We start from the raw sequence: 46351 nt of genomic DNA, 5'->3' as shown, positions 1-46351 counted from the left end.
AGCGTCATCGGGGGTTTGGGGGGATTGCGAAGCAAAGGGGGGATAAGGGGAGCGATTTCGCAATTCAAGCCCCCTTGTCCCCCCTTTACTAAACAATACGCTTAAAACGAAAAGTAAAGATTCTGTTGGAAAAGCGACTTTATAAAGGCGTTGCCTTAAAAATTAGGTTTATATAAAAATCTTTTTGTTTGGTGGAGGGCTTCGCCCTCGAATCTATCTTTTATCGCCCACCGCCCCTTTTTACGGGTGCTAAAGCACAGAATTAAAAATTAACTTAAAATCACCAAAGTGATTTTTAAAAGATTCGCATAAGGCGGGAGATTTGCATAAAACAGCGACAAATAGGACAAAATAAAAATATTTTTAAAGCAAACAAATTTTAAGGATTCCAAAAATGACAAAATCAATTTTTATAAAAGAATGGATAAAACTAAGGGGCTTTTTTATCGCCACGCTTGGGCTTTCCCTCGCACTTTTAGGCTATTTCGCATATGCCCTAAACTACGAGTTTAGTAATATTGAGCCAGAAACTATGATGTGGTATCGCTTCGTTTTTTTGGATTACAAGCCGTATTTTTATTTTCAATATTTTATTCTTGGATTTTCCTTGCTTGTGGCATTAGCCCAGTTTTTGGGCGAAAGGGGGAAACGTCTTAAAATCATTCTGCACTTGCCAATTAGGGAGAATCTCGCCCTTTCCTTGCATTTTGCTATCGGCATTGCATTTATTTTATGCATGATTTTAGTCCTATTTATCGCTCTTTTATTGATTCTAGGGCAGTTTTACCCAGCCCCAATTTTAGGCGTTTTTGCAAAAGATTTTGCAATTTTTATCCTTGCTGGAATCTTAAGCTATATCGCCACTACCGCAATTATCCTAGAAAGCTCCCCAAAAGCCCTAATCTACAAGCTAGTTTTAAGCCTAAGTGCCATTTTTATCTTTATAAATCTAGCGGATTGGACGGCGATTTTCGCCCTTATCTTGGCTATTTTTTGCTTTTTAATACTTTCATTTGATAGCCTAAAAAGTATCAAATCCCAAAGGCTAAAAAGCCCTATTTTATTCGTAAATATCGCAATTTTAGGCGTTATTATTATCTTTACTTCTGCCCAAATTTATAGCCAAAAGTTTCAAAAAGATTTGGAGAAATTCTATATTTTTTATTCGCCAATTTTAAAGGATTTTGTGTATCAAAAAAATCTTGGCGACCACAAGTTTATCTATGCTTCAAAAAGTGGGGGAAACTTCGATAGGGAGGCGTATGAAGGCTATTTGCCATTTTCATATTGGGCGGATTTGGACTTGCAAGGGAAATTGCCACTAAAAATTGATAATAAGATTTTTACCAAAGAAATTATTAAGGATTCTAGGCTTGGCTTTAGCTATGATTTTAGGGCAAAACCGCCTAAGATTCGCCTTTATCCGCTGTTTAATCCAGATTCTAAAATCGCTAAGATTCCATTTCCGGAAAAATTTATTTATGTGAAAAATGGCATAAAAATTTTTGATTTTGAAAGCGGAATTGATAAGAATCTAACAAATGAGATTCTCCAAAAAGCCCAAAATGCGGGGGCAGAAATGCCTTTTAAAAATATCTGGGGGAAAGCTACAAATATGAAAGTGGCGAATTTAGGCTATCTCTTGCAAGATAAAAATGGCGAGATTTTTAATCTTGTGATGAATGATAATGTGCTAAGTTTCAAGAAGATTCCAGCTCCTAAAAATATCGCATTTATCGCCCTTAGCGAAAATGCAAAAAAGGAATTTAGCGGCTTTGCGATAGATGAAAATAGCAAGTTTTATATGATGGGTTGGGATTTTAGATTTAGCGAAGTTCCGCTAAAAGGCTTTGATTATAAAACTATGAATTTGAGATTCTTTAGCGACCCAATGCACTATCAAATCCGCTACGATAACAGCAAAACATATTTTTCAAATGTCTTTAACAAGGATTTCAAATTGCTTGATAGTATAGAAATTGAGTAAGATTAGTTTATCAAATGTTTTGGAATCTTAAAGCCAAAGCTTGAGCCTTTGGCAATCTTGCTTTTTACCCTTAAATCGATATTGTGTAATTTTAATATATACTTTACGATAAATAGTCCCAGCCCTAGCGAATTTTCTTTATAGCTTTGATTTAAACGATAGAATTTTTTAAGTATATGATTTAGCTCTTTTTCGTCGATTCCACTGCCATCATCGATAATCTTTAATTCATTTTTTTTGAGTATTATTTTTACATTATTTTTAGAGTATTTAAGTGCATTTTCTATGAGATTTGATATAGCAGTTTCTAGCAATATCTTATCTGCGTTTATTTCCAAGCTATCGAGTTTTAGAGAGATTGTTCTATTGTATTTATTTTCTAGATTATTACAAATCTCTAAAATAATATCATTCAAATTAAACCTACTAATTTCTAGCTTGATTAGCTCGTTTTCTAATCGTATTGCTAGATATAGCCTATTTAAAATCATATCCATTTTCTTAGCTTGATTTTGTATTTTCTGCTTTGCCAAATCCTTTGTTTTAGCATCATCTAGTAAGTCGCAATATCCTAAAATAATAGAAATAGGATTCTTAAACTCGTGAGATAGTGATGAAATAAATTGTGAATTCTGTATATATTTTAATTTTAGCTTTTTATTATTCTTATTTCTTGCAATTTTACTAGCTTGTAATGTCAATCTTAGTGTTGTTATATGCTTGTTTAGGTTGCGATTATATGGAGAAATAAAACAATAATCCCTAGATTTACTATAATCTCCTCGTATTAGTTTGTTTAATTCTAATATGTTTTTTTTATATTCCCTATGTGATATATATATAAATATGGCAATAACAAGTATTATAATGATAAATATAATATAGATTCTAAACAAGCATATACCCTTCAGAGCGAATATTTTTTATGTATTTATTTTTATCATCATTTAGCTTTTGTCGTAACCTTTTGATTGCGACATTAATACTTTTTATTTGATTTTGATTATCCCAAATAGATTCTAATAAAAAATCCTTTGTCAAAACCTTTCTTGGATTTAGGAAAAATATATGTAGAATCTTTGCTTCTAATGGTGTTAGAAATATATTTTTATCATCGATATTTAGGATTCTAGTATTTATATCAAGATGTAGATTTTTATAAATATAATTTTTGTTTTCACTACCTTTTTGACGACGAAGAAGGGCGTTTATCTTTGCTAATAATAAATCAAAATCAAAAGGTTTTGTTATATAGTCATCTCCTCCGCGTTCAAAGCCTTTCATTTGGTCTTCTTTTGAGTTTAGGGCACTTAGGAAAATAATGGGGATATTTACGCCATTTTTACGAATCTTTTTGACAAATTTTGAGCCCTCTTCCCTTATCCCATTTTCATATTCTAAATTCCTATCTACAATCATTAATGATACAGATTCTTCTTCTAGAATCTTTTCTGCATTTTTTGTATTCAAACAACCAATTACATCAAAACCAGCATTAGAAAGCCTAATTTCTAATAAATCAAGTAAATCAATCTCATCATCAATAATTAATATTAAATCTTTCATTATTAATCTTTCTAGTAAATATATTTGAAATATAACCAAATTTGCAAAGATTATCTATAGCATATTACAACATATTAAAAATCTAATAAATATTATATAATTTTGTTTTACTAAAATTATCCTAAAGAGAAAAAATTGGCTAAAACATCACATAAAAAACAAATTAAAATAAAAGATTTTCTAAAACAATCATCTGCCCAATATAGCAAAGTTAGCGATTTTAATAAAATCCGCTATCTTATGACTAGGCGAGATAAAGTGATTTTACTAGCCTTGCTTTTTGCAACCTTTATTCTATCTATATTAGAAACATTTGCTATTAGCATTATTATGCCATTTATCACTTTTGCTTCCAATCCAGATATGATTTTTGCCAATCAAATCTCAAATAAAATATACAATTTTTTTGACTTTAAAAATACGCTTGATTTTATGATTGCATTTAGTGGAATCTTATTAGTATTTTATGTTTTTAGGGCTATTTACAATATAGCTTATTCATATTGTTTAAATAGATTTGCTTTTAGAAAATATCACTTTTTTGCTTATCGATTATTTTGTAAAGCAACAGAATTAAGCTATCTTGATTTTACTAACAAAAATGCCGACATAATACGAAGAAATATAGTAACTGAAGCAATGCAAGCATCACATTTTATACAACAACTTTTAATGATGGGTGCAGAAGTTGTTACCATTGTTTTGATGTATATTTTACTACTTATAATAAGCTGGAAAATGACGATAGTGCTAACCATTATTCTTGCAGTAAATGTTTTTCTTATAACCCAAACCATCTCAAAAGTAATCCAAAAACAAGGTATATTACAAGCTGAATTAGGTGAGCAATTTCTAAAAATCATCACCAAAACATTAGGAAATTTTAAAATCATAAAATTAAAAGGTGAGCAACAAAATGTCCTAAAAGCATTTGATGAAGCGAGTTCTAGAAGAGTAGGCACTCAAATCACAAGCCAAACTTTAGCTCCTTTACCAAAATTTATCCTTGAAACAATAGGATTCTGCATACTTATCGCCGCAGTGGCTTATATATTAATCAAATATAATAATGCTGCTGCTGTAATCCCCATCATCTCAATGTATGCTTTGGCACTTTATAGAATCCTACCTGCAGTAAATAGAATCTTGCAAAATTATAATATGTCGCGATATTATAAACGAAGCTTAGAGATTATTTATGAAGATTTGATATACCACACAGAATACGAGGATAATAAACCAATAGATTTTAAAAATAAAATTGAGCTTAAAAATATTGAGTTTGAATATATGGAAAATAAACCAATAATTAAAGACTTTAATCTCACTATCAATAAAGGTGATAAAATCGCATTTGTAGGCAAAAGTGGTGCTGGAAAAAGCACATTAATTGATTTAATTATCGGCATTTATAAGCCAAAAAGTGGGGTTATTGAGATTGATGGGGTAAAGCTGGATAACTCGAATCTCCGCTCGTGGCGAAAGAAAATCGGTTATATTCCACAAAGTGTATTTTTATTTGATGGGAATGTGGCGGAAAATATTGTTCTTGGGGATAAAATAGATAAACAAAAAATCATTGAGGTTTGCAAAAAAGCAAATATTTGGGATTTTTTAGAACAAAACGATGGTATAAATACAATTGTAGGCGATGGCGGAATCAAGCTTAGTGGCGGACAAAAGCAGCGAATAGCCATTGCAAGGGCATTATATAGTGAGCCTGAGATTCTAGTGCTAGATGAAGCCACAAGTGCCCTAGATAATGAAACAGAATCTAAAATAATGGACGAAATCTATGATGTAGCAGAGGGCAAAACATTATTAATAATCGCCCATAGATTAAGCACTATTGAGCGATGTGAGAAAATCATTGAAGTAAATAATTAGGTAGTATGAATGAATAATAATGGTCTTGTAATTTGGATTAATGGATTATCAGGTAGCGGTAAAAGCACGATTGGAAGCACATTATACAATATAATTAAAAATGATATATCAAATGTTGTTTATCTTGATGGAGATAGTTTTAGAGAAATATTTGGACAATCCAAATATGACAAAGATTCTAGGATACAAGCGGCATTTCTACGCGCAAAACTATGTGAATTATTATCCAAACAAGGCATTGTTGTAATAGCTTCAACTATATCATTATTCAACGAAGTATATGCATTTAATAAACAAATATTTAAACATTATATAGAAATTTATATTGAATGCAGTATGGAAGAACTTATAAAAAGAGACCAAAAAGGGCTATATACTAATGCATTAAGTGGAAAAATCAAAGATGTAGTTGGAATTGATATTGATTATGATATGCCAAATCCAGATTTGATAATAGATAATAATAAGCAAGATAATCTCATTGCCAAAGCAAGACAAATAATAGAATATATGAATCAAAATAATATTAAATATATAAAATAATAGCAGAAGGCAAAAATGAGATATATTGTTAGATTCGCATTAAAACCAATGAAAAAAATTATTGATAAATTCTTATACAAATTCATTATCCAAATAATGGATTTATTCAATATTAAATTTCCCAAAAAAGCATCATTTTTAATTATATCATCACACGGACTTGGTAGAAATGCGTTTTTCTTATTTTTACAATATTGTGGGGTGAGAGTGAATTGGGATTATGCTTTTGAGGGATATTATAGACGATGTTATGGATACCTTACATTATTACTTTTTAAACCAAAAGATAAGGTTTGTGCTATTTCTTTTGCTGAATTAGATGTTGAAAAACAAGACAAAATTATTAATAAAATCAATCAAAAACTTCCAGCAATAATTATGACTAGAGACCCTATTAGCATACTAAAAACTAATATTAATTTAAGAGTGATAAGCAATAATGTAAATAAAAATATACAAACAAAAATTATATATAAAAATAATAAATGGCAAATAGTAGATAATGCACTAGAAGCAATTAAAAATAGAATAGTTTATAATGGCTATGATTTAAAAACACAACAAATCATAGAATCCAAAAAGCCATCTTTAGATTATCTACATTATTTATTAAAACTTACAAGTCAAAATAAATCAACCCTAGAGGTAAAAGCATTTATATTATTTACATCTCTATACACATTATTAAAAGATAAGATTACAGATATAACATTTATCGATATGAGGGATTTAACAAGCGATAGAGCATTTAAAACTATTAGCGTTTTGGCTAGATTATTTCACTTTCAACCTCCTTGTAATGAAAGTTTTTTCTCACATAAATTATATGGTGATATTAATGCTCTAATCCCACTTGAAATCAACTATCAATGCGATAATGGGGGGGGGGAATCTAATATTTTCCAGCAATCAACAAATATTTTTAAAAACAGAAAAATATGTAGATGTTAGCAGATATTTTTTTGATAATATTTTACTTTATGATTTAGCTGTATTTGTGGATAATGAGAAAAGTATTTGCCATATGGATAAAGACTTATTTATGATTATAAAATCTCATTTGAATAATTATTATATAGAAATCTTAACAATTATTGAATCATTAAATAAGAATCTTATAACAGAAAATAACATTATAGATTTTATAAACAAAGATGCAAATCTAAGAAAACAATATATGGCTGTATTTGACTATGAAATAGAAATAATAAAACAAAATGCTCCCCATATCGTAGAATCTTGGGAGTTTTATAATAAATTCAAGGAAAATAAACAATGATTAATATTCTAAAAAAGAAGTTTTCAACGCTACAAAAATGTTTAGAATATAAAGAATATGACAAAATAATAGCTGGTTTGCTTGGTAAAAAAATATCATTATTTACAAACACCATAAAACCACAACGATATAGATATATTATGCTAGGCTCACACGGAACGGGAAGAAATGCGTTTTGGCATTTCTTAAATGCTTCCAAAGCCTATCCAATGAGAAAATTTGATATAGCTTGTATAAGTAGAATCTGCTTTTTTAGTTGGAGAAAAATATATGGAATTGTTGTAGATAGAGATTTATCTCATTTACCTGATAGTATGCTTTTTATTAATAAACTACATAAAAAAGTTCCGGTATTTGTGCTTGTTAGAGACCCCATATCAATTATTAGAGGTGGAGTAAATATGACCTTAGCAAGTAATATTATAGATGGCGTAAATAATGTTTCTATAAAAGAAGTATTAGAATCTTATCTGCAATCTTATGATGAAATGCCACATCATTTTATATTCACTACTTCGCCAAAACAATTTGAGCATATAACTAAAGAATTAGTTTTTATAGATATGAATGATTTATCCAGCCAAAACGCCTATAACACAATGAAAAAATGTTGTGAAAAAATAGGAATCTACAATATTGCAGAATCTGCCGGCGGAGAAGAATTTTTTTCTAAAAAAATTGCAGATTCCCTTGCATTAAATATAGAAAAAAACTTTATATTTGAAAAAGATGAAGAAATGCCTATAGAAGTAAAAATAAAGATTTTACCATTTGAGAATGTTTTACATAAACATTTTATTATCTTAGAAACCCTACATTCAACATATCTCCCTAATAGAAAAATTAGTATTTGCCTTATTGGAAAAAATAGGAAAAAAGCATATAGATTATTAAAACAAAATGAAAAAGCTCTAAATATTATATTGAAAAAAGTAGAATCCCATACAAAAAATATAAAAGAAAAATTTGATATATATGAGGCATCAAAATTAGATGAAAATGACATTGTGGATTATTTTAAAAATGATAAGAATCTATATAATAAATTTCGAGCATTATTCGATTATGAAATGTCTAGCGTAAAGCGAAATGCCCCGCATATTGTAGAATCTTGGGAGTTTTATAAAAAATTCGAAGAAATCACATAAATCAAATATTTTATATTAGGGGATTAAATGCATTTAATAGCTAGAAAAATAAAAACACTTAGTAAATTAGTAATATATAAAAATTGGAATGTGCTATTGCATAAAATTCCTATATTAAGATTCGCATTAAATGCCACAAACTATATTCCACACCCAAATAAATATAAGATGATATTATTAGGAGGACATGGTTTGGGGGTAAATTCTTTTGTTTATTATTTGAATAAGATTAATATCAAAACAAGCTCCATTACCAATAAGCCATTTATATTTTGGGGTGATTTACAATGTATATTAGTGGATTCTATAAATACAAAATATACAAATAAGATATTATCAAAGTTGACATATAAGGTTATGGTATATCAACTAGTAAGATGTCCTATATCGACTATCAAAAGCGTAATAAATGTGCTTATATTGAATTATATTTCTATATTAAATAATAAAGATGATGTTTATAATCTTTTATTAAAAACACTAGAAAATAATCATTTTATGATATTCCATTTCACCAGCATAAATAAACTAATTAGCCACATAACACTACAAAAACAATATATAACAATGAATGATATTAATGATGACAATTTCCCTACAACATTAGAAAAAATAAGCAAAGAAATAAATGCGAATTGGGGGGGGCAGAACGAATTAAATGATAAAGAAAGTGTGGTTAAAGGCTCTACTTTTTTTAGATGTTTTCCACATATTTTCACTATCGATAATGTAAGATTCGCTCTAACCATAGAATCCAAAATATATGCATCTAGACCGCAAGAAATCGATTTATCAGTAATACAATTTAGAAAACCCTATCTAATAAAAGATTCTTTTCATATATTAAGAAATAATATAATCTATAAACATTACACAAACTATCCATTGGTTTTATTAAAACTAGGTAATAAGAAAATCCAAATAGAGAGATTTAATAATGCAATCAATGCGGAAATAGAAAAATATTTTACATATCTTGATAATATATTATATAAACATCAAATATTATCCTTGGATAAAGACGAGATTATAGAATTTTTGTATAATAATCCTTTTGGTATCACATTAGCAAAACAAATTCATAGAGAATTGCAGATATTAAGAGATGATAATATTGCGTTATTAGATGATTTTAATGATACTAGGGAATTTCTAAATAAATTTAATATTGATATATATTCAAATGTAATATAAGGCGATGTATGAAAATATACAATGTATATAAAAAATTAAAAAATAGAGAGTTTAAGCTACTTATTCGCGGAATAGCACTTAGAATCATACCTGCTTGGTTAGATAAAATGCTCCCAATCCCGCAAAACTACTCATTTTTTCTAATAAGCACACATGGCAGTGGTTTTCACTCATTATTATATTATATAGCATTATGCTCCACCCCCCCCCATCACAAATAGATAAAAAACAAAAGTATAATAATATTCTACCTTTAACAATGCTATCTTTGCACGGAGAATATTTTGATAATAAAACAACATTAAGAATATATTGGGAATTATTTAGAGGATATGGATATGCAAAATGGGGAATTACTATAGATGGATATGATGAAAATAAAAAAGATTATATAAAATCACATATTAAGAATAAAGCTCCCGCTATATGCCTAATAAGATGTCCAATTGAAACTATTATATCTGGAATAAACTATGGTATTGGTAGAAGTATAATAGAAAATAGATTTAATAGCACATTTGATTATATGGGATTATTAAATGATGAGCGATTTCTTAAAGATACAATCTATTTTACAAGTAATATCAATCAAATCAAACACCATATAGATAAAATCATATATATTGATACAACAATGCTAATGAAAAATAATGCTTATCAAACAATAAAGAAAATAGCAAAAGAATTAAATATAAATCCACCCAATAATGAAAAACTTTTAATAAATGTAAATGATACATTCACCAAATGCTTCCCATATAAAATCAATATAGATAATAATGAAATACTAATATCGCCATTTGAGGGGGAATTCTCACTAATAGACTATGACAAAACGCATTATAATATGAAAGATACAAGATTCTATATACAAAGAGATTATATACCATCTAGATTCCCAGATAGGATTCTACATATATCGAGTGATAAAGAAATCATTGTGTCAAATGAATTATTAAATAAAATACATAAGAATATTGAATTATATTTAGATAAGGTAGAATCTATGCAAAAATATTATGATAAATATAAGATTAATAAAAATATCTTATTTGAATATTTAGTTAAGAATCCAAAAGTCTTAGAAAAACTAAAGATTATATTAGCTAAAGAAACAAGTATGATAAAAAATGATGCTTTACATATATTTAACTCTTGGATATACTACCAAGAATTTTTGGAGTTATAAATTTATGCAATATATTAAAAAATGTAAAACAGTAATAAATCTAATACGGGGAAAGCGATGGGGTGCTTTTTGGGATAAGTTGCCTTTTATCAAGCAAATACTTAGTTCTACAAATCTTTTGCCACATAGAAGTAACTATAAATATATCCTAATAGGCGGACATGGACTAGGAATGACTGCATTTTTTTATTATTTAGAAAAATTAGGTGCAAAACCATTGGAGATTTGGAGTTATGAAATAGTTAGACCATTTGTATTTTATAGAAAATTTGATGGTATGGTTTTAGATAAAGCCCCGCTAAATTCACAAAGTGCCAAGATTCTTAAAACTTGCACTAAAAAAGTGCCATTATATCAACTCATTCGCGACCCAATATCTACAATAAAAAGTAATGTTAATGTAACAATGTTTCATAGTATTTCTAGGATTAATAACAAAAATGATGCAAATAATATGCTAGTAGATGTTATCAATAATATTTCACATTTGATGTTTTATTTTGCTTCTACGCGAGATTTGGTAAATCATATAGTTTGCGATGTAACCTATATAAAAATGAAAGATATAGATGATAAAAATATGCCTAATACATTAAAAGCTTTTGCAAATAGATTTGATTATAACTATTCTAGCCTAAATGGGGGGGGGGGGAATGAGAGTGTGATAAAAGGCTCTATTTTCCCTAGGTGCTTTCCACATATATTTAAAATTAATGATTTTATATTTATTATCTCAACATTATCAAGATTAAACGGAAGAAGCAGAAAAGAAATGGATATAAATAGCGATATAACAGAAATACGAACGAGAATAAACAAAAAGTTTTTTGTTATCGATGATAATATTATTATAAAAGGATATGAGGAATATCCATTAGTTTTAGCAACTTTTAATAATACTCTTATTCCAGAAAACATCTTAGAGCAAAGCAAAAATACAGCTACACAATATATAGATTTTGCACTAAAAAATATTAATAAGCATAAGGAATTATGTTTTGATGAAAATGGAATTATTGATTTTTTATTAACAAAAAAAGAATTTGCTAAAAAACTAGCGATAGAAATCCACAATCAACTACGATATATAAGACAAGAAAGCCCAGAATCTTTAGAGGAATTCGCTCATACAAAAAGATTTTTAGATGTATTTGGTATTGATATAAATTCAAATAAAGGAGTTTTATGAAACAAGGTGATTTTACAGAAGTTGCAAAATATTATATAAATAGACCAGCCTATAGCTCAATGCTTTTAGAAAAGCTTTATTTATGTGTGAATCCAAAACAAATTAGTAAAAATGATTTTAAGGTTGCAGAAGTTGGTGCAGGAACAGGAAAATTAACTAAAATGTTGGCTAATTTTGGTTTTAATGTAACAGCGATTGAGCCAAATGATGCTATGAGAGAAGAGGGACAAAAATACACTAAAAACACATCGATAGTATGGAAAAAAGGAGATGGTGAAAATACACAAATGCCGGCAAATAGCTTTAATTGGGTTATTATGGCTAGCTCTTTTCATTGGACTGATTATACAAAATCACTCCCAGAATTTAGAAGAATACTAAAAGATGATGGATATTTCACAGCGATATGGAATCCAAGAAATATAGTAGAGGATTCTATATTTTATGAAATAGAACAAGAAATAAAGAGAATTATTCCAGAGCTACAAAGAGTAAGCAGTGGAAAGCAAAATACCAAAAAATGGGAGGAGATTCTCATCTCAACAGGTGATTTTGAAGATTGCTTTTTTATGGAATGCGATTATATTGAAATGATGAGTAAAGAAAGATATATAGGAGCTTGGCAATCCGTCAATGACATACAGGCTCAAGCAGGAGAAAAGAGATGGAAAGAAATAATGAATATGATAGAATCTAAGATTAAACATCTTTCTATTATAGAGATTCCTTACAAGATTCGTAGCTGGAATGTCAAAAAAATAAATCAAAACAAAGGAAATGAAAAATGAAAAAAATAGTAGAACAACATTGGGATTACACAAAACACGCAAAATTTTATGAATTTAGACCAAATTATGCACTAGAGAGTATTGATATGCTAATATATTTGGTTAGTCGTAATGGGGGGGGGGGCGAAGCAAATTAGCGTAGCCGATATTGGTGCAGGAACAGGAAATTTAAGCATAATGTTATTAGAGCGAGGTTTGAGTGTTACATCAGTTGAGCCAAATGATGCTATGAGAGAAATAGGCATAGAGCGAACAAAAGGAAAAAATATAAAATGGGTTAGAGCTATTGGGGTTGAAAGCACATTAGAATCTAACAGCTTTGATTGGGTTACCTTTGGAAGTAGTTTTAATGTTATGGATAGACATAGTGCATTGAAAGAAACACATAGGATTTTAAAAAATGATAGATATTTTTCATGTATGTGGAATCATAGAGATTTAAGCGACCCTATTCAGGAAATCGCCGAAGAGATTATAATGGATTTAGTTCCTAAATATGAACGAGGCGTTAGGAGAGAAGACCAACGACCAATTATTGAAAGCCATAAAGAATTATTTGATAATATTATTTATTTGGAACAAGATTTTTATTTTCATCAAAGTATTGAAAATTATATAAATGCTTGGAAAAGTGTTAAAAATCCATATTGGGATTTAGAGACAAAAGAGGGATTAGAATTATTTAATAAAATATCCTATCAAATGAAACATAGACTACCAAGTGAATTTGATATTAAATACACTACTAGATGTTGGAGTGCTAAAAAGGTTAATTAATAAATCATTAAAAGGAGTGATTTGATTTGAAAAAAATATCATTTGCAAGCAAGGGCGAGAATCTAGCAAATCTAGCCCCTTTACTTACAAAAGCAAAAATTTTGCCATTATTAAATATTTATGATATTCATTCTCCTAATATTATAAAACAAATCAAATCATTAGGAAAAAAGGTTATTATTAGAAGCTCAGCAAAAAATGAAGATACGATAAATACTTCTAATGCTGGGGCATTTTTAAGCATTCCCAATATTAATACTAATGATGAAAATGCCATAAATAAAGCATTAAAACAAGTAAAAGAATCTATGGGGGGGGGCAGTAAGGATAATCTAATATTAGTGCAACCTATGCTAGAAAATATCTATATATGTGGTGTTGCATTTAGCGTAGATAAAGATAATAATGCTCCATATTTTTGTATAAGCTATGATAAAAGCGGTCAAACAGATTCCGTTACAAGTGGCAGGAAATCTAATTTAACTAATTTAGTTATTTATAGGACACATAAACCACAAGATAAGATACTATCAAATCTCATAGATGCGATATTTGAATTAGAAGAGATATTTGATAATCATACACTTGATGTAGAATTCGCTTTTGATAATAATAAAACCCTATATATCTTACAAGTTCGCCCTTTGGTTATGCAAAATAAAGAAAATCTTTTTTCTTGCGTTCCATATAAATCACTAAAAAGACTTGAAGATAGAATTGATGTATTATCACAAAAACACCCTCATATACTTGGGGATAAAACCATATTTGGTGTTATGCCTGATTGGAATCCTGCAGAAATAATAGGACTCAAGCCAAAGCGACTTGCGACTTCTCTATATAAAGAATTAATAACAGATAATATTTGGGCATATCAAAGGGATAATTACGGATATAGAAATTTACGCTCTCACCCGCTAATGTATTCATTTTTAGGAGTTCCTTATATCGATGTAAGATTATCTTTTAATTCATTTATACCTAAAACTTTAGATGAAAATATCGCAAATAAATTAGTAAATTATTATATAGATTCATTGGCTAACAAGCCTTATTTGCACGATAAAATTGAATTTGAGATAGTATTTTCTTGCTATGATTTGAATCTTCCTAAAAAATTATCCAAACTAAAAGATTTTTCATTTAATCAAAATGAATTAAAAAGAATAGAATTCTCCCTTCTTACCCTAACAAACAATATATTAGATGTCAAAAATGGACTTTATCTTAAAGACCTAAATAAGATTGGATATTTAGAAAATAGATTTAATGCCATTATGGAATCTAATCTAAGCTTAATAGATAAAATATATTGGTTGGTTGAGGATTGTAAGCGATTTGGAACATTGCCGTTTGCAGGGATTGCTAGGGCTGCATTTGTAGCAATGCAGATGTTAAATTCATTAGTAGATATTGGATTTTTTAGCATACGAGAAAAAAATAAATTTTTATTATCGCTAAAAACTATTAATAAAGAGCTGGGATATGATGTTTATAGAATGCAAGAAAATAAATTATCCAAAAAAGAATTTTTACGCAAATATGGGCATCTAAGAGCTGGTAGCTATAATATACTATCGCCTACTTATGAGAAAGCTTTTGATGAGTATTTTTCACATAATACACAAATGGTAGATAATTTAGAAGAAAAATTCAAGTTAGATTCTAGTGCAAAAAAAGAATTAAATATATTATTAACACAAAATGGATTGTATTTAGATGCTGATGAATTATTTGCATTTTTTAAGATTGTTATTGAGGGGAGGGAGTTGGCTAAATTTAGATTTACTAAATTTTTATCAAAAATTCTTGATTTAATAGTAATCTTAGGTAATGATTTAGGTATAGATAAATATGATTTAGCACATCTTGATATAAAAAATATCTTATCCTTACAATCTATTTTATATAAAAATGACGCAAAAGATAGATTTATAAATGAGATTACAAGACATAAAGAAGAGTATCTAACGACTCAAGCCATTAAATTACCTCCTGTGATATTAAAAGGAAGTGATATATTTTATTTTCAACATTTAAAGGTAGAGCCTAATTTTATAACACAAAAAACAATAACAGCTATGAGTGCAAATGAAAATGACAATATCTTAGAAAATAAAATAGTGCTTATAGATTCTGCTGACCCGGGATATGACTATCTATTTACTAAAAATATAGCTGGGCTTATTACTTGCTATGGCGGTGCAAATTCACATATGGCAATTAGATGCTCCGAACTTTCTTTGCCCGCAGTAATTGGCGTAGGCGAAGAAAAATTTGCCATCTATAAAAAAGCAAAAAAGTTAAAAATAGATGCACTAAATAATCAAGTATTTATATTATGAAAAATATTACTATAGGAATAACACAGCGATTAGAAAAAAACTCAAGTTATTATGAGATAAGAGAATGTTTAAGCTTGGAGTGGGGAAAATTTTTAAGAGATATTGATTTTATCCCTTTAAGCTATTCTATACCTTTTAAAAAATACCAACATAGGATTCAAGCAGTTATTTTTAGTGGGGGCAATGATTTATATAAATTAAATAATAATGAGCTAAGCCACATAAGAGATAATTATGAAAAAGAAATAATTAAATATTGTATTAATACTAATACGCCCTTATTGGGTATATGTAGAGGTGCACAAATACTTAGCGATTATTTTAATTCTACACTAAACCCGCTGCCAAATCATATAGCCATAAATCACGACATAGTATTAGAATCTAGGATTTATAGTGTAAATTCATACCATAATTTTTGTATTACTAGATTAGGAAGTGATTTATTACCACTAGCAATTGCAAAAGATGGCTCAATAGAGGCATTTAAGCACTCAAAATTACCAATATTTGGGATAATGTGGCATATTGAGAGAGAGAAAATACAAACATTACCAAGTAAGATTATATGGGAAAATTTTTTAAAGGAAATAAAAATATGAAAGCATTAATACTTGCTGCTGGAAGAGGAACTAGGCTTGCTCCATTGACAGATTCCATACCAAAATGTATGGTTTTATATAATAACAAACCAATAATAGATTATGAGCTAGAAGTATTAAAAAATAATGGCATTTCATCAATAGCTGTTGTTGGTGGATATTTAAACGATGTATTAAAAAAATATGTTAATACGAAAATAGAATATTTTTTTATAAATGATAATTTTCATAATACAAATATGGTATCCACAATGTTTTGTGCAAAAGATTTTATGAAATTATGCATAGAACAAAAAGAAGATTTAATCATCTCGTATGCTGATATTATCTATAATGATATAGTGGTTGAAAAACTAAAAAATTATAATGGTGAATTTGGCGTCATTATCGATAAAGATTGGCATAAACTTTGGTCAAATAGATTTGAAAATCCACTAATTGATGCAGAAACATTAAAATTAAAAGATAATAAAATTATAGAAATTGGCAAAAAACCAACACATATAGATGAAATACAAGGGCAATACATCGGTCTTTTTAAAATATCATATAGCTTTTTAGAAACAATGATTGCATTTTATGATAGCTTAGATAAAAATGCAGTATATGATGGTAAGGACTTTGATAATATGTATATGACAAGCTTCATACAAAAATTGATAGATAGATTTAATAATATTGAGCCTGTATTTATAAATAGAGGTTGGGTGGAAATTGATAGCCCCAAAGATTTAGAGATGAGATTATGAATGAGATTCTACTAAAAGTAATAAATACTATATTAAGAGCAGGAGAAGTTACTCTAAAACATTATGGAGAAATAGATTTTATACTAAAAGATGATAATTCTCCACTAACAAAAGCAGATATAGAATCTAATAATATAATTATTGGCGGATTAAAAGATATTAGCAGTTTTCAAATCAATTCTGAGGAATCTCCGCTAGATTATAGTATTAGAAAGAATCTAGAATATTTATGGTTAGTAGACCCACTAGATGGCACAAAAGATTTTCTAGCAAAAAATAATCAATGGACGATAAATATTGCACTTTTAAAAAATAATATCCCCATATTAGGCGTTGTATATGCACCTGCTATAAATGAAATGTATTTTGCATATAAAGATAATGGTGCTTATTTTATAGATTTATCCAAAACAAAGGATTTTAAAAAAGCCAAAAAATTAAATAAAGATTCTAAAAATTTAATCGCACTTGATAGTAATTTTCATAGCACTAAGGAAACACAGGAATTTTTTAATAAATATCATTTAAAAGTAGTAAAACTTGGCTCTTCTCTAAAATTATGTGCGATTGCTAATGCCAAAGCAAGTATTTATCCAAGGTTTAATGGCACTAAGGAGTGGGATACCGCTGCTGGTGATATTATCCTAAGGGAGAGTGGTGGAATCATAATCGATAAATTAACAAAAAAGCAATTGCTATACAATAAAGAAAATATTAAAAATAATCACTTTATCGCATTTGGCAAAACGCAGATTAATCAAAAAATATATAAAGATTTTATGGAAGCTAACACAGATTCTAGTGATAAATAGATTTATAAAGTTTATGTTCTATAAATATTTAGCGAGTTTTATAAAGTGGCCGGGAGAGAGGGATTCGAACCCCCGGAGGTGTTACCCTCAACGGTTTTCAAGACCGCCGCTTTCAACCACTCAGCCATCTCCCGAGACTTTGTAACAATATTAAAAATCGAAATTAAGAGTAAAATTTTGATTATGGAGGCGACACCCAGATTCGAACTGGGGAATCAAGGCTTTGCAGGCCCATGCCTTACCACTTGGCTATGTCGCCTAAATAGAATGGTGCCCGAAGCCGGACTTGAACCGGCACGGAAGCAATATCCGAGGGATTTTAAGTCCCTTGTGTCTACCAATTCCACCACCCGGGCAATAATCCAAATTTATAATATTTATAATGGAGCGGGAAACGAGGTTCGAACTCGCGACCCCAACCTTGGCAAGGTTGTGCTCTACCACTGAGCTATTCCCGCAAAAATCATTAAAATAAAATTAGAATTATAACTAAAAAAAACCAAATTACAATATATTCTAAAAATTTAAAGCTTATAAATATTTTATTCGCTTCGTAATGTGCTAAGTGGATTTATCTCTGATGCCCTAAGTGAGGGGTAATATGACGACGCCAGCACCACCAAAATCGCCCCAAAAATAGTAGAAATAATATCGATAAACGAGATATGAAGCGGGAGCTTCGAGCTACCATAGACATCAGCTGGAAGCGAGATAATAGGGAATGTGCCTAACGCCCAAAGTGCGATAGACGCCAAGATTAGCCCAAAGATTATCCCGCCAAAGCCGATTGCATTCCCCAGCCAAAAAAAGGTCTTTTTAATATCTCTCTTACTTGCCCCAAGCGAAAGCAATAGGGCAATCTCCCTCCGCCTCGTCATAATTACCATCATAAGAGAGCTTATGATATTTAGCGACGCCATAATAATTATTAGCATTAGCACGATGAAAAGTGCGCGTTTCTCTAACGCAATCGCACTAAAAAAGTTCCCATTCTGCTCCCACCAGCCCACTACGCCAACATCTCGTGCGAGATAGTTTTTAAGTGCCTCAATATCGCTCATTGGATTCTTAGAAAACACATGGATTCCATCATAAATATCGCTCTCAAAGCCTCGAATCTTCTGCAATGTGGCGATATCCACATACATATAGCTCGTATCATAGGAGCTAAGCCCGGAGTTAAAAATGCCCTCTAAATTAAATCGCTTCATCGTTGGGATTAGGCTCATGCCCCCTGCTTGGAGCTGGGTGAAAATCACGGTAACTTTAGAATCTAAATTTAGTGCGGAATCCCTAACTAGTCGTTCGCCTAGAATTATGGCGTTTGCGGTGGTTTCGCTTGAATTCTCGGTGTTTTGGCTTGATTTTTGGGCGATTTGGGCGGCTTGGGAATCTTCGCCATTTATCGCTGGACTCTCGCTTACATTCTTGCCATTTGTCGACTGACTTCCGCTATTTGCCCCTAGATTCTCGCTATTTTGGCTTAAATTCACAACATTTCCGCCATTTCCGCCCACAGCTTGGCTTAAATTTAGACTTTTCACGCTACTATTTAAAACACGATTTACACTCATCTCACGCCTAAAATCAATGCCATAAATCACCCCAGCATTGAGATTCCCGCCAACCTTAATCGCCCCTTGAGAGCGGACATATGGGCTGAACTTCAAATCGCTAAATTTAGATTCCAAATTGTGCAATAGCCTTGAATCTACCGCTCCATAGCCCTTTGCAAAGATAGTAATTGGGTAATTCATCACAGAGAGCCTATCTTCAAAATGCTTTATCATGCCCTCCATTATCGCCATTGCCACGATTAAAACCATAATCCCAACGCCCACACCGAGAAACGCCAAAATCGCAGTAATCGAAATAAACGGCTGCGTCCTATCAAATCGCAAATACCGATAAATTAGAAACTTAAATAACAAGTTACGCCTTTGTGTTTTTTACAAATTGGATTATATCTTTTTTTTGTGATTTTATAAGTGCTACTATATAGCCTCTTTTGATAATTTTTCAATGCAGTTTTTGGCGATATCGCAACACTTTTTTCTATCTCAAATCCTATAAATTTAATTTCGCCCTATTTTTTTTGTGGATTTTCATAGATTTCGCAGATTCTATGGGGTTATAAAACGCTTTCATAAACTCTTGCGCGATATAAAAGCTCATAAGCGGCGGGACTGCATTACCGATATGTGCGTAATTAGCCCCATTGCTACCATAAAAAATAAAATTATCTGGGAAGCTTTGCAATCTAGCACATTCCCTAACGCTCAATCTCCTATGTAAATTTGGGTGTGGGTGAATGACCGCTCCGCCACCTCTGCTACCTCGCCCAGTTATTGTGGGAGATGGCTTATCCCAGTCTAACGCCCTATTTCCTATGTATCCATTGATTTTTATTTTGTGATTAGAGCCTATATGATTTGGGATAGCAGAATCATAATCTAGCGGTAAATTGCCGATAGCATCTTTTAGTGTTTTTGGCGTTTTACTCTGTGGAGTGGGGAAATCTATATCGTTTGGAATATCGTTACGCACTCCAATAATAATAACCCTCTTGCGATTCTGTGGGACAAAATAATCGCTCGCATTTAAAATCTTATGTTTTACTCGGTATCCGCAAGATTCAAAGCTCGGCAATATCTTTTCGTAAAAATGTTCTCTAAATCCCTTGCCACTTTGAATCCCAGCTACATTTTCCACTAGAAAATACTTTGGCTGTTTTGCTTTTAAGATTCTTGCATATTCCAAATAAAGCTTGTTGTAGCTTGAATCTAGATTCCTATTTTTGCCATTTGCGATTGTAAAGCCAAGACAAGGGAATCCGCCTATTAAAACATCGGCATTTGGCACTTCGCTAGAATCTAGCGTATAAATATCTTTACAAACAATGTGATTGCCGATATTTTTAGTATAAGTTTCACACGCCTCTTTATCAATATCATTTGCAAAAACTACATCAAATCCAGCTTGCAAGAATCCCAAATCAAGCCCACCACAGCCTGAAAATAAACTTATTACGCTCGGTTTCAAATCAAACTCTCATAATTTTTGTCAAATTCGTTAAAAATATGGTTTAAATCTTTCAATATCAAATCTTTATATTTTTTATCTTTTGTGAGAAAATTGATATAACTTTGGTGTAGCTTATAATCAAACTCGTTAATTAGCCCAACAACGCTATCTTTTAAATACGAAAAATCTAAAAAGATTTTTTTAGTGCATTTTGAAATCAACGCATTTCTGTCGATTCTAATAGAATTGCCCTCATAGCGATTCACAATCTCCAAAAGGTCATTTTTATTTTTGCTATGTTCTTTAAAAATATCTACAATTTCATATCCATTAAAAAAATAAAGATTCATTTGATTATCTTTTTTAATCACAAGCAATAAATCATCACTATAAATAAACTCTACCATTTGATTAAATTTCTCGCGAAAATTCTCATAGCTAGAAAGCGTATCTACTAATTGCAAAAGCTTTAAAAACTGCGGTTTGCTACCTACACCAGCCCCATCTATTGACTTTCTTTCACTTAGATAATTATCCACTTTTAAAGAATCAAATAAGACTTTTTTCTCAAAACTGCCCATATTGATTTCTGTATTTTTATCAATAAGCGTTTTTACTGAAAAGCAATAGGAATTTTTAAAAATAATATCCGCCTTTTCTCTACGATTTGAAGCGATTTTGTCTTTAACATTAGTGAAATAATCGCTAACTTGATAGTTTAGATTCTTCCTTTGCTGTGTGTCTGCGACCACTCCATTAAAAATAATCGCCAAAAGGTCTTCAAAAACTCTAGCACTGGTTTTTCGCTTTGAAACTTCATCTGAGCTAATAAAATTATAGAGATAATTATAAATATACAATGTGTAAAATTTATTTTTGTGCTGTTCCAAATAGCTAAAAAAATCATAAATTTTATCAATGCTATTGATATTTTTAGATATTGCATTTTTTTCTATCAAAAATTCACTGATTAGCTTAATTGTATTTAATTCTTTAAACATTTACATTAATTCCTAGCATTAAAAAATATTTGTTAGATTCCGCTCCAATTTGGAGCAGAATCTACAGAATCTACAGATTCCGCACTTCTAGCCATTCGCTAAGACGCCTTTTTTGGGTCCGCTTTTGCCGTGGCATTGCTTATATTTCTTGCCACTTCCGCATGGACATGGGTCGTTTCTAGCGATTTTACTGCTTTTTGCACCGCCACCGGAAACACCGCCAGACACTCCATTTAAGGCAGAATCTTTATTGAACGAAATATCGCTATTTTCGCTCTCCAAATCCGCCAACATCGCCTTTGCCCTCTCCTCATCCTCCTTGCTCTGCTCTCTTAGGCGAATGATATGTATCATTTTGCTACTTTCAATTTTTAGATTATCTTTTAGCTCCAAGAATAGATTGTAGCTCTCCTTTTTATACTCGATTAGCGGGTCTTTTTGGTTATAGCCACGAAGTCCAATGCCCGTTTTCAAGTTATCCATAATATACAAATGCTCCCGCCAAGTGGAATCTAGCACTTGGAGATAAATGATTTTTTCTATCTCTTTCCTCTGCTCTGGGTTTAATCGCCCCATTTTGGCTTCGTAATCGCTTTCAATTTGACTAATTATAGATTCCCTTAGTTCGCCCACATTTGCGACACTCTCTATATTTACCTCGCTGCCAAAATCCTCTTTTATTTTTGCCCTCAAACCATCTTTATCCCAAGATTCGCCTTCCATAATATTTAGGAACGCAAAGGCATTATCCACGCCAAACTCCCTGTCCTCCTTGATTTTCACGCTCAAGTCGTATTCCTCATCAAGCAATTTATTTCTAAATTTATAGATGATTTTTCGCTGCTCGTTTGCGACATCATCATACTCTAGGATATGCTTTCGTGCCTCAAAATGCATTGTTTCGACCTTTTTTTGTGCGTTTTCAATCGAACGCGTTACAAAGCCGGAATCTATAGATTCCCCATCTTTCATACCAAGTTTCCCCATTAGGTTTTTTAGCTTATCACTGCCAAAGATTCTAAGCAAGGAATCTTCCAAGCTTAGGAAAAACTGCGACGCACCCGGGTCGCCCTGCCTACCGCTTCGCCCTCGAAGCTGATTATCAATCCGCCTAGATTCGTGGCGCTCAGTGCCGATTATAAATAAGCCTCCAAGATTCCGCACTTCCTCATCGATTTTTATATCCACGCCCCTACCAGCCATATTTGTAGCAATCGTTACTGCCCCAAGCTTCCCAGCGTCCTTGATAATCTCAGCTTCCTTTTCATGCTGCTTGGCATTTAGCACGGAGTGTGGAATCCTGCTCTTTTTAAGTAGCTCGTGGAGTTTCTCGCTTTTTTCAATACTCGCCGTGCCTATCAAAATCGGCACACCCTTTTTATGTAGCTCCACGATTTTATTACACACCGCATCGAACTTCTCAGCCTCGCTTTTGAAAATCAAGTCATTATGGTCTTTGCGGATATTTGGGACATTTGTGGGGATACTAACCACATCTAAATTATAGATTTGCAAGAACTCCGTCGCCTCCGTTTGTGCCGTGCCGGTCATGCCAGATAGCTTGTCATACATTCTAAAATAATTTTGGAATGTGATGTCTGCTAAAGTCTGGGATTCCTCTTTTATATCTACCATTTCCTTTGCCTCTAAGGCTTGGTGAAGCCCCTCGCTAAATCGTCTCCCCTCGCTAAGTCGCCCAGTAAATTCATCTACAATCACCACCTCGCCATCTTTTAGCACATAATCCTTATCTTTTTGGAATAAGAAATTCGCCTTTAAGGCTTGGTCTAGGTGGTGGGCTAATGCGGCATTTTCGATATTATAGAGATTATCAACTTTAAATAATTCCTCCGCCTTTTTTATCCCGCTTTCAGTAATCATAATCGCTCGATTTTTCTCATCTAAGCTAAAATCCGTGTCTTTTATCATCTTTTGAGCCACAGCGTTTGCCAAGCCGTAATTTTCTAGCTTTCGATTTGCTGGACCAGAGATGATTAGGGGCGTCCTAGCCTCATCGATTAGGATAGAATCCACCTCATCTACGATAGCAAAAAAGTGGTGCTTTTGAAACTGCGTGGAGTGCGAGAACTTCATATTATCACGCAAATAATCAAAGCCAAATTCATTATTCGTGCCATAAATCACATCGCAATTATATTGTGCGACCTTGCTCTCCTCGTCCCTCTCCTCGCCAGTTATAATGCCTACTTCATAGCCCAAGAAATTATACAGCGGACTCATCTCACTTGCGTCCCTTTTTGCTAGATAATCATTCACCGTTACGATATGCACGCTTTTTCCAAGCATTGCATTTAGGCTAACAGCTAGAGTTGCCACAAGCGTCTTTCCCTCGCCTGTTTTCATCTCGGCGATTTTGCCCTCGTGCAAGACCATACCGCCGATTATCTGCACATCAAAGTGCCGCATTCCAAGTGTGCGTTTCGACGCCTCGCGAGTTATCGCAAAAGATTCTACTAATGCGTTATCAAGGGCTTTTAAGCCGAGTGTTTCAAATTCGCTGTTGGTTTTTGCCTTTAAATCTAAAAAAGCTTGTTTTAGCTCATCGTCGCTTAAATTTTGCATTTTGGATTCTAGGGCGTTTATCTCGTAGAGTTTTTTTGTGTAGCCATTCAACATTCGCTGATTGCGAGTGCCTAGCACTTTACCTAATATTTTCTGTATCATTTAAAACCTTATAATTTTAAGTTTAAGAATTTAAGGGATTCTAGCATTTTTTAAGATAGAATCTTAATCTTAATTTCTTTAAAGGTAGATTATGAAATATATAATTACTATGTTATTGCTATTTAATGGCTTATTTGCACTAGATTTACAAAATATAAAAGCGGATTTTACGCAAACTATAAGCGGGGAAGATAGCAAAATAACTTATAGTGGGAATCTTATCGTAACGGCGGAATCTATGGCGTTGTGGAAATATAAAAAACCACTTGAAAAATACATATTAATTAATAAAAATCAAATTACCATTTTTGAGCCAAATCTAAATCAAGCGATAATTAGCAAACAAAATAATATCGATTTTATAAAAATTATAAACTCTATGAAAGAGAGCAAAGATGGGCTAATAAGCGAGGTTAATGGGCAAGTATTTCAAATATTTTTAAAAGATAATAAGCCTTATAAGATTAAATACAATGATGAGTTAGATAATAAAATCGAAATAATGCTTGAAAATGTAGAAATAAATCAAAATATTGATAAAAAGGTGTTTAATTTAAACATACCTGAAGATGCTGATGTGATATTTGAATAAAAAATATAAATTATAAATAAAATCTTGTATAATGTAATCTCTTACCATATTTTAGAATAAGGAGTATTTATGTTTAACTTAAGACAATTACCATATGATAAAAATGCCTTTAATGGCGAATTTATAAGCGATAGAACTATTGATTATCATTACTCAAAACATCACCAAACCTATGTGAATAATCTTAATAATCTAATAAAAGGTGGCGAATTTGAAAATAAATCATTATATGAAATAGTGATGAATGCAAAAGGTGGAATCTTTAATAATGCCGCACAAATATATAATCACGATTTTTATTGGGATTGCATTAGTCCTAAAAAAACTGATATATCAAATGAGCTAAAATCTGCTATAGATAGGGATTTTGGGAGCTTTGATAAGTTTAAAGAAGCATTTTTATCACAGGCGACTTCACTTTTTGGCTCTGGCTGGTGCTGGGTCGTCCTAAATGCGGATAACAAATTAGAGATAGTGCAAACAACAAATGCAGATACACCACCTACGAAAAACAATGTTCCAATACTTGTTGTAGATGTATGGGAGCACGCATATTATATTGATTATAAAAATTTAAGAGCGAAATATTTAGAAGAATTTTTTAATCATATCAATTGGCTATTTGTTTCAATTGCTTATGAATGGGCGATTAAAGAAGGTATGGGTTCTGTTAAATTTTATATGAATGACATACATAAAGAGCAAATCTAATCTTATAGAATCTAAATTCTGCATATTTTGGGCGATTTTGGATTCTAGATTCTGCGAATCTTGGGTGATTTGAGATTCTAGAGATTCCACGCTTGAAGTGGAATCTTTTAGTTTCTCTAGTAGTTCTTTTGAAAGCCCATCAAATGGGTCATTTACAATTTTTAAAACATTTTCATTAGATTCTTTTAGTTTGGAATCTAGATTTTTATTTAAAGAATCTAAATTTTATAGAATCTAAGGGGAAACCTCTTAGATTCTCCACTTTTATTTAAACTAATCCGCTTTTAATCTATATCAAGGCAAGTGGCGTTGCTTGTATTCTTGTCTTGTAATTTTTTATGTGGCATTTTATGCATCGCTTGTGTTTCCTTGTGTATATTTGTTCTATATTCATAAAATGCTTTCTCTAATGCCTCTTTTTCATCTTTTGATGCAGTATCTATACGATGTTTAAATTCATCGAAAAATAATTTTCTTTCTTTATGGTATGTTTCTCTTGCTTTTTTGAAATTTTCTTCTTCATTTTTTGCTATATTATCTTCTTGTAATGATTTTATCATATCTTCGTTACTCAATTTTGAATAATCAGTCGCTAATGCTATCCCACTTGCTAAGAGCATACTAGATAATCCTAACATTACTTTTTTCATATTAACTCCTATTTAATTAATAGCGAAATGGTAAATAATAATTATTTAGATTATGTTAAGTTATTAGTGGAATCCAATAAGTATTTTTACTATATAATGCCAACTTTAAGGACAAATTTAAGGAGACAAAATGCAATATCTAAAACAAATCATTAAAACAATGATTGCAAAAATACCAAGTAAAAAAGCCCAAAAGCTTATAAAAACTAGCCTAAAAAAATACCTATCATCTAGCAATTACGCCAATTGTATTTTTTAGATTTTTGGTATTAAAAACTAGCTTTAGAATTCGTTTAAATAAAATCATTCAATTTTCTAGGCTTTATAATTACGATTTAGGGGACGAATATTATGTAGTGCCGAATCTTAAAGTAGATTTATTGATGGCAAAAAATGGCTCAATGGGGGGGGGTAATAGCTAAAAATAAACTTGTAGCTAATTTCAACTTACAAAAACTTCAATTTATCGTAGAAAATATCCTAAATGATGAATACAGCAAGAATCTTTATCTAAGTGCGATATTAAACTGGGTTTCGCCTAATAAAGGACTTTTTATCACGCTTTATTACGACCATATTTGGAAATATTATAAGAGTGTAAATATCGCTAAATCTAGCGAAAAAATCATCGCAAATAATTATGAATTATATCTATATGATTTATCAAAACTTCCTATAATATATATGTTAGATTCAAAAAACCCGCATAATATAACGAATCTAGATTCCAAGAATCCGCTTAAAATCTACTATTCCCAATATGGAATCTTTATTAATTTTATCTTAGAACAATATGCTTATAGGGATTTGATTAGGGCAGAGAGTGGCGATTATGTAATCGATGGCGGGGCTTGCTATGGCGATACAGCACTTTATTTCTCGCATTTGGTGGGAGAAAAAGGCAGAGTTTTTGCATTTGAGTTTGTAGATGAGAATCTAGAAATTTTTAATAAAAATATGGCACTAAATCCGCATATTAAAAATATAGAGCTAGTTAAACGACCGCTTTATGTGGATTCCAAAACTATCGTTTCATATAGTGGCGTAGGTGGCGGAGCAAGAATGAATAAAGACGCAAAACAAGGCATTAAAACAATTAGCATTGATGATTTTGTGAGAGATTATGAGGTTGAAAAAATTGATTTTATTAAATTTGATATTGAGGGTAGTGAGCTAAGTGCATTAAAAGGTGCAAAAAATACTATTCAAAAATTCAAGCCAAAACTAGCCATTTGCCTATATCACAGCTTTAGCGACTATGTGGAAATACCATTATTTTTAAAAGATTTGCTCCCGGAATATGAGTTTTATTTCGACCATTTTACAATAGGATTATTAGAGAGTGTGCTATTTGCAAAAGTAAAACAATAATTTTGCTATAATGCCGAATTTACAAGCAAAAGGCATAATGTGAAAGGCATAATTTTAGCGGGTGGTAGCGGGACTAGGCTCTACCCCACAACACAAGTCATAACCAAACAGCTTTTACCAATCTATGATAAACCGATGATTATGTATCCTTTGTCGGTTTTGATGATTGCAGGGATTAGAGAGGTGCTACTAATCATCACTAAACGCGATATTGAGCGATTTAGATATTTGCTTGGGAATGGCGATTTTTTGGGAATGAAAATCGACTATAAGATTCAAGAAAAACCAAATGGCTTAGCAGAGGCATTTATACTAGGTGCGGATTTTATTGGGGGAGATTCTGCTAGTCTTATTTTAGGTGATAATATTTTTTATGGGCAGGGATTTAGACCTATATTAGAGGAATGTGTAAATTTAAACCCAAAAGATGGCGGGGCGATTACCTTTGCATATCCAGTGAAAGACCCAGATAGATTTGGCGTAGTGGAATTTGATAATGATTTCAATGTAATTAGCCTAGAGGAAAAGCCATCTACTCCAAAAAGTAATTATGCTCTAACGGGGCTTTATTTCTACGATAATAATGTCCTTGAAATCGCCAAAAATATCACCCCAAGCCAAAGAGGCGAGTTAGAGATAACAGATATAAATCTAGTGTATCTTAAAAATCATAAATTGAAAGCAAGAGCACTTGGGCGGGGATTTACTTGGCTTGATGCAGGCACACCAGAATCTATGATGGAGGCGTCAAATTTCGTTGCCACTATTGAAAATCGCCAAAAATACAAAATCGCTTGTTTGGAAGAAATCGCATATATAAACGGCTGGATTGATGAGAAAATATTATTAAAACGAATAGAAAGTCTTAAGAAAAGTGAATACGGACAATATCTAATGGATTTAATAAAGGGCTAATGTGAGAGAGCATATATTAATTACGGGTGGAGCTGGATTCATCGGCTCAAATTTTATAGAATATTTTTTGGAGAAATATAAAAATTATCATTTAATAAATTTAGATTTACTCACATATGCAGGAGATTTGGGGAATCTAAATGGAATCTTAGATAATAAAAGGCATAAATTTATCAAAGGTGATATTTGTAATAGGGAATTAGTGGAGTTTATATTTAAGGAATATAATATTATGGGTGTTATACATTTTGCAGCTCAAACACATGTAGATAACTCAATCAAATCGCCAAATATTTTTATCAAAACAAATATAAATGGCACTCAAAATCTACTAGAATGTGCGAAAAATCACTGGCTTAAAAGCCCATTTTACACAAAAGAAAAATATAAAAATGCTAGATTCCACCACATTTCAACTGATGAAGTTTATGGCTCACTAGGCAAAAAAGGTAGCTTTAGTGAAACCTCACCATATAAGCCAAACTCGCCATATTCCGCTAGTAAGGCTGGAAGCGATATGTTGGTTCGTGCATATAATAAAACATTTGGATTAAATACGATTATTACAAATTGCTCAAACAACTATGGTCCAAAACAGCACGATGAAAAGCTTATCCCAACTATCATAAAAAATGCGATAAATAAACAGCCCATTCCCATTTATGGCGATGGCAAAAATGTGCGAGATTGGCTATATGTAAAAGACCACTGCAAAGGAATTGACTTGGCATATCATAATGGAAAAATAGGACAAACATATAATATTGGCGGAGAGTGCGAGAAAAGAAATATAGATATTGCAAAAATGATTTGCAAAATGCTTGATAGATTACTACCTAAGAGCGATAAATCTAGCTATATAAATCAAATTAAATTCGTGCAAGATAGATATGGACACGACAAACGATATGCGATAGATTCAACTAAAATCGCTAGTGAAATGGGATTTAGAATAAATGGGAATCTAAAGGAAAATCTACATACAACAATAAATTATTTTTTAAATAAATATATGGGGGGGGGGAGTAGCAAAAATAGAATCCCTACTTTTAGATTCGCTTTATTTGCTTTATTTAAACCATTTGTGGCATTTCTCTCATCATTCGCGACATTCACACAAGATTCTAATCGCCTAGATTCTAAAAATCCACTTCTTTTATTTATAGATTACTTTCCATTCTTAAATCTCCGCTTAATAGGCGGTGGAAAATGAAAATCAATAATTTTAATTCAAATGAAAAGATTCTCCGCTATACAAATAAGATTGATTATTTTCTAAACTCCCATAAAACACTAATTGTAACTGAGCTTGATTTAACAAATAAATGCAATCACTTATGCCCGGGCTGTTGTGGTAATAATGAAAATAACGCAGAGCTAAGCAAAAATCAAGTTGAAATAGTTGTGGAAAATCTAAAAAATATGGATAATAAAGGCGTGATTTTATCCGGTGGTGGAGAGCCCACTATAAGCCCACATTTTGAATATGCTATTAGGCTTATCAAAAATGCTGGAATGAATATTGGGCTAAATTCGCACGGAATGAATCTTGATGATGCCAAATGTGAGCTAATCGCCACAAATTTAGAATATTTTAGAATCTCGCTTGATGCAGGAAGCCCAGAAATGTATCTAAAGATTCACGGAATGAAACCCCAGCATTTCCAAAAAACACTAGATAATATTGAGAAATTTGCCAAACTAAAACAAAAAATTGGAAGCAAGATTAGCTTTGGCGTGGGATTCCTAACAAGTAAATTAACAGAATGCGATATGGAAAACTTTGTAAAAATAGTTAAAGAAAGGGGAGCGGACTTCGCACAATTCCGCCCATTTACAGGCGATACTTTAGATATTAGCGATAAATTAGAATCCCTAAAATCAACATATGAAGATGAAAATTTTAAGATTGTAGCAAGCTATCAAAAATACAAAGAAATGCAAAATATAGAAAATCGTGGCTATACTAAATGCCACGGAATGTTTTTTAGCACTGTGATTAGTGCGGATTTTAAGGTGTGGGCGTGTTTGCACTTTAGACAGAGTGAGCGACATTTTCTAGGCGATTTGAGGGAACAGAGCTTGGAATCGATTTGGAGGGGAGCTAGGATTAGAGAAGTTTATAATAATATCAACTGCCACGAATGCCCTATCTTGTGTAGAAATGATAGCTTTAATAAAACCCTAGATAAACTAAGTTTGGATATTGTAAATAGCGAATTTTTATAGCTAGAATCTAAAATGGAGATAATCTCTCAAATATTAAATATGCTAAGATTCCACATCAAAAGTATAGAGAAATAATATGCAAAGAATTAATGTAAATAAGCCCTATTTGCCGGATAAAAACAAGTATTTTAAATATCTAGATAAAATCTGGGAAAATAATCATCTAACGAATTTTGGACCTTTGAGCCTTGAGCTAGAAAATCGGCTTTGTGAGTTTTTGGGCGTGGATAATATTTTGTTTCTAGCTAATGGCACTTTAGCATTGCAAGTGGCATACAAACTAGCTGGATTAAAAGCAAAAGATAAGATTCTAACGACGCCTTTTTCATTTGTGGCGACCACAGATACGGTAATGTGGGAGAATATTGAGCCGATATTTTGTGATATAAATGCTAAAAGCCTTTGCATAGATGAGATTCTACTAGATTCTATGCTTACTAAATCTAGTGTAGAATCCAAAATAGAATCAAATATAGATTCCCAAATCACTCATAATATCAAAGCTATTCTGCCTGTTCACACATTTGGCAATACTTGTGATTTAGAAAAGCTAGAGCAAATCGCAAAAAAACATCATCTAAAAATCATTTATGACGCTGCCCATGCATTTGGCGTGAAATATAAAAATAAAAGTGTTTTTAGCTATGGCGATATTTCTACGATTAGCTTTCACGCTACAAAGATTTTTCATAGCATTGAGGGCGGAGCGATAATCTTTAGGGATAAAAGCCTAAAAGATGAGGCAAAGTCGATTATTAATTTTGGACTTAAAAATAATATGCCAGAAGTTTTGGGAATCAATGCTAAAAATAGCGAATTCCACGCAGCTATGGGACTATGTGTGCTTGATGATATGCATTATATTTTAGAGGATAGGAAAAGAGTTTGGGAGTATTACTTTAAACACTTAAAAGATATTTTTGAGTTTCAAATCCTAAATCCAAATATAAATAACAACTACCATTATTTCCCTATTTTATGCGAGAGCGAGGAATCTTTATTGGAAAAAATTAGGATTCTAAATAGTAATAATATTTTCCCACGCAGATATTTTTACCCTAGTTTGGATACACTAAGCTTTTACAATAAATCCAATGCAAAATCTTGTAAAATAAGCCAAGATATAGCAAGTAGAATCCTTTGTTTACCGATATATGTGGGCTTGGAGCAAGAATCTCAAGATAAAATTATCAAATGTTTAATATCTTAAAAAATGAGTTTTTAAAAAGGGGAATTTATGAAATGCATTATATGCGATAGAGAGACAAAATATTATTTTACTACTGATTTTACAACCCATCATCAAGGCAAATTCAAAGACCAACTTGATAAAAGCGAGTTTTATAAATGTATAAATTGTGGATTTACATTCTCAAAGACATTGTATGAAATGCCATATGAAAAGTGGTGTGAGCTAAATCTCAAAGCCCATACGCTATTTGAAAGTCAGCATTTAGATTCTAGGCTTAGCAATCAACCGCCATATTTAGCCCAAGCGAGTATGATAAATATATTAGCAACTAATAATATCATTCAAAATAATTTAGTGGAATCTTCGCAAAATGGGGGGGGGGGAGCAGTAAAATAAAAAATCCCTCCAAACCCAACATTAACTCCAAACATATAAAAACTTTTGATATGCTAGATTATGCTGGTGGTATCGGCTCACTTGCTAGAATCTTGTATAAATATTATGCTATAGAATTATTGGTTTATGAAGATTATATGGATTCATATAAAAATGATAATGAAGTAAAATATATCGCCAAAAATGATTTAGATAAATATTCTATCGTGCTTAATAGTGCGATGTTTGAGCATATCACAAAAAGAGAACATTTAGAGCATATAAACTCCCTTGTGAAAGATGATGGAATCCTAATAATCCACACGCTAATTCGTGAAAATATCCCAAAAGACCCAAATTGGTTCTACATACTGCCTATTCATTGTAGTTTTCATACTAATAAATCTATGGAGATTCTAATGCAAGATTGGGGATATACACAATCAATCTATAGCCCTATTTCAAAATGCTGGATTCTATTTAAGGAAAATAACATAAATTGCATAAATGGGAATCTAAAGGATTTCGCAGATTCTATAAATATGGAATTACAACAAAAATATTTTTTCTATAAGAATGGATTTATGGATTATTGGCGAGATTAATAAATCTTAGATTCTAGTTTATAAATGGGATAATTATTATAGAATGATTTCTCTACATAACATAGAGATTATATCATAACCATCCCATTTAACGCTTATATCTAGAGCATTTCCAATAGGGACTATCCTATCTATGCCACGAATATTATTTGTAATAACGCCTTTCAAAATCTCCTTAGAATCTAAACCAAAATATGTAATTGTTTGACATTTTTCAGTAATCGACAAAAACAATTCATCAATATCATTTAGCACACATTCATAGAATAATCCACCAATTCCCCTCATCGTTTGGTTTATGGCATTGGCATTATTTATTTCTATTCTATAGAGTATATTTTCATCTCTTTTAAAGGATTTTATTGCCTCATAAGAATCTATTGCATTAATGCAAACAGAAGTAAATTTATCTATCGCAACAATATCACTTAAAATATATTTATTAGCATTTTTAGCAATAAATCGCCAAAATCTTTCCCTAGATTCTATATCATCATTTATCCAATACACAATCTGTGGCGATGAACATGCATTTTGGTCCATAGAATATGTATCATTATAGAAATTATTTGCAAGATATGTTAATGCAGTATCATCTAGCTTTTTTATGGAATCCCCATTGATAATACAAATAGAATATCTATCACAAAAACACACATCTACACATCTAGGCTTTGTTGTATATGATTTTAATAATTTTATTGTTTCATCTCCGCCCCATATCATTCTACAATCTGCTATAGTGGAAAATTCTTGACTCCATTGACTTTCTCTTGGATATTCTACAAATGTTGTTGCTTTTTTTACATTAGGATATTTATCAATTATATTAGAGATTATCTCGCATAATATAATATTTTGTTCATATCTCTTACTAGGCAATCTAACGATATTGGAATTACCAGCTAAAAGACCAAAAAAATACGAAAAAGCAAAGTTGATTGGAATATTAGCGGGTGCTATGTGGAAACAAAGTCCTCTGCCTAATTTTGCTTGAATATTTAAAATATTAGATTTTATGGTATGAATATTTGCACTCCTACACCAAAACCCAAGAGATGCTAAATCTTTATAAATTCTAGTATAAGGACTTTTGAAAATCAATGTAGAAATCTCACTCAAATAAGAGCAAACCTCATCACTACATACAGCCATAGGAGTATTATAAATCTCTTCATTTCCTAATATATAATTAATTTTCATAGGTATCCCCACAACCTCTAATCTCTGCATTTTGTATTCTTCCTAAGATACTAAAATACTTCCCTTTTCTCTTGCATAAACAATCATCTTCTCCTAAAATCACACCACAATCTTCGCTTAATATAGAATGTCCCGGATATGATGTAGGCAATAAAGATAGTAATTGAATAATGCCCTTTTCTCCAAAATCACATAACGACCAATCCTTAGCTTTCCTTACAATAATATCCGAAAATATGCTTGTGTGTAGATTCCCATATTCACATTCCATAAAAATACTACCAATTTGTTCTACCATTCCATAATAATCATAAATATGTCTTAATCCACATACATTTCTCAAACAATTATTAAATTCTTTTTTTGATACTGCTTGGGTTATAAGCTTTTTCCAGCCACCGCCGTGTATGAGATTGGCATTTGATAAATCAATATCATAATTATGCTTTAGTAGATTTTGATAAAAATATTGCCATATGATAAAAGTAAATCCAAATAATAGAATCTTTTCATTTCTATGCTTATCTAAAAAATTTTTTATCTCATTAATATTAATATTCATATCATCATCTAATGCATATATCTTATCTGTGCCAAATATAGAAAATCCTAAGATTCCAGCACCACGAGCTGAGAATAATGCCCTATTTGTGATAACTTTCTTACTATCTATGATAATCATAGGCATTCTAGTATCACCTATAAAATTGCTAACAATCTTACTTAAAAGTTTCTGTTGATTTAGACTTGATTGCCTATCTAAAACAATCTTAGATACTACTTGTGAGCTAGTGCCAGATGAAGTTAATATTTTATATTGCTTCTCTTTATCTATGCTAGATAAAACATATTCTTTAAATAATCTCACAGGAATAAATGGAATATGCTCTATGGATTTTATGCGATTTAAGTCTAGCCTTAAGATATTAATGATTTTTCTATATTCTTTGCAATGTTGATAATGAAATGTTGTAAGATGTAATTGATGCTTTAGTAAAAAAGCCATTTTTTGCTCTCTATCTAAGCAAAAAGGTTCTATGTTAAATATATCATCAAACATTTTCTTTGCCTAAATTAGCATATAGAATCTTTCCAGATTCATTTTTTGGCAAAATATCAATTTCCAATATGCGAAATGCTATTGCATTTAACCCTGTCTTTTTGGTAATAAAATCAATTAGCTTTTGTTTAATTTTATTTGATGTGATATAAATATCCATTTTATCATCTACCCCGACACAGGCACATTCACAAGCAAATTTATCTTTAATCAATCTTTCCATCTCATCAAGATTCACTCTATTGCCAAATATTTTTAAAAATCTATTCTTTCGTCCAACAATATAATAAAAACCATCTTCATCTCTCTTTGCTAAATCTTTAGTATGTAATACACCGCAAAATTCATCACTCTTACTCAAATCATTTCCATTCACTGCATATCCCAAAGCTACATTTTTCCCATAATACACCAATTCGCCTATGGTATTTGCATCTTTTATAATATCACCATTTTCATTTATAATCTCAAATCTTCCATTAGGGATGGCAATACCCATTGCACCTATTTTATTTATAGAATCTTTTGCGGGTAAATAGCCCATTCTAGGACTTGCTTCTGTTTGTCCATACATCACAATAAAATCCTTATTATTTTCTAACGCCCATTTAGCAAATTTTTTATGTAGTTTTTCTGTAATCTTTCCACCAGCTTGTGTAATCGTTTTTAAACTTGGTAGTTGAAAATTAAAAAAATTTAATTTATCTAATATCTCAAAAGTATATGGAATACCAGAAAAAGAAGTAATATGATATTTTTTCATAATCTCCCAAAACTCTTTTTGCATTATAGAATATTGGGTTAAAACTATACTTGCACCAGCTTGTAAGTGAGAATTGATAATAGATAATCCAAAAGTATAATTCATAGGCAATGTGCTAATTGCACATTCTTTAGAATCTATTTTTAGATATTCTATAATTTGATTAGTGTTTATGGCTATATTTTCATAGCTTTGTCTAACAAGTTTAGAGCTACCTGTAGAGCCAGAAGTGGTGAGTAAAAGGCTTAGGTTATTATATAATTGATATGCATTATTAAATGGGGTTTTTACTAGATTGTAATTTAGGGCATTAAAACAGATTTGATAATTATCTTTGATAAAGCTATATGCTAAATTATCTGGCAAATATATATAATCAGGCTTATATAGCGATATATAGCTTTCCAAACTCTCTTGGTCTATATCAGCTCTAAGCATTAGTGGCACAATATTGGCATTTAAAAATCCAACATACCCAACAAGTGAGCCTAATGTATTAGTGCTTAAACAAAATACTAAACATCTTTTATTGATATTATTAGTTAGGTTATTACACATTATATGTAACATATAGTAAGTGATATGATAATCATTTTCTATAATAGCGATTTTATCTCCGTATTTATCTAATAGCCACATTGATTTTCTCCCCAAGAAATACATCTATTAATCTAAAAGATTCTTTATGTCCGGACAATACAATAAGATTCCTATCTAGGGATTCTAAAAATGGAATAGTAATATTTTTATAATCTTTAGTATTTCCTCCCGGGAATCTAGTAATAATAGGAATATCCTTAAACAAAGAATCCCCGCTAAAGATTATCTTATCATCAAATACAATACAACAACTACCAAAAGAGTGTCCCGGAGTGGCATAAAAAGCTAAATGATGATTTTGCCATTTATAAAAAAATTTATCATCAAAAATAATATCTGCGTTATATGAAAATGCCTTATATTCTTTATTAAAATGCTCTAGATTATTTGTTCCATTTAATCTATCTCTTTCCTCTAAAATAAAGCTTATTAATAATGGTCTAGTGTTTTTTAAGATGGATTTAGCACAAGCTTTTTGACATATAAGAGTAATATTAAAATGCTTAGATAGCCAGTCAATGCCACAAATATGGTCATAATGCTCGTGGGTCAATAAAACCAAGATATTTTTGATTTGATTTTCATATAATAATTTTTGCATAGATTTCGAAAAATGTGGGTCTATAATCAATGCTTCATTATTCTCTATAATCACATACATATTGGAATCTATATAGCGAAAAACAAAGCGATATATAGATAAATTTTCAATATTATATATGCTTATCAATATCTATATCCTTTTTATTTATAAGATAACCCGCTTTTATATTAGACTTTATTCTAAATCCTACAATCTCATCTATTTTATCAGGCGATATACCTTCTGCGGGTCGCTTAAAATCCAAATCACACAACGATAGAATCTCGCCTCTTTTCAAATCTCTTTTTGCCACTATGCTTCTACGCATTTTTAATCTAGATGCATATTCTTCCTTAGTTATTATTCGATGTTTATCTCCCATAGCTTGATAGACTTCATTACAACCATTAATAAGTCTTAAAAAATCTTTTGGCTCTGTCGCCATATTATTATCCATACCCATTTTTTTATTATCAAGTGTAAAATGTTTTTCTATCAATCCACAGCCCAAAGCCACTGAAGCAATGGCAATATCAACCCCAATAGTGTGATCTGAAAAACCAATAGGATATTTAGGAAATAATTCCCTCAAACCTACAATATTATTTAGATTCACATTTTCTATCTTAGTTGGATAAATCGATACACAATGCAATATAATAATTTTATAATTCCTAGTGGATTCTATGAGATTTACTGCTTGTTTTATTTCTTCTATTGATGACATTCCAGTAGATAAAACAATGGGTTTATTCTTTGTTGCTATATATTCCAAAAAAGGGAGAGTATTTATATCTTGCGAAGCAACCTTGATATATGGCACTTTGCATTCATCTACTAGAAAATCAACCTCATCATTAGAATAAGGCGTTGAAGAAAAATCTATGCCTATGGATTTAGCATATTTGGCTAATTGCAGTAACTCATTTTCCCTAAGGGCAAATTTATCTACAATACGCTTTTGTATAGGATTCTTATCGTAATAATCATTTGAATAAAGGCTATTTGCACTCCAAGATTGAAACTTTACGCAAGAGATATTTATCTCCTTTGCTTTGTCTATCATTTCCTTTGCTTTATCTACACTACCATTATGACTAGAATTAATCTCTGCTACTATATAAGGCTTAGCATAATCCCCTATTAATATATTATTATCTAACATTACTTCTGCCATTTTTTCTCCTATTGGTCTATTGGTTTTATTATCATTTCTTTTAGAAATAATTCTCTATCTAAAAATGGGGATTGGTCTTCTAATCCCCTTTGGACTATTTTTCCATTCAAATCTTTAGTAAAAGAATTATGAATATAGTGTTGATTCTCTAATGTATCAATCTCGCAAATCACAGCTTCATTTGACAATATAAGCTTTTTTAAATCTTCTTTTAATGTCGTAGAATCTAAGATATGCATATATTTTATTCCAAAACATTCTGCGACCTTAGCAAAATCTGGACAAGAGATTCCATCGCTTGGGTCATTTCCTATTGTGCGATTACGAAATAATTCTTTTTGTCGCTTCCTTATAACAGCATAACAATTATTATTAGAAATAATGATTTTAATGGGAAAATTATGATATTTTATTGTTTGTAATTCTTGTAAATTCATCATTATAGAACCATCACCAATAATCGCCACTACAGGTCTATTACTAGCTACATATGCTCCATAAGCAAGGCTTAGTGCTGCACCCATACAACCTTGTGAAAAAGGCTCTAAACATATTTGGTTTTTTCCAAATTCAATACTTGTTGGGATAATTAGCTCTTCTAATCCCGCATCACAAACTACAATAGCATTACTTGGCAAAATACCACTAATACAATTAGCTAATTCATATAAATCAATTCTTGGAGATTTATCATTTTCTTTATTATGCTTATGAAAATTTTCATATAATGGAAAGATATTCTTATAATGCAAACATTTATCAATCCATTCTTGCGGAGCTTTATAGATATTTTTTATCAAAATAGTATCTATAATATGTCCAATATCTCCTATAATCTTACAAGAAATATCAAAAGATAGCTTTGCTAATTCATTGCAATCAATATCTATAATAACTTTTTTTGCTTCTCTTGCAAATTTCTTTGAATCACCAATACTAAAACTATCAAGCCTAGCTCCTATAGCAATAACTAAATCTGCATTTTGTATTGCCATATTAGCGGCTCTATTGGCTGCTAATGTTCCTATCGCTCCTATAGATAGGATTTCTTTTCTACCATAAATATCCACACTTGATTTTTCATATACTATTGGGATTTTTAGATTCTCTACTAGTTTATAAATACTATCCAAACCCCTACAACTATTTCCTATAAGCAATATAGGGCGAGAAGAATTTTCTAAAAGTTGAAATAAAATATTAATATTAGATTCTATAGATTCTATAGATTTGACTTGATTTGGAATAAATCTTCTTAATTCACTAGAATCTATCATTGCACTTTGAATATCAAGCGGAATATCTATCCACACAGGACCTTTTCTCCCACTTAAGCTTTCAAAAATAGCTCTATCTAAATGATAGGCAATATCTTGTGGATTTTCTACCATAATGGCATATTTTGTAATGGACGATACTATGCTTATAATATCAGATTCTTGTTGCCCAAATGTCCTTATTGGTATCTTAGAAAAACGAATTGTTTCTCTCAAGTGATTTTGCCCTGAGATAAATATCATTGGCACTTCATCTTGATAAGCACATAATAATGGGGTTATGGCATTCGTGCTAGCACAACCACTAGATACCATACAAACGCCTATATTCTTATTTGCAACTGCATATCCAAACGCTCCGAATCCTGCAGCTTGCTCGTGATGAGTGCAAACATAATCTAGATTCTTATTTCTAGCTAAGGCATCGCATAAGAAAAGATTCCCCCTACCATTTACTAAAAATATAGTAGATATATCAATATCAACTAATCTTTGCATAATATAGTCAGCCACACGCATAAAACTACCTATATTTTTGGTCTAAATTGATTCATAATAGATGGGACACTTACCATAAATTCACATTTTATAGCAACTTTATCTTTTATATATCCTATACTACTACCCTTAGCAAGTCCCCTTTTATAAGAATCCAGCTTCGCTTTAATATCCAATCTATCGCCCGGCTTAATTTCTATAATAAATTTATTATTACTACTAATTAGATTCGTGCTAATTGAGCCTTTATTTTCTAATGTTAAAAATGTCATTATAAACATTTGCACTAGCGATTCTGTAAGGATAAAGCCCGGCACTATAGGATTATCTTCAAAATGTGGCGGGAAAAACCATTCATTATAAGTAAAATTTTTATAGCCATTGGCATATTTGCCGGGCATTACTTCTTCTACAATATCCAAAAAGAACCAAGGATAGCGATTTGCCTGATATTTTTGTATCTCTAAAGGATATAAATTTCTTAATATCATTATCTTACCTAACATTGATATTATATTTTGCAAGAATCTCCTTGCCTTTTTCAAACGAGCTAAAATCTATAATATCATCTGTTTCAAACATAATGCCAAACTCATCTTCTAATGCCGCTATTAATCCCATATGCCCTACACTATCCCAAGATTCTACACTTTGGTATTTAAGTGTTTTTAAATCTTCTTGTTTAACACCTAAGGTTTCACAAAATACTTTTTGATATTTCTTAATCATTATTTTCTCCTTTTATAAAATCAACCCATTCTTTTATCATTTGCTCTCTACTTTGAACATCGCTAGGAGTTTCATAGTAGAAAAGCCCTAGATTCTCACTTGATTTAATCTCTAAAATACAACTGCCAACCGAAAGCCCAACACCAAAAGATGAGAATAGAATCCGCTCAAATTCCTTACCTTTCATTTCATCACAAAAGTTTATTAACACAGATGTGCCACCACAATTGCCATATTTACTAAAAGTTTGACTAGATGCTTTTTCTGGTGGAATACCTGCGTGTTTTATGATTGTTTTTACTATTTGTGCATTTGCTTGATGTATTGCAAAAAAATCAATATGAGAAAAATCCATATTTGCATACTCTAAAATCTTTGCAATAGAAGCGGGAGCTGAGGAAATAGCAAACTTAAAAACTTCTATGCCATTCATTATAGAATCCCATAAATGTATGGGATTGTCGTTATTATCTTTAATCTCCATATCAATAATATCTTTTCTAATAGGAAACCTAAATCCACCAGCAGGAGTTACGATATGCTTCCAACCACAACCATAGCTTTGCAAATGAAAAAATGATTTGGTTTCTTTTGGTGAGTATTCTAATAATATTGCTGCAGCTCCATCACCAAACAACATAGAAGAATTTCTATTTTCAACATTAGATATTGCACTACTTAGTGAGCCTTCTAATAATAAACATTTTTTAGAAGCCCCTGATTGGATAATAGAGTGAGCAACCCAAAGTGCATAAGTCAAATCTGTGCAACCCAATCCACTCATATCAAAACACGCACATTCATTAGATAGATTCAAATGTCCTTGGATAATACAAGCAGAACAACTTCCATTATAATCGTGATTAATAGAAGCCACTATAAGCGTATCTATACTACTAATATCAATATTTTTTTCTTGGATTAAGATTCTAGCTGCCCTTTCACAAAGGTCTAATGTGCTAACACCTAAAGGAGCTATATGTCGTTTTTTTAATCCTAGTATTTTTTTATTTCTTTCAAAATGTTTTTGACTATAATAATATTCTTTCTCATCATCAATATCTATAAAATTCTCAGGAACAACGCCTACAATGGCTTTAATTTTTACATTTGTAAAATAAGATAATGACATTACTTCACCTCGCCAATTTTTATTGCAGGATTGCCAAACATATATAGATTATTTCCACAGCCTTTATATATCACAGATAGTGGGCATATAATATTGTGATTCCCAATTTTTGCCTTTGGTAAGATAATGGCATTAGTGCCGATTGAGTTATAGTCCCCTACTCTAACATTACCCAAAATACAAGATGAAGGCAGAAATGTATTAAAATTGCCAATCTTGCAATCATGCCCTATACTCACATTTCCATTACATAAATTTCCATCTCCAATATCTATATTTACAGTAGAATAAAAAGGTGGGATAAATATATTTGCTTCGCCATATATAAAGCTATCAGCAAGATATATCCCTTTAGCAATCAATGTCCAAAACTTCCCACCTAATGATTTAATATCATCATAAATCTTTTTTCTTAAGATGGAATCTCCTGCTCCAATAATGCAATAATCATTATCCCTAAATGTATATTCACTTACCTCACCTATGTATAAATGTTGGACATCTTTATAATCCACCTTGCAACCATATCCATTATGTCCCAAAAATCCACCAAATCTAATTTCTTTATTACATTCAGCTAAATTTTGTAAATGAAAATACACTTCCCTAGCAAAACCATCTCCACCAACAATAAATATATTTTTCAACTCATTTCTCCAGAATCTACAATATAGTTCTGCCCTGAAATAAATGCTGATTTATTAGATAATAAAAATATTGCCATATGTGCCACATCATTTGGATTACCAAAGCCAAATGGATATAAATGTGTGCGATTTTTTACAAAAAATGCCATATTCTCGCTCATTGGAGTGTTTATATCCGATGGTAATATGGTATTAATCCTTACTCCAACATTAGAGTATTCCTTACTAATAGCTTTACAAGATGCATTTAAAGCCGCTTTTGCTCCACTATAAGCAAGCATTCCATTTAATGGCATAATGCTAGATAATGCCGAGATTATAACTATAGAAGTATCTTTATTTGCATTATTTGCTCTCTTAGCAATCTCTTTTATCATTAATATAGGGATAAAATAATTAATATCAAAATCCGCTCTCATAGATTTATAATCTAGTGATTTTGTAGGCATAATATTTGCAACTCCCGCACAATACACCATTCCAAAGAATTTTCCATATTTTTCCTTAAGGGTTTGAATGTAATTTTTCATATTCCCCCCCCCCATACAGAGTGCATAAATCCATAATTTCAATATATATATTATTTGGATTCTTGCAATCTGCTTTTAAGGATTCTAATCGTTGTTTATTTCTAGCTATAGCAATAACACTAGCTCCAAGATTATTTAAAAGTAAAGCTGTGGCTCTACCTATCCCAGAACTAGCACCCGTAACTATATAAATCTGCTCTTTATTAAAAGCTATCATCTCACACCCCCACTATCTAGTATATAGTTCTGCCCTGAAATAAATGCTGATTTATTAGATAATAAAAATATTGCCATATGTGCCACATCATTTGGATTACCAAAGCCAAATGGATATAAATGTAATTGAGAGCGTAAATACTCCTCCTCACTAGCATTTGTCATTGGTGTATCTATAATAGAGGGTAGAATGCAATTTACGCGTATTTTATTTTTTACGCTTTCATTTGCAATAACCTTCATAGAAGCACATAAAGCTGCTTTTGCTCCACTATAAATACTATGTCCTTTATCCGAACAAATAGCAGCAATAGATGAAATCGCAACAATAGATGTCCCATACCCTACATTATTTCGCTTATCAATCAAACCTTTTGTCATAAAGATAGGAGCATAATAATTAATATTAAAATCGCGTTCCATATCTTCATATTCAGTAATAGCAATTGGCTTGAGTTCGCTAACTCCCGCACAATATACCATTCCAAAGAATTTTCCATATTTTTCTTTTAATGATTTGACATAGTTAGGCAAATCATTAATATTCTCGCATAAGTCTTTTATCTCAATATATATATTATTTGGATTCTTGCAATCTGTTTTTAAGGATTCTAATCGTTGTTTATTTCTAGCTATAGCAATAACACTAGCTCCAAGATTATTTAAAAGTAAAGCTGTGGCTCTACCTATCCCAGAACTAGCACCCGTAACTATATAAATCTGCTCTTTATTAAAAGCTATCATTTCCCTATTTTCCTATTTAATATTTCCACTAGCCAATGCGATTAAATCTAATATGCTTTTTGCTTCATTAAGCTGTTTTAATGTCAATTGAATAGAAAAATGTTTAGCAAAAAACGCCATTAAAGACATTTTGGATAGTGAATCCCACTCTTCATAAGATTCTAAAATATCATTTTCATTACAAGGCTCTTCCCTTTGTAGCAACTCACTTAATTCATTTAAAAATTCTTTCTTTGTCATCATTACTCCTTATTAAATTTATTTAGCCAATATTTCATATAAACCTCTTTACTCATAAAATGTGATGGTCGCTCATAATATCTATCCCGCATTTCTTCATAGCAATAAAGAGATGGGGGGGGGGGAATCACTCATATCTAAAATTGAGCTTGCACACACTAATCCATTTCCAAAACCACAGCAAAGCAATGTATCTTTTTTACTTTCTATGGGGAGTGTTGCGATTGTAGTGGGGATAGAGCACATTGTATTATTGCCAAAATGTTCAAAGGCATAATATGGGACTTTGCTATCATCAAAACCACATAACGCCCCTATTTCTTTTACAATCTGTTTATTTGCTTGATGTAGGCAGAGATAATCTATAGAATCTACTTGTTTTTTAGCATACTTTAAAAGGGATTCTATATTTTTTGGGATAATATCAATAGCAAAATTAAACACTCCCATACTATCCATATAAGATGTTCCTATATCAAAAGGGATAGATTCTCCATTTTCTTGTTTATAGGAATGTTGATATAGGGATTCTATTAGGCTTTTATCCTTACTTAAAAACCTAGTTCCGCTAAATGGAAGTATTAAATCTTCAAAATTATCACTTATCGTATCTATATTAAAATACGATTTTCTGCTCCCCTGCTCTATAAATGTAGCCACTCCGCCATCGCCAAATAATGGGGCTTGTGCTCTATCATTTATATTTTTTAAAATAGATGGAGTATCCGCACATAATAATAAAACATTTCTACTCGCTCCACCTTCAATCATTCCAAAAGCTATGTATAATCCAAAAACCCACCCAGCACAACCTTGATTAATATCTGTGGCGATACATTTTTTAGATAATCCAAGTTTATGATGAACATAATATGCACTAGATGGACTTTTATAATCTGCTTCTTGTGTAACATTAATCAAACAATCAATATTTGCTCGATTAATATTATTATCTCTTATTAAGCACTCCGCAGCCACAATAGCCAAATCACTTGCTGTAGTATTACTATCTGCTACTTTTCTTTTGTGGAATCCTACGATTTTTCTCATTCTATCGATTTTTTTAATAGAATTCCCATAATATTCCATCTCATCATATATATTAATTTCCTTTTGTGGTAAAACTATAGACATACAAGAGATGTTACTTTTTTCAAAACTAGCAAACATAATAAACCCTATATATTCTTATCCATTTATTTAAAATTCCCATCTTAAGCCTTAAATCTACTAATGAAAAATATTTATATTGTCCCATAATCAATCTATCTTTTATAAAAGTTTGAAAATAGATAATTTTCAAATTTTTTACAAAATAGGCAAATTCGTAAAAATAACGCAAAATAGAAATATCTATGAATATTTAATAAGGTATAAAAATAATTTAAAAATTATATTTTTTAAGTATAATACGCTAAAAAATATCGAGTTTATAAGAAAATAGAAGTTTTGAAAATTATCTATTTTCATAATTAAATTTAGGAATATGATGAAAATCTTTGTTTTTAGCGATAATATAAATATATTCAAAGCTATATATAAGATTC

General features: G+C 31.0%; 46 protein-coding genes, 4 tRNA genes and 2 pseudogenes. 26 read left to right on the top strand and 26 right to left on the bottom strand.

The genetic code is table 11. The features are described from left to right. Window positions 1–394: 394 nt before the first annotated feature. Window positions 395–1987 carry a DUF4857 domain-containing protein gene (locus CCY99_RS08260; RefSeq protein WP_112060940.1) on the top strand — a complete coding sequence of 531 codons (1593 nt, stop codon included), beginning with the start codon at window positions 395–397 and terminating at the stop codon, window positions 1985–1987. Between the two features lie 2 nt (window positions 1988–1989). Here CCY99_RS08260 and CCY99_RS08255 read toward each other — a convergent pair whose 3' ends face one another. Both CCY99_RS08255 and CCY99_RS08250 read right to left on the bottom strand, forming a co-directional pair. Beyond that, window positions 1990–2883 (bottom strand): HAMP domain-containing sensor histidine kinase, encoded by an 894-nt coding sequence (locus CCY99_RS08255; RefSeq protein ID WP_112060939.1) that lies wholly within the window; start codon window positions 2881–2883, stop codon window positions 1990–1992. Beyond that, a complete protein-coding gene (locus CCY99_RS08250; RefSeq protein WP_112060938.1) occupies window positions 2876–3553 on the bottom strand; it encodes a response regulator transcription factor in 678 nt (225 codons plus the stop codon). The genes CCY99_RS08255 and CCY99_RS08250 overlap by 8 nt, the downstream gene beginning before the upstream one ends. A 135-nt stretch (window positions 3554–3688) precedes the next feature. Here CCY99_RS08250 and CCY99_RS08245 point away from each other — a divergent pair, with 135 nt between their 5' ends. From CCY99_RS08245 to CCY99_RS08175, 15 genes and pseudogenes are all read left to right on the top strand, one after another. Continuing rightward, complete coding sequence (locus tag CCY99_RS08245; RefSeq protein WP_258443966.1) at window positions 3689–5440, top strand: ABC transporter ATP-binding protein; 1752 nt, start codon at window positions 3689–3691, stop codon at window positions 5438–5440. A 9-nt stretch (window positions 5441–5449) separates the two neighbouring features. Beyond that, window positions 5450–5983, top strand: coding sequence for an adenylyl-sulfate kinase (locus CCY99_RS08240; RefSeq protein ID WP_112060937.1), 534 nt, complete (start codon window positions 5450–5452; stop codon window positions 5981–5983). Between the two features lie 15 nt (window positions 5984–5998). After that, window positions 5999–6934 carry a DUF2972 domain-containing protein gene (locus CCY99_RS08235; RefSeq protein WP_112060936.1) on the top strand — a complete coding sequence of 312 codons (936 nt, stop codon included), beginning with the start codon at window positions 5999–6001 and terminating at the stop codon, window positions 6932–6934. Then, a complete protein-coding gene (locus tag CCY99_RS08230; protein WP_112060935.1) occupies window positions 6861–7262 on the top strand; it encodes a DUF2972 domain-containing protein in 402 nt (133 codons plus the stop codon). The genes CCY99_RS08235 and CCY99_RS08230 overlap by 74 nt, the downstream gene beginning before the upstream one ends. Further along, window positions 7259–8410, top strand: coding sequence for a DUF2972 domain-containing protein (locus tag CCY99_RS08225; RefSeq protein ID WP_112060934.1), 1152 nt, complete (start codon window positions 7259–7261; stop codon window positions 8408–8410). Before CCY99_RS08230 ends, CCY99_RS08225 begins: the two co-directional genes overlap by 4 nt. A 27-nt stretch (window positions 8411–8437) precedes the next feature. After that, window positions 8438–9604 carry a hypothetical protein gene (locus CCY99_RS08220; protein WP_112060933.1) on the top strand — a complete coding sequence of 389 codons (1167 nt, stop codon included), beginning with the start codon at window positions 8438–8440 and terminating at the stop codon, window positions 9602–9604. 8 nt (window positions 9605–9612) lie between these two features. Continuing rightward, on the top strand, window positions 9613–9825 hold the full coding sequence (locus tag CCY99_RS08215; RefSeq protein WP_112060932.1) for a hypothetical protein: 213 nt from the start codon (window positions 9613–9615) through the stop codon (window positions 9823–9825). Further along, window positions 9798–10793 (top strand): DUF2972 domain-containing protein, encoded by a 996-nt coding sequence (locus CCY99_RS08210; RefSeq protein WP_112060931.1) that lies wholly within the window; start codon window positions 9798–9800, stop codon window positions 10791–10793. Before CCY99_RS08215 ends, CCY99_RS08210 begins: the two co-directional genes overlap by 28 nt. A gap of 4 nt (window positions 10794–10797) precedes the next feature. After that, window positions 10798–11982, top strand: a complete 1185-nt coding sequence (locus CCY99_RS08205) for a hypothetical protein (protein ID WP_146744962.1) — start codon at window positions 10798–10800, stop codon at window positions 11980–11982. Then, window positions 11979–12770 carry a class I SAM-dependent methyltransferase gene (locus CCY99_RS08200; protein ID WP_112060929.1) on the top strand — a complete coding sequence of 264 codons (792 nt, stop codon included), beginning with the start codon at window positions 11979–11981 and terminating at the stop codon, window positions 12768–12770. Before CCY99_RS08205 ends, CCY99_RS08200 begins: the two co-directional genes overlap by 4 nt. Beyond that, a pseudogene (locus CCY99_RS08195) lies at window positions 12767–13547 on the top strand (class I SAM-dependent methyltransferase). Before CCY99_RS08200 ends, CCY99_RS08195 begins: the two are co-directional and overlap by 4 nt. 26 nt (window positions 13548–13573) lie before the next feature. Then, window positions 13574–15892: a PEP-utilizing enzyme gene (locus tag CCY99_RS08190; protein WP_112060928.1), complete on the top strand. Its 2319-nt coding sequence runs from the start codon at window positions 13574–13576 to the stop codon at window positions 15890–15892. A 5-nt stretch (window positions 15893–15897) separates the two neighbouring features. Then, window positions 15898–16494, top strand: coding sequence for a gamma-glutamyl-CDP-amidate hydrolase (locus tag CCY99_RS08185; RefSeq protein ID WP_112060945.1), 597 nt, complete (start codon window positions 15898–15900; stop codon window positions 16492–16494). Continuing rightward, entirely contained in the window at window positions 16491–17243 is a 753-nt protein-coding gene (locus tag CCY99_RS08180; RefSeq protein ID WP_112060944.1) for a phosphocholine cytidylyltransferase family protein, read from the top strand. Before CCY99_RS08185 ends, CCY99_RS08180 begins: the two co-directional genes overlap by 4 nt. Continuing rightward, window positions 17240–18055 (top strand): 3'(2'),5'-bisphosphate nucleotidase CysQ, encoded by an 816-nt coding sequence (locus CCY99_RS08175; protein WP_112060927.1) that lies wholly within the window; start codon window positions 17240–17242, stop codon window positions 18053–18055. The genes CCY99_RS08180 and CCY99_RS08175 overlap by 4 nt, the downstream gene beginning before the upstream one ends. A 46-nt stretch (window positions 18056–18101) precedes the next feature. Here the strand turns inward: CCY99_RS08175 and CCY99_RS08170 are convergent. The 8 genes from CCY99_RS08170 to secA all read right to left on the bottom strand — a co-directional run bounded on the left by CCY99_RS08170 (window position 18102) and on the right by secA (window position 24765). Beyond that, window positions 18102–18189: transfer RNA gene (locus tag CCY99_RS08170), tRNA-Ser, on the bottom strand. A 50-nt stretch (window positions 18190–18239) separates the two neighbouring features. Further along, window positions 18240–18314: transfer RNA gene (locus CCY99_RS08165), tRNA-Cys, on the bottom strand. 9 nt (window positions 18315–18323) lie between these two features. After that, window positions 18324–18411 (bottom strand) — tRNA-Leu (locus CCY99_RS08160). 27 nt (window positions 18412–18438) lie between these two features. Next, a tRNA-Gly gene (locus tag CCY99_RS08155) sits at window positions 18439–18513 on the bottom strand. An 84-nt stretch (window positions 18514–18597) separates the two neighbouring features. After that, entirely contained in the window at window positions 18598–19986 is a 1389-nt protein-coding gene (locus CCY99_RS08150) for an ABC transporter permease (RefSeq protein ID WP_258443957.1), read from the bottom strand. A gap of 136 nt (window positions 19987–20122) precedes the next feature. Then, window positions 20123–21097, bottom strand: coding sequence for a DNA cytosine methyltransferase (locus CCY99_RS08145; protein ID WP_112060926.1), 975 nt, complete (start codon window positions 21095–21097; stop codon window positions 20123–20125). Then, window positions 21094–22080: a hypothetical protein gene (locus tag CCY99_RS08140; RefSeq protein WP_112060925.1), complete on the bottom strand. Its 987-nt coding sequence runs from the start codon at window positions 22078–22080 to the stop codon at window positions 21094–21096. Before CCY99_RS08140 ends, CCY99_RS08145 begins: the two co-directional genes overlap by 4 nt. An 87-nt stretch (window positions 22081–22167) precedes the next feature. After that, window positions 22168–24765 (bottom strand): preprotein translocase subunit SecA, encoded by a 2598-nt coding sequence (gene secA / locus CCY99_RS08135; RefSeq protein ID WP_112060924.1) that lies wholly within the window; start codon window positions 24763–24765, stop codon window positions 22168–22170. A gap of 91 nt (window positions 24766–24856) precedes the next feature. Here secA and lolA point away from each other — a divergent pair, with 91 nt between their 5' ends. Beyond that, a complete protein-coding gene (gene lolA / locus CCY99_RS08130) occupies window positions 24857–25357 on the top strand; it encodes a LolA-like outer membrane lipoprotein chaperone (protein ID WP_112060923.1) in 501 nt (166 codons plus the stop codon). Between the two features lie 69 nt (window positions 25358–25426). Next, window positions 25427–26068 (top strand): superoxide dismutase, encoded by a 642-nt coding sequence (locus CCY99_RS08125; RefSeq protein ID WP_112060922.1) that lies wholly within the window; start codon window positions 25427–25429, stop codon window positions 26066–26068. Between the two features lie 284 nt (window positions 26069–26352). Here the strand turns inward: CCY99_RS08125 and CCY99_RS08120 are convergent, their stop codons facing one another. Then, on the bottom strand, window positions 26353–26718 hold the full coding sequence (locus CCY99_RS08120) for a hypothetical protein (RefSeq protein ID WP_112060921.1): 366 nt from the start codon (window positions 26716–26718) through the stop codon (window positions 26353–26355). A gap of 130 nt (window positions 26719–26848) precedes the next feature. Between CCY99_RS08120 and CCY99_RS09970 the strand changes: the two genes are divergently transcribed. From CCY99_RS09970 to CCY99_RS08085, 8 genes and pseudogenes are all read left to right on the top strand, one after another. After that, the gene (locus CCY99_RS09970) at window positions 26849–26977 is read left to right on the top strand and encodes a hypothetical protein (RefSeq protein WP_258443953.1); all 129 of its coding nucleotides are present in this window, start codon (window positions 26849–26851) and stop codon (window positions 26975–26977) included. Window positions 26978–27111: 134 nt separating this feature from the next. After that, the gene (locus CCY99_RS08115) at window positions 27112–28089 is read left to right on the top strand and encodes an FkbM family methyltransferase (RefSeq protein WP_112060920.1); all 978 of its coding nucleotides are present in this window, start codon (window positions 27112–27114) and stop codon (window positions 28087–28089) included. 39 nt (window positions 28090–28128) lie between these two features. Further along, entirely contained in the window at window positions 28129–29004 is an 876-nt protein-coding gene (gene rfbA / locus CCY99_RS08110) for a glucose-1-phosphate thymidylyltransferase RfbA (RefSeq protein ID WP_112060919.1), read from the top strand. Between the two features lies 1 nt (window position 29005). Next, window positions 29006–30016, top strand: a pseudogene (rfbB, locus tag CCY99_RS08105) (dTDP-glucose 4,6-dehydratase); the annotation flags it as partial. 197 nt (window positions 30017–30213) lie between these two features. Continuing rightward, window positions 30214–31233, top strand: coding sequence for a radical SAM protein (locus tag CCY99_RS08100; protein WP_112060917.1), 1020 nt, complete (start codon window positions 30214–30216; stop codon window positions 31231–31233). Window positions 31234–31309: 76 nt separating this feature from the next. Beyond that, window positions 31310–32443: a DegT/DnrJ/EryC1/StrS family aminotransferase gene (locus tag CCY99_RS08095; RefSeq protein WP_112060916.1), complete on the top strand. Its 1134-nt coding sequence runs from the start codon at window positions 31310–31312 to the stop codon at window positions 32441–32443. 27 nt (window positions 32444–32470) lie between these two features. After that, window positions 32471–32821, top strand: coding sequence for a hypothetical protein (locus CCY99_RS08090; RefSeq protein WP_112060915.1), 351 nt, complete (start codon window positions 32471–32473; stop codon window positions 32819–32821). A 50-nt stretch (window positions 32822–32871) separates the two neighbouring features. Next, window positions 32872–33405, top strand: a complete 534-nt coding sequence (locus CCY99_RS08085) for a class I SAM-dependent methyltransferase (RefSeq protein WP_112060914.1) — start codon at window positions 32872–32874, stop codon at window positions 33403–33405. 36 nt (window positions 33406–33441) lie between these two features. Here the strand turns inward: CCY99_RS08085 and CCY99_RS08080 are convergent, their stop codons facing one another. The 15 genes from CCY99_RS08080 to CCY99_RS08010 form a co-directional block, all read right to left on the bottom strand. Continuing rightward, window positions 33442–34638, bottom strand: a complete 1197-nt coding sequence (locus CCY99_RS08080; protein WP_112060913.1) for an acyl-CoA reductase — start codon at window positions 34636–34638, stop codon at window positions 33442–33444. Beyond that, on the bottom strand, window positions 34598–35668 hold the full coding sequence (locus CCY99_RS08075; protein ID WP_112060912.1) for an acyl-protein synthetase: 1071 nt from the start codon (window positions 35666–35668) through the stop codon (window positions 34598–34600). Before CCY99_RS08075 ends, CCY99_RS08080 begins: the two co-directional genes overlap by 41 nt. After that, window positions 35661–37070 (bottom strand): AMP-binding protein, encoded by a 1410-nt coding sequence (locus tag CCY99_RS08070; RefSeq protein WP_112060911.1) that lies wholly within the window; start codon window positions 37068–37070, stop codon window positions 35661–35663. The genes CCY99_RS08075 and CCY99_RS08070 overlap by 8 nt, the downstream gene beginning before the upstream one ends. Continuing rightward, on the bottom strand, window positions 37054–37761 hold the full coding sequence (locus CCY99_RS08065) for an MBL fold metallo-hydrolase (protein WP_112060910.1): 708 nt from the start codon (window positions 37759–37761) through the stop codon (window positions 37054–37056). Before CCY99_RS08065 ends, CCY99_RS08070 begins: the two co-directional genes overlap by 17 nt. Next, a complete protein-coding gene (locus CCY99_RS08060; protein ID WP_112060909.1) occupies window positions 37745–38791 on the bottom strand; it encodes an N-acetylneuraminate synthase family protein in 1047 nt (348 codons plus the stop codon). The genes CCY99_RS08065 and CCY99_RS08060 overlap by 17 nt, the downstream gene beginning before the upstream one ends. An 8-nt stretch (window positions 38792–38799) precedes the next feature. Continuing rightward, entirely contained in the window at window positions 38800–40587 is a 1788-nt protein-coding gene (locus CCY99_RS08055; RefSeq protein ID WP_112060908.1) for a thiamine pyrophosphate-binding protein, read from the bottom strand. 8 nt (window positions 40588–40595) lie between these two features. After that, window positions 40596–41090, bottom strand: coding sequence for a 3-hydroxyacyl-ACP dehydratase FabZ family protein (locus tag CCY99_RS08050; protein ID WP_220092249.1), 495 nt, complete (start codon window positions 41088–41090; stop codon window positions 40596–40598). After that, window positions 41062–41295 carry an acyl carrier protein gene (locus CCY99_RS08045; protein WP_181646898.1) on the bottom strand — a complete coding sequence of 78 codons (234 nt, stop codon included), beginning with the start codon at window positions 41293–41295 and terminating at the stop codon, window positions 41062–41064. Before CCY99_RS08045 ends, CCY99_RS08050 begins: the two co-directional genes overlap by 29 nt. After that, window positions 41288–42427, bottom strand: a complete 1140-nt coding sequence (locus tag CCY99_RS08040; protein ID WP_112060907.1) for a ketoacyl-ACP synthase III — start codon at window positions 42425–42427, stop codon at window positions 41288–41290. The genes CCY99_RS08045 and CCY99_RS08040 overlap by 8 nt, the downstream gene beginning before the upstream one ends. Beyond that, on the bottom strand, window positions 42427–43074 hold the full coding sequence (locus tag CCY99_RS08035; protein ID WP_181646897.1) for a hypothetical protein: 648 nt from the start codon (window positions 43072–43074) through the stop codon (window positions 42427–42429). Before CCY99_RS08035 ends, CCY99_RS08040 begins: the two co-directional genes overlap by 1 nt. Continuing rightward, entirely contained in the window at window positions 43071–43604 is a 534-nt protein-coding gene (locus CCY99_RS08030; RefSeq protein WP_181646896.1) for an SDR family oxidoreductase, read from the bottom strand. The genes CCY99_RS08035 and CCY99_RS08030 overlap by 4 nt, the downstream gene beginning before the upstream one ends. Next, the gene (locus CCY99_RS08025) at window positions 43579–43821 is read right to left on the bottom strand and encodes an SDR family NAD(P)-dependent oxidoreductase (protein ID WP_112060904.1); all 243 of its coding nucleotides are present in this window, start codon (window positions 43819–43821) and stop codon (window positions 43579–43581) included. The genes CCY99_RS08030 and CCY99_RS08025 overlap by 26 nt, the downstream gene beginning before the upstream one ends. Beyond that, on the bottom strand, window positions 43818–44564 hold the full coding sequence (locus CCY99_RS08020) for an SDR family oxidoreductase (RefSeq protein WP_112060903.1): 747 nt from the start codon (window positions 44562–44564) through the stop codon (window positions 43818–43820). Before CCY99_RS08020 ends, CCY99_RS08025 begins: the two co-directional genes overlap by 4 nt. Before the next feature lie 12 nt (window positions 44565–44576). Beyond that, window positions 44577–44804 (bottom strand): phosphopantetheine-binding protein, encoded by a 228-nt coding sequence (locus tag CCY99_RS08015; RefSeq protein WP_112060902.1) that lies wholly within the window; start codon window positions 44802–44804, stop codon window positions 44577–44579. Between the two features lie 96 nt (window positions 44805–44900). Then, window positions 44901–45974 carry a 3-oxoacyl-[acyl-carrier-protein] synthase III C-terminal domain-containing protein gene (locus tag CCY99_RS08010; protein ID WP_112060901.1) on the bottom strand — a complete coding sequence of 358 codons (1074 nt, stop codon included), beginning with the start codon at window positions 45972–45974 and terminating at the stop codon, window positions 44901–44903. Window positions 45975–46351 lie beyond the last annotated feature (377 nt).

Source organism: Helicobacter sp. 16-1353 (genome assembly GCF_003288815.1).
Taxonomy (GTDB): domain Bacteria; phylum Campylobacterota; class Campylobacteria; order Campylobacterales; family Helicobacteraceae; genus NHYM01.
The sequence above is the reverse complement of the archived record's forward strand: the minus strand, read 5'-3'. Positions and strand labels throughout refer to the sequence as shown.

Excerpts from the sequence above, each read along its gene's own strand:
- CCY99_RS08140 (WP_112060925.1), bottom strand. The coding sequence starts at position 22,080 with ATGTTTAAAGAATTAAATACAATTAAGCTAATCAGTGAATTTTTGATA.
- CCY99_RS08220 (WP_112060933.1), top strand. The coding sequence starts at position 8,438 with ATGCATTTAATAGCTAGAAAAATAAAAACACTTAGTAAATTAGTAATA.
- CCY99_RS08125 (WP_112060922.1), top strand. The coding sequence starts at position 25,427 with ATGTTTAACTTAAGACAATTACCATATGATAAAAATGCCTTTAATGGC.
- CCY99_RS08210 (WP_112060931.1), top strand. The coding sequence starts at position 9,798 with ATGCTCCACCCCCCCCCATCACAAATAGATAAAAAACAAAAGTATAAT.
- CCY99_RS08075 (WP_112060912.1), bottom strand. The coding sequence starts at position 35,668 with ATGTTTGATGATATATTTAACATAGAACCTTTTTGCTTAGATAGAGAG.
- CCY99_RS08045 (WP_181646898.1), bottom strand. The coding sequence starts at position 41,295 with ATGATTAAGAAATATCAAAAAGTATTTTGTGAAACCTTAGGTGTTAAA.
- CCY99_RS08215 (WP_112060932.1), top strand. The coding sequence starts at position 9,613 with ATGAAAATATACAATGTATATAAAAAATTAAAAAATAGAGAGTTTAAG.
- CCY99_RS08030 (WP_181646896.1), bottom strand. The coding sequence starts at position 43,604 with ATGAAAAATTACATTCAAACCCTTAAGGAAAAATATGGAAAATTCTTT.
- CCY99_RS08235 (WP_112060936.1), top strand. The coding sequence starts at position 5,999 with ATGAGATATATTGTTAGATTCGCATTAAAACCAATGAAAAAAATTATT.
- CCY99_RS08090 (WP_112060915.1), top strand. The coding sequence starts at position 32,471 with ATGAAATGCATTATATGCGATAGAGAGACAAAATATTATTTTACTACT.
- CCY99_RS08055 (WP_112060908.1), bottom strand. The coding sequence starts at position 40,587 with ATGCGTGTGGCTGACTATATTATGCAAAGATTAGTTGATATTGATATA.
- CCY99_RS08100 (WP_112060917.1), top strand. The coding sequence starts at position 30,214 with ATGAAAATCAATAATTTTAATTCAAATGAAAAGATTCTCCGCTATACA.
- CCY99_RS08020 (WP_112060903.1), bottom strand. The coding sequence starts at position 44,564 with ATGATAGCTTTTAATAAAGAGCAGATTTATATAGTTACGGGTGCTAGT.
- CCY99_RS08080 (WP_112060913.1), bottom strand. The coding sequence starts at position 34,638 with ATGCAGAGATTAGAGGTTGTGGGGATACCTATGAAAATTAATTATATA.
- CCY99_RS08085 (WP_112060914.1), top strand. The coding sequence starts at position 32,872 with ATGCTAGATTATGCTGGTGGTATCGGCTCACTTGCTAGAATCTTGTAT.
- CCY99_RS08115 (WP_112060920.1), top strand. The coding sequence starts at position 27,112 with ATGGCTCAATGGGGGGGGGTAATAGCTAAAAATAAACTTGTAGCTAAT.
- CCY99_RS08025 (WP_112060904.1), bottom strand. The coding sequence starts at position 43,821 with ATGATAGCTTTTAATAAAGAGCAGATTTATATAGTTACGGGTGCTAGT.
- CCY99_RS08175 (WP_112060927.1), top strand. The coding sequence starts at position 17,240 with ATGAATGAGATTCTACTAAAAGTAATAAATACTATATTAAGAGCAGGA.
- secA (WP_112060924.1), bottom strand. The coding sequence starts at position 24,765 with ATGATACAGAAAATATTAGGTAAAGTGCTAGGCACTCGCAATCAGCGA.
- CCY99_RS08205 (WP_146744962.1), top strand. The coding sequence starts at position 10,798 with ATGCAATATATTAAAAAATGTAAAACAGTAATAAATCTAATACGGGGA.
- CCY99_RS08070 (WP_112060911.1), bottom strand. The coding sequence starts at position 37,070 with ATGTGGCTATTAGATAAATACGGAGATAAAATCGCTATTATAGAAAAT.
- CCY99_RS08040 (WP_112060907.1), bottom strand. The coding sequence starts at position 42,427 with ATGTCATTATCTTATTTTACAAATGTAAAAATTAAAGCCATTGTAGGC.
- CCY99_RS08250 (WP_112060938.1), bottom strand. The coding sequence starts at position 3,553 with ATGAAAGATTTAATATTAATTATTGATGATGAGATTGATTTACTTGAT.
- CCY99_RS08200 (WP_112060929.1), top strand. The coding sequence starts at position 11,979 with ATGAAACAAGGTGATTTTACAGAAGTTGCAAAATATTATATAAATAGA.
- CCY99_RS08015 (WP_112060902.1), bottom strand. The coding sequence starts at position 44,804 with ATGACAAAGAAAGAATTTTTAAATGAATTAAGTGAGTTGCTACAAAGG.
- CCY99_RS08060 (WP_112060909.1), bottom strand. The coding sequence starts at position 38,791 with ATGGCAGAAGTAATGTTAGATAATAATATATTAATAGGGGATTATGCT.
- CCY99_RS08260 (WP_112060940.1), top strand. The coding sequence starts at position 395 with ATGACAAAATCAATTTTTATAAAAGAATGGATAAAACTAAGGGGCTTT.
- lolA (WP_112060923.1), top strand. The coding sequence starts at position 24,857 with ATGAAATATATAATTACTATGTTATTGCTATTTAATGGCTTATTTGCA.
- CCY99_RS08180 (WP_112060944.1), top strand. The coding sequence starts at position 16,491 with ATGAAAGCATTAATACTTGCTGCTGGAAGAGGAACTAGGCTTGCTCCA.
- CCY99_RS08095 (WP_112060916.1), top strand. The coding sequence starts at position 31,310 with ATGCAAAGAATTAATGTAAATAAGCCCTATTTGCCGGATAAAAACAAG.
- CCY99_RS08225 (WP_112060934.1), top strand. The coding sequence starts at position 7,259 with ATGATTAATATTCTAAAAAAGAAGTTTTCAACGCTACAAAAATGTTTA.
- CCY99_RS08010 (WP_112060901.1), bottom strand. The coding sequence starts at position 45,974 with ATGTTTGCTAGTTTTGAAAAAAGTAACATCTCTTGTATGTCTATAGTT.
- CCY99_RS08120 (WP_112060921.1), bottom strand. The coding sequence starts at position 26,718 with ATGAAAAAAGTAATGTTAGGATTATCTAGTATGCTCTTAGCAAGTGGG.
- CCY99_RS08240 (WP_112060937.1), top strand. The coding sequence starts at position 5,450 with ATGAATAATAATGGTCTTGTAATTTGGATTAATGGATTATCAGGTAGC.
- CCY99_RS09970 (WP_258443953.1), top strand. The coding sequence starts at position 26,849 with ATGCAATATCTAAAACAAATCATTAAAACAATGATTGCAAAAATACCA.
- CCY99_RS08230 (WP_112060935.1), top strand. The coding sequence starts at position 6,861 with ATGGGGGGGGGGAATCTAATATTTTCCAGCAATCAACAAATATTTTTA.